A 57,671-nucleotide genomic window follows, 5' to 3' on the forward strand; every position below is an offset into this window, starting at 1 on the left:
GGGGGGGGGGGGGGGGGGCCCCCCCCAGGACGGGGGGTCAGCTGCCGAGGACCTGGAACTCCCAGAGCGAGTAGCCGTACTGGGTGTTCCGGGCGGTGCCGTACATGCGCACGTACCGGGCGGACGCGGAGATCGGCAGGGTCTGGTCGCCGCCGGTGCCGGTGGTGGTGGAGTAGGCGGTGTTCCAGGTGGAGCCGTCGGTGGACGTCTGGATCTGGAACGCGGTGGCGTAGGCGGTCTCCCAGTCGAGCACCACCTGGCTGATGGTGTGGGTCGCCCCCAGGTCCACCTCCAGCCACTGCGGGTCGGTGAACGCGCTGGACCAGCGGGTGCCGTTGTCACCGTCGACCGCGGCCGACGCCGGGAAGCTGGTGTTCTCCTGCGACGAGGCGGTCGCGGTTTTGCCCTGCGACAGCAGGGTGCTGCCGCCGGTGCCGCCGCCGGAGGACGGCGAGCCGTAGAGGGCCAGTTCGTACAGCGAGTCACCCCATTGCGAGGCCCGGGCCGTCGCGTAGATCCGTACGTAGCGGCCGGTGCCGGTCAGCGCGGTGTCCTGGATGTCGGCCGGACTGTTGCTGTTGGTGTACACGGTGGTCCACGTCGTGCCGTCGGTGGACGTCTGTAGCTGGTAGGCCGATGCGGCGGCCGCCTCCCAGGTCAAGGTCGCGTGCGTGAGCTTGTAGGACTGGCCGAGGTCGACCTGGAGCCACTGCGGGTCGGAGAAGCCGCTCGACCAGCGGGTGGTGATGTTGCCGTCGGTGGCGTTGGACGCCGGGAAGTCGGCGCTCTCCACCGAGGAGGCCGTGGTCGGCTTGCCCTGGGCGATGTTCGCGCCCAGGCCGCTGTTGCCGGCCGGCGGCTTGTTGTAGACGGCGACGTAGTCGACGTTCATCTGACCGCCGGAGACCGTCGAGGCGTTGGGGCCGCCGCCGAACGCGGCCGGGAACCCGCCGCCCATGGCGAGGTCGAAGATGATGTAGAAGCTGTGGTCGACGGCGTTGGCCCAGGTGGTGGCGTCCACCTGGTTGGACTTCACGGTGAAGTAGTTGGCGCCGTCGAGGTACCAGCGGATCTGCTCGGGCGAGGTCGACCGGTCGACCTCCACCGCGTAGGTGTGGTAGCCGGTCTGGCAACCGGTGCACGCCTGCTCGCCGCTGCCGATCCCGGTGGACTCGTTGCACGGGCCGCCCGGGCTGACGCCGCAGTGCAGCGTGCCGAAGACCGAACTGCGGCCGTTGATGTCCTCCATCGTGTCGACCTCACCGGACCCCGGCCACGGGACGCCGACGCGCAGCGGCGAACCCAGCATCCAGAACGCCGGCCAGTACCCGGCTCCGTTGGCCGTGGTGACGTTCGGCTGCTGGATGGACGCCTGCATCCGCACCACTCCGCCGGCCGGCGCGCCGAAGCCGTCGGCCTGCGTCTCGACCCGGCCCGACGTCCAGCCGGAGTTGGGGTCGGTGCCCGTGTGCAGCGCCTTGAGCACCAGGTGGCCGCTGCCGTCCTGGTAGACGTTGGAGGTGCTGTCGGTCATCGTCTCGATCTCACCGGTGCCGAAGCCGCTGCCCGCGCCGGTGTCGTAGCGCCAGGTGCCGGTGTCCAGCCCCGAGTTGGCGGCGCCGCTGAAGTCGTCGCTCCAGGTGGTGCTGAATCCCGACGGCGGTGCCGGGACGTCGGACGGCCGCACCGCGGCGGTGTGGGCGGCCGGCCGGACGGCGGCGGTCCTGGCCGGCGACGCGGCCGCCGGCTGGGCCGCGGCGGAGGGCGAGCCGGTCATCGTGACCGCGGTGATGACGCTGAGAACCAACAGGCCGACGGTCAGTCCGCCGTCTCTTCGATGACGCGGTGACCGTACGCGCTTGTCTCTGATCGACATGCGAACTCCTCGTGGGAGGGGGGCAGGACGACAGCGTCGGCCGGTGACCGGCACGACGGGGGGAGCTGTGAGAGCGCTCTCACGCAATATGTTCCTCGCTCAGAGCACTGTCAAGAGAACCGTCCGGCTCCGCCGGCAACGCGTACGCGGCACCGCTGCGGCCTCCGGCAGACCGCGCCGGGAACGGCCGCCGGAGCCCGGTGCCGCCGCACTCCTGACGTCGTACTCCCGCTGCCCGCCCGCCAGTTGAGCGCGACGCCGGCCACCTGAGCCCGCACGTGGGATCGCGTCGCGACGGCGGCTACTCCTCCCCCGCGACCCGAACGCACCGGCCCACCACGACCGCGTTCCCCCTCCGCCCGCACCCGAACGCACCGGTCCACCGCGACCGCGTCCCGGTCGCACGCTCAACCTGGCCGCGTCCTACGGGAGGTAGCGCCCGCGTCCCGCCGCTCCCGTCCTCACCGGTCACGCGCTCCTGGCGTCCGCGGCGGCTATCAGGGTCCGTTCGCGCTCGGGGGTGAGGGTCTCGATGTCGCCGACGGCGCGGTACGCGGCGAACGCCTCGTCGAGACCGCCGGGGCCGAGGAGCCAGGCGGCGGTGTCGTGGACGGACTCCTCGACCGGGCGGCACCGCAAACCCGCCGCGCGGGCCTTGGCCGTGTCGACCTCACAGGCCGCGGCGCTATCGCGGCGAGCCGGTGCCCACAGCGGGAGTTCGGTCCAGATCCCGACCTCGTGCTCGATGAGGATGTCGTCGCCCACCCACACCAGTTCCGCGCGGCCGCCGGTCTCGGCGACGCAGGCGGCCAGGAAGTCGCCCCACGTGGTGTTCGCCTGCGGCCCGGTGACCAGGTACGTACCGCTGTCCTGCGCCTCGATCCGGTCCAGGCCGAAGGCGGCGATGTCGCGGGCGTCGATCAGCTGCATCCCGCGGTCGGGCGTGCCGGGCGCGATCATCCGGCCGCCCTCGGCGGCGCGGCGCAGCCACCAGGTGGTGCGGCGCACCCGGTCGTGCGGTCCGACGACCAGACCGGGTTCGAAAATCAGGGCGCGGCCGGGGAAGCCCTGCTCGACGGCCATCGAGCAGCCGACCTTCAGTATGCCGTAGTCGCCGTCGTCGGGACCGGCGAGCGGACTGCCCTCGTGCCGGGGCGAGTTCTCGTTCACCGGCTCGGCGGGCCAGCCGGGACGGGCGTTGACCGAGGAGATGAACAGGTAGGCCGACGCGGACCCGGCCAGCGCGGCGACCGAGGCCCCGACCACCCGCGGCACGTACCCGCAGACGTCCACGACCGCGTCCCACGGACCGGACCCGGCGAGCCGCGCGAGGTCCGCCGCGTCCTCGCGGTCGCCGCGCACGACCTGGACGCCGTCCGGGTCGGCCTGCGTCCTGCCGCGGTTGAAGGTGGTCACCTCCCAGCCGCGCCGCAGCGCCTCCTGGACGAACGCCCTGCCGAGAAAGACCGATCCGCCGATCACCAGAAGCCTCATACGGCTCATTCTGACCGCCCCGGCGCCGGCGCGGAGCGGAGTACGCCGAGGGCGGAGCCGTTGCGCCGTCCGCGAACGCCCCCGGCCGCGACACGCCGTCGCCGCCCCCGGAGGAACGGTGATCCCCGGCCGCGCCGGCCCCGAACCACGGCTCGCCCCGGCGTCACCCGGCCCCGGCCCCGGACCGCCCCGGACCGCCCGGCCTGCCCGGACCGGGCAGGCGGAGCCGGACCGAACCGGTGGGAACCGAGGCCGCCGCGCCCTCAGTCGTCCTTGACGGCGGGGGTGCGGTGGTGCGGCGCGCGGCCCGGGGGCTGTTGGGGCGCGGGACGCAGGGGGAGGTCCGGGAGGGTGCGGACGGCCGGGCGGCCGGGGGCCACCGTCAGGCGCCGGCCGAAGTGCCGCACCGTGAGGGAGTCGTCGCCGTCGTCCAGGCTGTAGCGCGCCTCGTTCCGGGTGACCTCGACGTGCAGGCGTGAGCCGAGCACCGTGACGCGGAAGGCCAGCCGGGTGATCTCCGGGGGCAGCCGGGGGGCGAAGCGCAGTTCCCCGCCGTCGCTGCGCATGCCGCCGAAGCCGGAGACCAGCGCGATCCAGGTTCCGGCGAGCGAGGCGATGTGCAGGCCGTCGCGGGTGTTGTGCTCCAGGTCGAGCAGGTCCATCGTGGCGGCCTCGCCCAGGTAGTCGTAGGCCAGGCCGAGGTGGCCGGTCTCGGCGGCCAGTACGGCCTGGCAGCAGGCCGACAGGGAGGAGTCGCGTACGGTGATCCGCTCGTAGTACTCGAAGTTGCGCGCCTTCTGCTCGGCGGTGAAGGCCTCGCCGCGCACGAACATCGCCAGGACCAGGTCCGCCTGCTTGATCACCTGCTTGCGGTACAGGTCGAAGTACGGGTAGTGCAGCATCAGCGGGTAGTCGTCCGGGCCGGTGTTGTCGAAGTCCCACTCGGCGTGGCCGGTGTAGCCGACGGCCTGTTCGTGGACCTCGAGCCGTTTGTCGTACGGCACCGCCATGCCGTCGGCGGCCGCCCGCCACTGTTCGGTCTCGTCGTGGTCGACGCCGAGGCCGCGGGCGATCTCCTGGTGGTGTTCGGCGCAGTCGGCGGCGGCCCGCAGGTTCGCCTGGGCCATCAGGTTGGTGTACGTGTTGTCGTCGCACACGGCGCTGTACTCGTCGGGGCCGGTGACGCCGTCGATGTGGAAGACGCCGTCGTGGTCGTGGTGGCCCAGCGAGGCCCACATCCGGGCGGTCTCCACCAGGAGTTCGAGCCCGATGTCGCGTTCGAAGGCGGTGTCGCCGGTGGCGTGGGTGTAGCGGATCACGGCGTCGGCGACGGCGGCGTTGATGTGGAACGCGGCGGTGCCGGCCGGCCAGTAGGCCGAGCACTCCTCCCCCGCGATGGTCCGCCAGGGGAACGTGGCACCGCGCAGGCCGAGTTGGCGGGCCCGGTCCCGGGCGGCCGGCAGGGTGCTGTGCCGCCAGCGCAGGGCGTGGGCCACGGTGAGCGGGGCGGTGTAGGTCAGCATCGGCAGGACGAAGCCCTCGGTGTCCCAGAAGCTGTGCCCGTCGTAGCCGGAACCGGTCAGGCCCTTGGCGGCGATGGCCCGTTCCTCGGCGCGGGCGCCGGCCTGGAGCACGTGGAAGAGCGCGAAGCGGACCGCCTGCTGCACCTCCGGGTCGCCCTCGACCTCGACGTCGGAACGGTCCCAGAAGTCGTCGAGGTAGGCGCGCTGTTCGTCCACCAGGCCCTGCCAGCCGGTGCGTTCCCCGGCGGCGAGGGCGGCGTCGACCTGGTCGCGCACAGCGGGCCGGGACCGGGCGCCGGACCAGCCGTAGGCGACGGTCTTGTCGACGCACAGCCGCTGGCCGGGTTCGAGCCGACCGACCACGGTGAAGCGGGCCAGGTCGGCGGAGCTGTCGGCGTGGGTCTGCGTGCCGGTCGGTCCCTGGACGCGGTGGCCGGCCGCCGCCGCGACCAGCAGGCCGCTGTGCCGGGTGCGGTGGATCAGCCGCAGGCTGGTGCCGTCCGCGTGGTGCTCCTGGGACTCCAGCGGATCGTCCACGGAGGAGGCCGCGCGGGGGTCGCCCTCCCCGCCGGGCATCTGCTCGTTGGCGATCAGCTCGGACTGCACGACCACCTGCACCGGTTCGTCGACCGGTTCGATCTCCCAGCGCAGCGCGGCGATCGCCCGCTGGGTCAGCGACACCAGGCGGGTGGAGCGCAGCCGGACCCGGCGGCCGGCCGGCGAGGTCCACTCGGCGGTGCGGTGCAGCAGGCCGGTGCGGAAGTCCAGGACGCGTTCGTGGTGGTGCAGTTGGCCGTAGCGCAGGTCGAACGGCTCGTCGTCGACCAGCAGCCGCAGGACCTTGCCGTTGGTCACGTTGATGACGGACTGCCCGGACTCCGGGTAGCCGTACCCGGCCTCGGCGTAGGGCAGCCGGCGCAGTTCGTGCAGGCCGTTGAGGTAGGTGCCGGGCAGGCCGTGCGGTTCGCCCTCGTCGAGGTTGCCGCGCCAGCCGACGTGCCCGTTGGACAGCGCGAAGACCGATTCGCTCTGCGGCAGCACGTCCAGGTTCAGTTCGGTCTCGGTCAGGTTCCAGGGGGCGCAGGAGAACGCCGGATGGGTGATCACGAACGCGGCTCCAGCAGTTCGGCGAGGTCGTCCACCACGACGTCGGCGCCGTGCTCGCGCAGCGCGTCGGCCTGTCCGGTGCGGTTGACGCCGACGACGTGGCCGAAGTGTCCGGCCCGGCCGGCCTCCATGCCGGCGAGCGCGTCCTCGAAGACGGCCGCCTGTCCGGGTTCGACGCCCAGGGCGCGGGCGGCGGCCAGGAAGGTGTCGGGGTGCGGTTTGCCGGCCAGGTGGTCCTGGCGGGCGGTGACCCCGTCGACCCGTTCCTCGAACAGGTCCTCGATGCCGGCGGCCTGGAGCGCGGCCTGGCAGTTGGCGCTGGAGGAGACCACCGCGCGGCGCAGCCCGGCCGCCTTGACCGCCTTGACGAAGCGCACGGAGCCCGGGTAGGCGTCGATGCCCTTGTCCTTGAACAGCTTCAGCACGATCTCGTTCTTGCGGTTGCCGATGCCGTTGACGGTCTCGGCGTCCGGCGGGTCGTCCTCGTCGCCGTCCGGCAGGTGGATGCCGCGCGACTCCAGGAAGGAGCGCACCCCCTCCGCCCGGGGCAGGCCGTCCACGTAGGCGTCGTAGTCGGCCACCTTGTCGAACGGCTTCTGGCCCTCGCGGCCGGCCAGGACCTTGTCGAAGACCTCCTTCCACGCGGCGGCGTGGACGACGGCGGTGCTGGTCAGCACTCCGTCCAGGTCGAACAGGCAGGCGCGGATCCCGGGCGGCAGCGACGGGTGGTCGGTCATGCGGTTCTCCTCCGGGTCGGCGCGGGTCGGCGCGGTACTCCACCCCCGGGTACCCCGGCGCCGCCCGGTACACCCGCCGGTACACCCGAACGGGCCCGTGCGGCGCCGGACGGCCACCCGTGAGGCGCGTCACGGCCCGTGAGGTCCATGGGGCGCGTGCGGCGGCGGACCGGCTGCCGGGGCGGGCGGAAGCTGACGGCGCGTCGGCCGTGGCTCGCCGGTTCCAGCAGGTCGGAACGGTACTGAACGCGAATACTCCGTCAAAAAGGTGACTTTTGATTAAAATCATTGCCAATATGCCAGATGCATGGGCTACTTGAGTCATCTGAACCGGTGGGCCGCCCATCCCTCTCCGGGGGAGCGCGGCACCGGCCTGCTCGTTGACAGTCCTCGTTCACGGGGCCTGGCGGCGTCCACCGCCCCTGTCGCGATGGGCGCCCCCGTGGAGGGCTTCGGATCCACTGGCCGGTGCCGCGTTACGCGGCGCCGGCCGGTGCGGCGGCCTCCGCCGTCCCCCGAGGGACGGTGTGCGCGGCGCCCGCGCAGTTCGGTCCCTCCGTGGCCAGGGCTGTGACCACACCGAATCCATCACCCACCGCACGGTCTTCGCGCCGTGCCCCCGATCCCGGCCGTCCCGCCGCCGTGTCCTCACCGGTGAGCGGCGGCGGCGCCCGGGACGGGACCGAACCACCAGCGGTTTCCCGCCCCTCAGGGGGCGCCAGGAGGACGACCATGCCCATCAGCCCGAACCAGGGATCAACCGGGGGCGGCACCACCGTCACCATCACCGGCACCAACCTCACCGGGACCAGCGCGGTGCACTTCGGCACCAAGTCGGCCACCGCCGTCACCAACGTCTCGCCCACCCAGGTCACCGCGGTCTCCCCGTCCGGCTCCGGCTCGGTCGGGGTCACCGTGACCACCCCGGGCGGCACCAGCAACCCGCTGTCGTTCTTCTACGTCGGGGCGCCGTTCAAGTCCAGCCTGAGCCCGGTCTCCGGGTCCAGCGCGGGCGGTGACACCGTCACCGTCAACGGCACCGGGCTGTCGACCGCCACCTCGGTGGCCTTCGGCCCCAACTCGGCCACGCCGACCGTGGTGTCGGACAGTCAGATCACCGCCGTCGTGCCCGCGGGCTCGGGCGGAACGGTGGGGGTCACCGTGACCACCGCCGGCGGCAGCAACAACGGCCTGTCGTTCACCTACATCGACGCGCCGACCATCGCCACGGTCGCCCCGACCGCGGGAGCGGCGTCGGGCGGCACGGCGGTGACCATCACCGGCACCAACCTCGACAGCACCGAGGAGGTGGGCTTCGCCGGCATACCGGCCCCGTTCACCGTCATCAACGCCACGACGGTCTCCGCGGTCACGCCGCCCGGAACCGCCGGTGCCGTCGACGTCACCGTGACCAACGCGGGAGGAACGGCCACGGCGGGCGACAGCTACACCTACGTGGCGGGCCCCGGCATCTGATCCGCGCCGGTGCGGTCCCGGCGGTCGCGGTCGCCGGGACCGTCCGCCCGGCCGCGGGCGGTACATCGCCCGCGGCCGGGCGGCCGCGGTGTCCCGCGCCGCGTGCGGTGCCCGGACGCGGCCTTCGTCCCCTGGAGGAGAACGGCAGTGCAGAACCACCCCAGTTCACCGGCCGCCGGCGCGGGCCCGCTCGCTCCGCTGGTCGCACCCACCATCACCGTGTGCAGCCCGCCGTCGGGGCCGGCCGGTGTCACCGTGACCCTCACCGGTACGGGGTTCACCGGCGTGACGTCCATCGCCTTCGGCGCCGTGCTCTCGACGTCGTTCACCGTCTCGTCCGCGACCCGGATCACCGCGGTCGCCCCCGCCGGGACCGGGACCGTGCAGATCACGGTGACCGGCCCCAGCGGCACGAGCAACGGCATCGACTTCACGTACACGACGACGGCCCCGGTCATCACCACGCCGGCGCCCGCCCAGGGACCGGTCGCCGGCGGCAACACCGTCACGCTGACCGGCACCGCCCTGACCGGTGCCACCGCGGTCCGGTTCGGCGCGACCGCCGCGTCGTTCACCGCGGTCTCGGCGACCCAGGTCACCGCGATCGCCCCGCCCGGTGCCGCCGGCGCCGTCAGCGTCACGATCACCACGCCCGGCGGTACCAGCGCCGGCGTGACGTACACCTACCTGGCCGCTGCGACGCTGACCGGTCTGACGCCCGCCCAGGGCACCGCCGCGGGCGGCAACACCGTCACGCTGACCGGCACCGCCCTGACCGGGGCCACCGCGGTCCGGTTCGGCTCCGCCGCGGCGACGTCGTTCACGGTGGTGTCCGGTACGCAGATCAGCGCCGTGCCGCCGTCGGGGGCCGCGGGCGCCGTGCCGGTCGTCGTCACCACCCCGGCCGGGGCCACGGCTGGCGACGTCTTCTACTACTACCTGCCCGCCCCGGCCCTGACGTCGGCCGTCCCGGGCTCCGGGCCGGTGGCCGGCTCCACCGCCGTCGTCCTGTCCGGCTCCGGCCTGGTCACCGCCACCGCGGTCCGCTTCGGCGCCGCACCGGCCGCCTCGTTCACCGTGGTGTCCGACGTCCGGGTCGACGCCACCGCACCGGCCGGCGCCGCCGGCACCGTCGCGGTCACCGTCGTCACCCCGGCCGGGACCAGCAACGGCCTGGGCTACACCTACGTGACGGTGCCGGTCCTCACCTCGCTGGCCCCGAACGCGGGCCCGCCGGCCGGCGGCAACACCGTCACCCTGGCCGGGTCGGGGCTGACCACCACCACGTCGGTGCTCTTCGGGGGCGTGCCCGCGGCGTTCGCCGTGCTGTCCGACTCCGTGATCACCGCGACGGCCCCGGCCGGCGCCGCAGGACCGGTCGGCGTCACCGCGGTCACGCCGGGCGGTACCACCGCGGGCCTGCCCTACACCCGCGTCGCGGCGCCCGGCATCTGACCGCCGGTCACCACGCGGGCGGCCGGCCCGCGTACCGGCCTGTCCGGTGACCGCGCTCCGGCCCCTTCGATCCGCCTTCGACTCTCCGGCATGGCACAGGAGACACTCATACCCATCTCGCCCAGTCGCGGTTCCACCGGCGGCGGCACCGTGATCACCCTCACCGGTACCGCGGCGACCGTCACCGCGGGCACCACGCCCTACGGTGTGGCGGTCTCGCCGGACGGCACCAAGGCGTACGTCACCCTGTCCGGTTCGAACGCCATGGTGGTGGTCGGCACCGCGACCAACACCGTGGTCGGCAGCCCCGTCACCATCGGCATCAGCCCCCGCACGGTGGCCTTCACCCCGGACCGCACCCGCGCCTACGTCGCCAACAACGGCTCGGGGACCGTGTCGGTGATCAGCACCACCACCGACACCGTGCTCGGCGGCCCCATCGGCGTCGGCCTCGGCCCGTTCGGCGTGGCCGTCACCCCGGACGGCGCGCACGCGCACGTCGCCGACCAGGGCGTGAACAACCTCTCGGTCATCGACACCGCCACCAACGCCGCCAGCGTCGTCACCGCCGGGTCCGCGCCGTACGGGGTGGCGATCGCCTGACCCGGCCCGGCCGGTCCCCCGGCCCCGGCCCACGGCCCGCGAGGCGCCGGGCGGGGCCCTTCGCGGAGTACGCTGGGGACATCGAGGGCATTTCGCATTCCGGCCTTCATGCCGGCGTCGTCCTCGGGAACGAAATCCGCCGGGCCCCACGGGGTCCGGATGAGGGGTCTCCACCATGACCGCGACGACACTCCGCACCACCCCTCCCACCGAAGACCCGCACTCCGCGCCGGCGCCGGCCGCCCGGGTGGCGTTCGTGCCCGCCGGTCCGCGACGGCGCCGGCTGGACGGGGCCTGGTGGCCGCGATCGCGTGACCTGCGGGCCGAACTGCCGTCCCTGGTCGCCGCGTTGGACGAGCGTTTCGGGCGGATCGGCCACCTCACGGTGAACAACTCGCTGTGGCCCGAGGTCCCCCGCCGGGTCGCGGTGAACGGGCGCACGATGCACCTGGGCTGGTTCGGCGCCGAGCAGGACCCCAACGAGATCTGCGTGCTGTCCACCCGGGCCGGCCGCTGGGACCTGCTGGTGGTGCCGCCGGAGACCGGTGCGCGGGAGGCCGAACGGCTGATGGCCTCGGCCAGCGCACCGGACAACGCGCTCACCGCCCGCGCGCTGCTGGCCACCGTCCGCGGCGGCGGCGCGGCGGACGACCGGCGCCCCGGTGAGGTCGTCTGGGAGACCGAGGGCGGCGCCACCGCGGTCCCGGCCTGACCGCGCGCGGGCCGACCGGGCGGGCCCCGGGCCGGGGGTCACCGGTCCGGCAGCGCGGCCGCCGCGGCGGCGGCGCGGCGGACGACCGGCGCCCCGGTGAGGTCGTCTGGGGACCGAGGGCGGCGCCACCGCGGTCCCGGCCTGACCGCGCGCGGGCCGACCGGGCGGGCCCCGGGCCGGGGGTCACCGGTCCGGCAGCGCGGCCCGTACCTGGGTGACCATGGGCGTCAGGACGCGCCGGCCACCGATCTCGTGGAACCGCGGATCGTGGTCGGCGATGGCGCGTTCCAGCGAGCGGGCCCACCGCACCGGGTGGTCGATCTGCGCGACGAGTTCGTCCGGCAACGCCTCCACGGTGTGCGGGCGGGCCGTGGTGTTGGCGATGACCGGGGCGGCCGGCGCGGACCAGCGCGGCGCCAGGTCCTCGACGCAGGAGCGGAACCGGGCCGCCGCCGGGGCCATCAGGCGGGAGTGGAACGGGCCGCTGACGTTGAGCCGGCGCACCGAGCGGGCGCCGCGTTCCAGCAGGACCGGCGTGAGCGCCTCCAGGTCCTCCTCCGGGCCGGACAGGCTGTGGTTGCGCGGTGCGTTGACCGCGGCGAGGTCCACCGGGCCGTGGTCGCCGACGACGGCGAGGATCTCCGGACAGGACAGGCCGGTGACGGCGATCATGCCGCCGGCGATCCGGGACATGGCGGCGGCGCGCGCGGCCACCAGGCGCAGGCCCTCGGCGAAGGTGAACACCCCGGCGGCCTCAAGGGCGTTGTACTCCCCCACGCTGTGGCCCAGCAGCACCGCCGGGTGCTCGCCGTACTCGCGCAGGTGGTCGCGGGCGGCCAGCGCGCCGACGACGTAGATGGCGGGCTGGCCGTAGGCGGTGTCCTTCAGCGGCCGTCGGGGGTCGCCGGCGCACACCGCGGCGATGGAGTACCCGAGCACCTGGTCGGCCTCAGCGACCAGGTCCGGGTAGCGGGCCAGGAGTTCGCGTCCCATGCCGGTGTGCTGGCTGCCCTGGCCCGGGAAGAGCAGGGCGACCGGGCGGGCACCGGGGTCGGGAGCGGGCGGCGGCGGGGGGCGGTCTGCGGCGGGCGGCGCGGTGCGCAGGGCGCGGTCGTAGGCGGCGGCCAGCGCCGGCAGCCACTGCGGGTCGAACATGCTGAAGTGGTGGCCGGGCACGACCGTCACCCGCAGGTCACCGGTGAGGTACGGCCGCCACTCCTCGGCGGTGCAGGGCGCGCCGCCGGCGAAGACGCCCGGTGCGCCCTGCGGGAGCGGTTCGCGGGCCGCGAACAGGTGGACGGCACCGCTGTAGGGCGGCGGGCGGTGGCCGGCGGCGGCCCGGTCGCAGACGCGCCAGACGTCGTAGAGGGTGCGCAGCTCGCGGACGGTGGCCGGGGTCCAGTCCGGCCGGCGGACCGATTCGATGGCCTCCTCGGCCGTGCGGTACGACGCGGGTGCCGCGGGGTCGGATGGCCCGGGCAGGGCGAACATCAGGCGCAGCAGGCCGGGGAACAGGTCGCGGAAGTCCTGCTCCGGCAGGGCCGCCGGCTGCGCGCCGGGCGGCCGGGTGTCCCACAGCAGTACCTGTTCGACGTATTCGCCGCTGTCGGTGAGCAGCCGGGCGGCCTCCAGGGCGATGCTGCCGCCCAGGGAGTAGCCGCCGATCCGGTAGGGGCCGTGCGGCTGGGCGCGGCGGATGAGCCGGACGTAGTGGCGGGCCATCCTCGCGACGGTGGTGAGGGTCTCGCGCAGTGCGGCCGGGTAGCGGATGGCGTGGACCGGGCTGGTGTCGGTGGTGTGCCGGGCCAGGGCCTGGGCGAAGGCGATGGTGCCGCCCGAGGGGTGGATGAGGAAGACCGGTCCGCGCTCGTGGCCCGGGGCGCCCTCCTTGACCACCACCATCGTGTCCTGGTCGTCGTGGGGCTCGTCGCACCAGCGGGCCACCTGCCGGGGGGTGCGCAGGCTGGTGAAGCGCTCCAGGCTCAGGTGGGTGCCCAGGTGCCGGTTGAGGGCGTCGACGGCCTCGATGGCGTGCAGGGAGTCCCCGCCGAGGGCGAAGAAGTCGTCGTCCGGGCCGACGGCCGCGACGCCGAGGCGGGTGCGGAAGACCTCGGCGGCGGCCTCGACCGGGTCGGCCGGCGCCCCGGGGTCCTGCGGGTTCGCGGCGCGGGCCGGCGGTGCGGGGCTGCCGGCTTCGATCCAGTGGCGTTCGCGGCGCAGCCGGATGCCGGGCAGCCGGACCGTCCTGGCGTGGCTCGTGTCGCCGACCCGGCCGGGGTCCGGGGTGCCGGGGCCGGCCGGTGTGCCGTCGCGCAGGTCCCGCAGGCGGGCGACGGCCTCGCGCACGGTGGAGGCGGTCACCGCGGTGCGGTGGTCCAGCGGGAGGCGGCCGTGCGCCAGGGTGTGGGCGAGGTCGTCCAGCCGGGTGCCGGGGTGGCGTTCGAGGTGGGCGAGCAGGTCGCCGGCGGCGTCGCGGACCCGGTCCTCGTCCGGTGCCGACAGGCGCAGGGTGTACGCGCCGGCGGGGGCGGGCGGCCGGCCGGGGGGCGCGGGGGCCGGGGTCAGGACGCAGTGCGCGTTGGTGCCGCCGATGCCCAGTGAGGTGACGGCGGCGGCCAGCAGCGGGCGGGCGGGCCGCACCAGGTGCGTGGTGACGGTGAACGGCGTTTCGTGCAGGCGCAGTTCGGGGTTGGGTTCGGTGAAGTTGATCTGCGGCGGGATGGCCTGGTGGCGCAGGACGAGCACGGTCTTGATGAGTCCGGTGACGCCGGCGGCGGCGTCGAGGTGGCCGATGTTGGCCTTGACGCTGCCGAGGGCGCACGCGTGCGGCGGGTCGCCGCCGTCGCGGTAGGCGCGGTGCAGGGCGGCGACCTCGATGGGGTCGCCGAGGTAGGTGCCGGTCCCGTGCGCCTCGACGTAGCCGATCCGGGAGGCGGGCACCGCGCAGGCGTCGAGGCAGGCGCGGATGACCTCGTGCTGCCCTTCGGCGCTGGGGGCGGTGTAGGCCGCCTTGGTGCGGCCGTCGTTGTTGACGGCCGTGCCGGCGACGACCGCGTGGATGTGGTCGCGGTCGGCGAGGGCGTCGTCGAGGCGTTTGAGCACCACGACGCCGCAGCCGCTGCCGCGCACCATGCCGGAGGCCGCCGCGTCGAACGGCCGGCAGTGCCCGTCACGGCTGTACGTGCCGCCCGAAAGGTGGCGGTGCCCGACGGTCTGCGGGGTGAACACGCTGACCCCGCCGGCCACCGCGACGTCGCACCGCCCGGCCCGCAGCGCGGCGCACGCCTGGTCGACGGCGACCAGTGAGCTGGAGCAGGCCGACTGCACGCTGACGCTGGGGCCGTGCAGGTCCAGCGCGTAGGAGATGCGGGTGGCGAGGAAGTCCTTGTCGTTGCCGAGCAGCACCGGGTAGCTGAAGGCCTGGTCGCGGTGGTCGGGGTGACGCAGCACGTGGTGCAGCAGGTAGGAGCTGAGGCTGGTGCTGGCGAACACGCCGATCCGGCCGCCGTGGGCGGTGGGCGGGGTGCCGGCGTCCTCCAGGGCGGCCCAGACGCATTCCAGCAGGACGCGGTGCTGCGGGTCGGTGAGCCGCGCGTCGGCGGGCGTGATGCCGAAGAAGGCGGCGTCGAAGTCCTCGATGCCCGACAGGTCGGCGCCGAACGGGACGTAGCCGGGGTCGGCGAGGGTCTCCCCTGCCACCCCGGCGGCGCGCAGTTCGGCGGGCGTGAAGCGGCGGACCGCCTCGTTGCCGGCCGCCAGCATCGACCACAGCGCGTCGGGGTCGGCGGCGCCGGGGAAGCGCCCGGCCATGCCGATGACGGCGGCCGCCGGGCCCGCGGCGCTCACCGGGGCGCCGGCCCGGGCCGCTCGCTCAGCCGGTGCACGTGGGCGGCGTAGGCGCGCAGGGTGGGGTGGCTGAACAGGTCGATCATCCGCAGCTCCGGCAGCCCGAAGTCCCGGGTGACGCGCTGGTGGATGAGGGTGACGTGCAAGGACGCGCCGCCGATGTCGAACAGGCGCTCGTCGGGGCCGACGGTGTCCAGCACCAGGATCTCGCGCCAGATGGCGGCGATCCGCTCCTGCACGGCGGCCGGGCCGTCGGCCGGCGGGTCCTGCCCGGCGCCGGTGCCCGGTGCGCCGCCCTGCGGCGGGTTCACGGCGGCGTGCGCGGCGGCCGGGGGCGGCAGCGCGGCGCGGTCGGTCTTGCCGCTCGCGGTGACCGGCACGCGGTCCAGCACGGTGAAGACCCTGGGCACCATGTACGCCGGCAGCCGGGCGGCGGCCAGGTCGGTCAACTCCCGCGCGGGCAACGGGTTCCCGTCGGCGGTGGTGTAGTAGGCGGCGAGGTAGGGGGTGCCGGGCCGGTCCTCGCGCCGGGTGACGACGGCGTGCGTGACGTCCGGGTGGGCGCGCAGCACCGCCTCGACCTCGCCGGGCTCGACGCGGTGGCCGTAGAGCTTGACCTGGCCGTCGATCCGGCCGGTGTGCTCGATCGTGCCGCCGGGCCGCCAGCGGGCGAGGTCGCCGGTGGCGTAGAGCGTCTCACCGGGCGCGCCGTACGGGTCCTGGCCGAAGCGTTCGGCGGTCAGGTCCGGGCGGTTGAGGTAGCCCAGGGCCAACCCGGGCCCGCCGAGGTGGAGTTCGCCGGGTACGCCGACCGGGGCCGGCTGCCGGTGCAGGTCGAGGATGCGCACCCGGGTGCCCGGCGTCGGACGGCCCAGCGGTACGGGACCGGTGCCGTCGCCACCGTCGCCGCCGCGCAGGACGTGGTAGGTGGCGTAGGTGGTGGCCTCGGTCGGGCCGTACCCGTTGATCAGCCGCAGGTCCGGAGCGGCGGCCAGGACCCGGGCGGCGAGTCCGGGGTCGAGCACCTCGCCGCCGGCGATGAGCGTGTCGAGGCCTGCGAAGGCGTACGGGTCCTCCTCGGCCTGGCGGTGGAAGACGGCGGTCGGCAGGTCGGCGTGGGTGACGGCGTGGCGGGTGAACGCCTCGGCGACGCCGCCGGGGCCGAGCGGGCCGGGCGGGGCCAGGACGAGCCGGGCGCCGTTGGCCAGGGCCGCCCAGATGTCGAAGGTGACCATGTCGAAGGAGAGCGAGGCGACGAGCAGCAGCCGGGAGCGCTCGTCGATCCGCGCCCAGCCGGCGGCGCCCAGGGCGAGGTCGGCGACCGCGCGGTGCGGTGTCTCCACGCCCTTGGGCCGCCCGGTGGACCCGGAGGTGTAGATGACGTACGCCGCGTCCTGACCGGTCACGGCGACCGCGGGCGGGCGTTGCGGGCCGTCGGCGATCTCCTCGCGGTCCGCGTCGAGCAGGTGGGGGGTCAGTTCGAGGACGAGTCCGGCGTCGTCGGCCATGAAGGCGAGCCGCCGCTCGGGGTAGGCCGGGTCGAGCGGGACGTAGGCGGCGCCGGTCTTGAGCACGGCGAGGAACGCCACGACCGCGCTGGCGCAGCGGGGCAGCCGGACCCCGACACGGGTGCCGGGTTCGGCGCCCCGTTCGGCCAGGTAGTACGCCAATTGGTCTGCACGGTCAATGAGTTGACGGTACGTCAGCTGTTCGGCGCCGGCCACGACGGCGATCGCCTCGGGGGTGCTCTGCGCCCGCCGGTCCACCAACTGGTGCACTGCCGAAGCCGGTTGGGGTGCGGGGGCCGCCTCGCCCGCGAAGTCCCGCAGGATACGGGCGCGTTCGGCGTCGGGCAGCATGCCGAGGCGGTCGACGGGGTCGTCGGGCCGCGCGGTCGCCGACTCCAGCAGGGTGCGCAGGTGACCGAGCAGCCGCTCGACGGCCGGCCCGCCGAACAGGTCCGTGCGGTACTCGGCGGTGAGCCGCAGCCCGCCGCCGGGGTCGGGGATGAGGTTGACGGTCAGGTCGAACTTGGCGACGCCGGTGTCGTAGTACTCGAAGGTCGCGCCGACGCCCGCGAAGGTCATCTCGTGCCGGTAGACGTCCTCCGGCACCAGGCACACCTGGAGGTAGGGGTTCTCGGCCGGCGCGGCGGCGCCCAGCCGCTCCAGCAGGTAGCCGTAGGGGACGCGCTGGTGGGTGTAGGCGTCCGTGACGGTGCGCCGGGTGCGGGCGAGCAGCTGCCGGAAGGTGGGGGCGCCGCGCAGGTCGGCGCGCAGCGGCAGCGTGTTGAGGTAGTAGCCGACGGACCGCTCGGTGCCGGGCAGGTCGCGGCCGGAGAAGGGCGCACCGACGGCCACGTCCTCGGTGCCGCAGTACCGGGCGAGCAGGATGTGCAGGGCCGACAGCAGCACGGTGTAGCGGGTCACCGCGGCGTCGCGGGCCAGCGCGTCGACGCGTTCGGTCAGCGCGCGCGGCAGGCGGTCGCGGACCAGGGCGCCCTCGCCGGCCGGGGTGCGCGGCCGCGGGACGTCGCCGGGCAGGTCCAGGGTCTGCGGCAGGCCGGCCAGCTGGTCGCGCCAGTAGGCGAGGTCCGGTGCCAGGTGGCCGCCGGTGATCAGCGCGTGCTGCCGCAGCGCGTGGTCGGCGTACCGGCCCGGCTCCGGTGCCAGGGTCGCGTCCTCGCCCCGGACATCGGCGCTGTAGAACGCGGCGAGTTCCTCGAACAGCACGTCGGCGGACCCGCCGTCGAACGCGCTGTGGTGCAGGGCCAGCACCAGCAGGTGGTCCTGCTCGCCGCAGGTCACCAGGTGGCAGCGCAGATGCGGTCCGGCGGCCAGGTCGAACGGCTGCCGGACGGTCTCGCGGACCGCCTGGGCCACGGCGTCGGCGCGCCGGGCCGCCGGAACGTCGCGCAGGTCCCGGGTGGTCAGCTCCTGGGCGCCCGGCGGGCGGACCACAAGCCCCAGCGTGCCGCCGCTCATCACCAGACCGGTCCGCAGCGCCTCGTGCCGTTCGACGACGGCGCCGATGGCCCGCGACAGCGCGCCGGTGTCCAGCGGGCCGCGCAGGCGCAGCGCGAGCGGTTCGTTGTAGACGGCGCTGCCGGGATGCAGGGCGTCGTGGAACCACAGCCCGCGCTGCCCGTACGTCGCCGGGACCGGGGAGCCGGCCTGCCGTGCCGGTGGGACGCCCTGCGGCAGGTCGTCGCCGGGGACGGCGTCCGGGGCGTCGCCGACCGTCGCGCGCAGTCCTTCCAGGTCCTGGGCCAGCAGGACGTCGAGCACCCGGACGCGCTTGCCGAGGCGGGCGAGCAGCAGGGCGGTGGTCCGGCCGGCGGCGAGCGAGTCGCCGCCGTTCGCGAGGAAGGACACCCGCGGGTCGCCGTCCGCGCCCAGCGCGTCGCGCCACACGCGCAGCAGGGCGTCGCCGTCCGGCGGGGCGGGGGCTTCGCCGGACGGCTGCTGAGGTGCGGGGGCGAGCGGGACCGGGGTGTCACCGGAGAGCGGGGGCGGGGCCAGGGTCTCACCGGGCGGCGGGGGCGGGGCCGGGGTGAGCGGGGCGGCGGCGAGGGCCTTGCGGTCGATCTTCCCGTGCGGGGTCAGCGGGAAGGCGTCGAGCGGCTCGATCCGGTGCGGCACGGCGTACCAGGGCAGGGTCGCGCGCAGCCGCCGGTAGATCCCGGGCAGGTCGGGGCTGGTGCCGGGGGCCGGGACGACGTAGGCGACCAGCTGCTCGGCGCGGCCGGCCGGGGCGCCGGGATCGGGCGAACGTTTGAGCACCACGGCCTGGGTGAGGCCGGGCTGGTCGAGCAGGGCGTGTTCGACGTCGCCGGGCTCGACGCGGTAGCCGCGGATCTTGACCATGTCGTCGACCCGGCCGAGGAAGGTGTAGCAGCCGTCGGGGTCGCGCCGTACCAGGTCGCCGGTGCGGTAGTACGGCACGGGCGTGCCGTCTTCGGCCGGGCGGGTGTAGAAGGCGGACCGGCCGGACGGGTCGGGGCGCAGGTGGCGGCCGACGCCCACGCCGCCGATGTGCAGTTCCCCCCGGACCCCGCCGCCGGGTCCGTCCGCCACCTCGTCCGCGGCCTCGTCCTGCGCCGCCGCGGTGGTGGCCGGCGGTTCCACCAGCAGCCGGATACCGGGGACAGCGGTGCCGATGGGGGTGCGTTCGGGGCCGTCGTCCGCCTCGGTGACCTCGTACATCGTGACGCACACCGACGCCTCGGTGGGTCCGTAGCCGTTGATCAGGGTGAGGTCGGGCAGGGCGCGTCCTATCGCGCCGAGCAGGCCGCGCGGGATGGGTTCGACGGCGACGACGACCCGGCGCAGGGCCCCCAGGTCGAGGCCGTGGCGCAGGCCGTCGGCCAGGGCGGGCAGGAACGCCGCGGGGATGTAGGCGTGCGCGACCCGTTCGCGGGCCAGCCAGTCGGCGAACCCCTCGGGGTTCCAGCGCCGGCTGTCGGGCGCGACGAGGAGTTCGCCGCCGGTGCTCAGCGCGGTCCAGGTCTCCAGCACCGCCGCGTCGAAACCGGGGCTGGCGCAGGTGCTGTGCCGGCTGCGGGGCGGCAGGGCGCGGCGGGCCTGGAACGCGTCGAGCAGGTTGAGGATGCCGCGGTGCCCGATGACGACGCCCTTGGGGGTGCCGGTCGACCCGGAGGTGTAGATGACGTAGGCGTCGTCGCCGGTCACCCGGGTGGCGTCGCCCCACACGCCGGCGGTGACGCGGAGCGGTTCAGCGGCGCCGGGCGCTCCCGCGGTCGCACCGGGGGCGGTCGCACCGGGCGCGGGGTCTGCGGCGGTCCCACCGGAGGCGGGGTCTGCGGCGGTCGCACGGGAGGCGGTCCCACCGGAGGCGGTCCCACCGGGCGCGGCGGGGGCGGGCGCGGCGGCGGACGGTGCGGTGGTGGACGGCGGTGCGGTGGTGCGCGGGGGCGCGGTGGTGGACGGCGGGGTGCTGGCGGACGGTGCGGTGGTCGGCGGCGGTGCTGTGGCGGAGGGTGCGACGGCGGACGGCGACGCGGCGGACGGCGACGCGGCGGCCTGGTCGGGGGTGCGGCCCTCCGCGGCGGCGAGGGCGCGGCGCAGGTCGGCCATGACCTCGGGTGCGCCGGGGTCACCGGTGGCGAGGGCGCGGGCGGCGGCCAGCGCGAGCAGGGCGCGGGCGTACCGGCCGGGGAAGGCGGTGAACGGTGACGCGGCGGCCGCGGCGAGGTCGGCCACGGCGGCGCGGGCCGGTTCGCGGGCGCGGTCCGGCGCGTTGCGGCGCAGCGCGTCCTCCGCGAGGGCGGCGAGCAGCGCGCCGCGGGCGGCCAGCACGGCGGGCGGCACGGGCGCGCCGGCCGGGCGGGCGGCGAGGGCGGCGTCGAGGCGTTCGCGGGCGTCGCGCAGGGCGGCCCGGTCACCGGTGCGGTCGTACCGGGCGCGGGCCAGGTCGACCAGGGCCATCCGCGCGGCCAGCGCCTGTTCGGGGTCGGCGCGTGACAGGCGGGCAGCGCGGTTGAGGTGGGCGGCGGCGCCGGCCAGGGCGCGGTCGGGGGTGATGGGGTGGTCCTGGGCCCGGGCGATGGCGAAGAGCACCTGGCCGCGCACCAGATGGGCCCGCCCGGCGACTTCCGGCGGCAGGGCCCGTTGCCCGGCGGTGGAGGGCCGGTCGGCCACCGCGGTGGCGGCGCGGGCGGTGGTGTGCGCCTCGGCGAGCAGGTCGTCGCCGCGCCGGACCTCCCACAGGGCGAGCAGGCATTCGGCGAGCAGGGTGCGGGCGGGCACCGACTGCGCGGGACGGCCGGGGTCGGCGGGTGCGGTGCGCAGCAGGCGGATGGCCTCCCACAGGTCGCTGATGGTGCCGTGTTCGCGGAACCGGGCCAGCCGGTGCCGGGCGCCCTCGGTGACCCGGCCGCGGTGCGCGATGACCACGCCGGGGGCGGCCCGGCCGGATTCGGCGGTGACGCCGCCGGGCTGGAAGCGGCGCAGTACCCCGTGGGCGGCCTCGGCGAACGCGGACGGCACCCCGGATGACGCCGGCGGCCCGTCGAACGGCGGCAGGACCGTGCCGGGTTCGGTGCCGGAGAGGTAACCCAGCACCAGGGCGGGCACGTTGCGGACCCGGGGGCCGTAGACGCGGTCGACGTACAGCGCACAGTGCTTGAGCACCAGGGACGCCTCCCCGAGGCCGAGCCGGCGCAGCAGCACGTCGCGGACGCCGGGGGCGAAGGTGTACCACGGCCCGCTGCGGCCGGCCGGCGGGTGGGCGGGCCCGCCGGGCAGCCGCTGCGCGGGAACGGTCGGCGGCCGGTCGTCGGCGCGGGCCAGCAGTTCGCCGAGCAGGATCTCCGCCATCTCGGCGGGCCCGGTCTGCGGCATCATCGCCTCCTGGACCGCGCGCATCACCGGGTACGCCAGCGGCGCGGCCGACAGGTACACCGCCAGGTGGTGGGCGGCCGGCGAGGACAGTGCCTGGAAGTCCGCCACCAGCCGTTCGGGGTCGGCCGGTGCCGGGTCGGCGGGCGGGGGCGGGCCACCGGGGTGGTCCTCGCGGACCCGGACGGCGGCGGCGTCCAGGCCGGCGCGGTGGCTGCCGGAGACCGCGCGGGCCCAGGCGCCCAGGGCGGCCCGGGTCGGGGCGAGCACCGGGACCGCGACGCTGTCCTCCGCGACGGGCCCGTGCCGGCGGCGGCGGGGTACGAACTCCAGCCTGCCGCCGTGGCCCGCGGTGGAGCACAGCATGCCGGGTTCGGCGGGCAGCAGCGTGCGCTGCCACATGCGCTGCGGCAGTGGCTGGAGGACGGCGACCGGTCCGGTGCGGGAGAAGCGGTGCAGCAGCCGCTGGGCGGCGCCGTGCCGCCACAGGGCGCCGCAGCAGTCGCTGAGCAGCAGCAGGACGGTCCGCCCGGTGGGGTCGAGCAGCCGGTCCGCGGAGGCGGCCGGCGCGAGGCCGGAGGGGGCCGCGGCGACCCCGGCCTCGCCGTCGGAACGCGGGCGCAGGTAGTGCACGGCGACGTCGCGGAAGGCGCCGACCTGTTCGCAGACCAGGCGCAGTTCGTTCAGCATGCCGTCCCAGACCACCATGGACGGCGAGTCGTCCATCAGCAGCAGCAGCTGGGCCTCACGGCGGCTTACCTGCTGGAAGACCGGGGTGATCTGGCCGCTGCGGGCGCTGGTCTCGGCGGTGGCCGCCTCGTCGAGGTCGCCCGGCCGGGACGGCACCCGGGGCCGGTAGTGCCGCAGCGGGCGCAACGCCTGTTCCAGCGGCAGGGGTTCGAGCCGGCCGCCGCCTGCCTGGTTGACGTACGGCAGCCGGCGCCGGGGCGGTTCCGGCGGTGTGGCGGCCGGCGCGGAGAGCCGGGCGGCGGACCGCGGGTACGGCCGGTGCGCCGCCGCGGGCGGGACGGGCGCCGGCGGGGTCATGCGTTCGGACAGCCAGAGGGCGTCGGCCAGCGATTCGGCGTCGGTGGCGATGCCGGCGTCGCGCAGGCGGGCGACGAGCTGTTCGAACAGGTCCGCGCCGGTACTCACGACGGTCACCGCCCCCGGTTCAGCGGCCGCATGAGCTGGTCGGCGAGGCGTTCGCGGGTGCCGGCGTCCTCGTCGTGGGCGCGCTGGGTGAGGTAGATGGCGTTCAGCAACTGGTCGGCGCAGCGCTGTTCACCGGGGGCGCGGTCCAGGAAGCGCTGGATGATGACGCGGTTGTGCTCGGCGGCGCCGGGGCCGAAGTGGGCGCGGACCATGGCGGCGAGGCGTTCCTCGTCGGGCGTGTCGAGCCGCAGGTGGATGCAGCGGCGCAACAGCGGTGCGGGGAAGTCGCGTTCGCCGTTGCTGGTGAGCACGACGAACGGGAAGGCGCGGCAGCGGATGCGGCCGCCCTGCACCGGGACCCGGCCGCCGTCGTCGTCCTGGACCTCGACCACCGGGTGGCGGTCGGCGATGCGTTCCAGTTCGGGGATGGCGAACTCGCCCTCCTCCAGGGCGTTGAGCAGGTCGTTCGGCAGGTCGATGTCGCTCTTGTCCAGCTCGTCGACGAGCAGTACCCGGGGTTTGGCGGCGGCGAGCAGGGCGGTGCCGAGCGGTCCGAGGCGGACGTAGCGGCCGATGCCGTCACCGGGCGGTGGCACGTCCTCGGTCTCAGGACCGGGCGGTACGCGCTGCACCGGGTGCGCGGTGCGGGCGAGTTGGAGGTCCTGGAGGCGGGCGAGGGCGTCGTACTGGTAGAGGCCGTCGCGCAGCACCGTGCGGCTGACGATGGGCCAGCGCAGGACGCGGCCGAGTTTGAGTTCGTGCGCGACGGCGTGCGCGAGGGTGGACTTGCCGCTGCCGGGTTCGCCGGTGACCAGCAGCGGGCGGCGCAGGTAGAGGGCGGCGTTGATGAGTTCGAGTTCGGTGTGGCCGGGGCGGAACTGCTCGGCGAGGTCCTGCTGGAGGCCGAGCCGGCGGGTGCTGGCGGTGTCGATGGCGGCCGGGGAGGCCACCACCGGCTGGCCGTCGAAGTTGCGCCACGGCGGCGGTCCGGGCAGCCGGTCGATGCCGTCGTGCGGCTGTCCGGTGCCGCGGTAGATCAGCCAGTCGTTCATCTCGCGCTCCTCGTCACGGTCCGGGCCCGGTGGCCCGGGTTCCAAGGGCGCTGCCGCCGATCCCTCCACTCCGGAGAGTGATCAACCGGCGACCCCCCGTCATGACATTACCCACCGGGGGGCTCTCCAACAGTCCCGATACCTACCCGTCCCGGCGAATTTCCCAGCCCCGAACTTGACGTAGCGTCAACATGGCTGCCACGGGCCACCGCTCGTGTCGCCACGGGCCCGGCCTCCGGCCCCGGCGCGGGGCCTCCGTCCCGTGCGGGCCTTCGTCCCCCGAGCGAGTCCCGTCGGCGGGGCCCGTCCTCCCCGAGCGGTCCCCGCCAGCGGGCAAGGCCCTCCGCCCTCGGCTCGGCACCGGTCGGCGGGCCGCTCCGTCAGCGGGCCGGCTCCGGTCGGCAAGCGGGCCCTCCGCCCCACCGCGCACCCCGCCGGCAACCCGCTCCATCAGCAACCTGGCCCGTCAGCAGCACGCTCCGTCAGCGAGCCGGCCCCGTCACCGAGCGGGACCCCGTCGGCGAGCCGCACCCCGACCTCAGCGCGGGGCCGGGAGGTCGCCGGCCCAGGAGCCCGGCAGGGGCAGGTCGGCGTCGTCGTAGAGCAGCATGAGGCGCGCGGCGTCCATCGCGCCCGGGCGGTGGTCGTGGGCCTCGGCGCGCGACGCCCGGACGGCCTCGGGCAGTCCGGCCGGGCCGCCGGCGCGCTCCAGCAGCGCCGCGGCCGCGCGGCGGAAGGTGTCGCAGTCCGTGCCGCAGCCGTCCGGCGGGTGCGGGGCGCCGAGCCAGAGCGCGACCCCGTGGCCGGCGTCGAGGACGTCCATCATGGTCTCCAGCGCGGCGCCCCCGCCGACCCGGCCGCACAGCACCGGCACCGCGCCGGCCTCCGCGTGGCGCAACTCCTCGTAACCGGGACCGTGTCCGCCGGCCGGGAGCGGCAGTGCGGTGAGCCGGCCCGCGCCGGTGAGCAGCCGCCAGCGTTCACGCCACTCGGGCGGCGGCGGCACCCGTTCGACGTCCCGCAGCACGACAGGGCGCCGGGTACCCATCGGGCGGGCCGGGCGGTGCGGGCGGCCCGGCAGGCCGGTACCCGGCACCCACAGGTGGACGGCGGTGTCGAAATGGTGCACCGGCAGGGCGACTTCGACGGTCGCCGGGCGGCCCGACTCGTCGGCCCGGTCCAGCGCGAGCGCCAGCGGCTCCTGCACCTGTGCGACCGCCTCGTCGAACGCCACGCCGTCCCGCTGGTCGCAGACCGTGGTGATCTGCCGGTCGTGCGCCGAACGGACCAGCTGGATCTCCCAGCGGAAACGCACCGGGCGGTTCTCCTCCCAGACCACCGGCGCCAGCGCCACCAGTACCGACGACCCCTGTTCCGACCGCCGCGCTCCGGGTCCCGGCACGTCCAGCCCGGCCAGCCGCGTACGGTCCGGCGCGGGCAGCGACATGGCACGGCGGGTGGCGAAGTCGCGCAGTTCCCCCGCCGCCAGGGCGTCCTGCCCCTGCACCTCACGCGCGACCAGCAGCAGATACGTCACGAAAGCCAGCAACTGCTTGCCGCTCTCCGGTTCGTACAACAGCCCGTGACCGTCACGCCAGGCGACCGGCAGCGGATCGCGCACTGTGCCGGGCCCCAGGACACGTTCCACCAGCCGCTGCACCACACCGGTACTGCGGGGCGGCGGCAGTTCGGCCAGCAGGCCCAGCGCCTCCGCGCGGTCGTACGGCGTCCACTCGCCGATGACGGTGTCCAGGCGCCCCTGTACGTCGATCCACGTGCTGCGGCCGGCCCGCAGCAGTCGTTGCTGCGCGAAGTGCCAGCGGTCGTGTTCGCGCACCAGCTGCTGGTACGGATCGGGGCCGAGCGACAGCTCCGGCACCAGCGGCCGCGCGCCGGCCAGGCCGCGCAACGCGGTCAGCCGGACCGCCTTGCCGCCGTCGCGGTTGCGGCGGCGCGCCTTGACCACGCCGATGACCCGCCCGTGCGCCAGGTCCACGACCAGCGAGCCGGACACGCCCGCCGGGATCTCGGAGTCCGGGCCGAGCCGGAAGACGTGGACGCCGTCGTTGCCGACGACGTCGCAGGTGCCGTCCCACGTCCACAACTCGTCCCGGGTGCGCCGCCAGCCGAGCGCGGCCACCGTGCGGGTGACCGGCGGTACCGCACGATCGCTCAGCCAGGCACAACCGTGCTCGACGGGCGCGGTGAGCCGGATCAGGGCGAGGTCGGGGAAGATCTCGAACTCCCGGTCGTCGCCCGGGTCCCAACCGTGCGTAATAGCGTCCGGCGACGGCAGCGTGTACACCACGGCGCCGGGCACGACCCGGCCGCCGACCCGCACGCCGACCCCGTCGCCGGCGGCCCAGTGGCGACGGCCCAGACTGTCGCGGCGCACCAGGACGTGCGCGCAGGTCAGCACCCAGCGCGGCGCGACGAGCAGACCACTGCCCCAGAACTCGGCCTCCTCGTGCGGTGCGGCGTGCACGGCGACGGTCACCTCGCGCGCCAGTTCACGCAACCGCCCCTCGGCCTCCGGCACCCCGGTACCGACACGGAGGCGGGGATCCAGGCTCACCGGCCGGGCCCGCTACGCATCGCCGGTTCCGCCGGACGACGGGACGCCGCGCGGGTGAGCGGGCGGCGGTACGGCGGGGGTCGGTACGGCGGGCGGTACACCGGGGGACGGCGGTACACCGGCGGACGGCAGGGCAGGGGGCGGCACGGCAGGCGGTACGCCGGGCGGCGGCACGGCGGAGCCGGGCGCGGCCGGAGCGGGGGCTGACGACGGGGGCGTCGGCGCGGGGACCGGCGGTGCGGGAGCCGACGGCGTAGGCGCGGGAACCGGCGGTGCGGGGAACGTTGGGGTGCGGGGCGGCGGCGTGGGCGTGGCCGGGGAGGGCGGTGCGGCGGACGGGGGCGTGGACGGCATCGGGGGCGGCGCCGGGGCGCGCGGCGGGGGCGTGGCGCGCCCGAGGCGGTCCTTCCAGGTCAGCGTCACCTTCAGGGTCCCGGTGGTCTGCGCGTCGGCCAGCACACTCACGATGACGCCGCCCCGGACGGCGAACTCCACACCGAACTCGACGGCGACCTCGTCCGGCGCGGCCTGCGCGGCGGCGTCGCGGACCGAGGCGGCGACCCCGGTGATCAGGGCCCGCAGCCGCGACACCCGCGCCAGGGCGCCGTCCAGCGCGCCGACGTCCTGATAGTCGTCGTACGCGTCGGTGTCGTAGTCGCCGTATGCGTCAGCGTCGCAGTCGCCGTAGACATCGGTGTCGGAATCCGGCGCATCCGCGTCGCGCGGTGTGCCGTCTGAGGCATGACCTCCGTCGTCCTGGGCGTCGTCCCCGTCGTACGCGCCGTCGTCGGGGGCGTCCCGGGCAGCGGGGGCGCCGCGGCGCGCACCACCGGGCACGCCGGCCCCGCGGTCGTCGTACGCGCTGCCGTCCGGCCCGGTACCGGGGGCGATCCGGGCCCACACCGGCGTGCCGTCCGGCAGCCGGATGAGTCGCGCCTGTCGTGTCATCGGCGGCCTCCCGATCCCCCGACACGGCGCCTGGTTCCGCGTCGTGCGTGACGTGATCCATCGGGCCCGGCGCCCGCGCCATCCGCCACACCGATGACCAGGGGCCGCGCCTATCCTGACTGGTAACGACCGTGAGCCCGAAAACGTATCGATCCGGAGCATCCCTTGTACTTCACCGACCGCGGCATCGAGGAGCTGGAGAACCGACGTGGCGACGACGAGGTGAGCTTCGAGTGGCTCGCCGGCCGACTGCGGGAGTTCGTCGACCTCAACCCGGAGTTCGAGATCCCGGTGGAACGGCTGGCGACCTGGCTGGCCCGGCTCGACGACGAGGACGACGACGACGCGTGAGTACGACGGTGCGATGGACGGCCGATCCGACAGACCGATCGTCGGATCTTCCGACAGGGTGACCGGACGGCCCGGTCGGCGGCCGGTCAACCCGACGGCCGGGTGATCACCCCGCCGCACCGTCCGCACCGTCCGCACCGGAGCCTCCGCGACCGCCCTCCGCCCGTCCCGCGACCGCCCGTCCCGCCTTCCCGCGCCGGAGAATCCGCCGCCGCGAGCCGCCCCGCTCCCGTCACCTCCCGCGCCCCATCACCTCCCGCACCCCGGCCCCGACGCCATCCGCCTCCCGCGGGCCCGGTCCGCGCCGCCCCGATCACCGTTCGGCGCAAGGGTTTTCCCTGACGCGACCCGGAGACGCGGATCAGGGAGGGACCGGGGTCGGGAGTTCCTTGACATTCGACACACGCGATATATCGTGTTCATCAAAGGACGCGATATGTTGCGTTCGTCGTCGGGAGGCCGGGATGTCTGAGCGGAACTGGACCGTGGCGGAGCCACGGAGGATCGTCTTCGAGGAGCCGGTCGGCGAGCTGCATGTCCGGATCGTCGGCGGCACGGTGAACGTGGTGGGGGTCGACGAGGGCCCGGCCCGGCTGGAGGTCGCCGAGTTGGACGGCCCGCCGCTGATTGTCACTCAAAAGGGTGGCAGCGTGACCGTGGCCTACGAGGACCTGCCGTGGAAGGGCCTGCTGAACTGGCTGGACCCCAAGGGCTGGAAGCGACACGTGGTCGTCTCGCTCGCGGTGCCGACTACCACCCGGGTCGAGGTGGGTGTCGTCAGCGCCGAGGCGGTGGTCTCCGGCGTCGGCGGGCGCACCACGGTGCACGGCGTCAGCGGCGACACCGCCCTGGTCGGGCTGTCCGGCGAGGTGGACGCCCACACGGTCTCCGGCAGCGTCGAGGCGCAGGCACTCTCCGGCGACCTGCGGGTCAACACCGTCTCCGGCGACCTCACCGTCATCGAGGGCACCGGCTCGAAGGTCAAGGCCGACTCCGTCAGCGGCAACATGGTGCTCGACCTGGACCCGTCGGCCGGCGCCGACGTCCGGCTCAACACCGTCTCCGGCGAGATCGCCATCCGCATCCCCGAGCCGGGACACGCCTCCGTCGAGGCCAACACGGCCAGTGGCGCGGTCAGTTGCGCGTTCGACGAGCTGCGCGTCACCGGGCAGTGGGGTGCCAAGCGGATCACCGGCCGGATCGGCAGTGGCGACGCGCGGCTGAAAGCCACCACCGTCTCCGGCTCCATCGCGCTGCTGCGCAGGCCACCCATGGAACCGGCCGAGGCCGGCGCCTTCCGGAAGGACAGCTGACATGGCCCCCGTCTTCGCCCACGGCCGGCTGCGGCTCTACCTGCTCAAGCTGCTGGACGAGTCGCCCCGGCACGGCTACGAGGTGATCCGCCTGCTGGAGGAGCGCTTCCAGGGGCTGTACGCGCCGTCGGCCGGCACCGTCTACCCCCGGCTGGCCAAGCTGGAGAAGGAGGGGCTGGTCTCCCACACCACCGAGGGCGGCCGCAAGGTCTACTCCCTCACCGACGCCGGCCGGGAGGAACTCGCCGCACGCCAGGGTGAGTTGGTCGACCTGGAGCAGGAGATCCGCGACTCGGTCTCCGAACTGGCCGCCGAGATCCGCGAGGACGTGCGCGGCGTCGCCGGCAACCTGCGCCGCGAAGTGCGGGAAGCGGCTCAGCAGGCCCGCAGCACACCGAGCGGCGGGGGCCCCGGGGAGCCGGCCCAGTGGGACCAGTGGAAGAAGGAGTGGAAGGAGCAGGCCCGCCGGGCCAAGGAGGAGAGCCGGCACGCCAAGGAGGAGGCCCGCACCGCCCGCCAGCAGGCCAAGGACGCCCAGGCCAACGCGCTCGACGAGGTACAGCGGATCGTCCGCAAGGTGCAGGACGACGTGCAGGACCACGCCCAGCGCGGTGACTGGCAGGGCGCGGTGCGCGAGGGGCTGGCCGGCATAAGCCGGGAGCTGGGTCAGTTCGGCCGCACCAGCGGCTGGTCCGGGGTCGTCAAGCCCGACCCGGAGGAGACCACGGTGCCGGACTGGGCCGCCGACGAGGCCGTCTCCGACGACCCGAGGCGCGACCTGGAACGGCTACTGGACCGGTTCCGCGACGACGTCCGGGACGCCGCCCGCGACCACGGCGTCACCGCCGACCAGGTGCGCGAGACCCGCCGCCATCTGTCCTCCGCAGCAGCCCGCATCGGCGGGGTTCTGCGCGGCGCGGAGCGGGCCGACCCCACGGACTGACCACGCCGCGGCGGACGGAGGCGGCGCTCTTGGACCGGGGTCGCCTCCGTCGGCCACCGCGGGTCGAGGGCCGGCCGCCTCCGTCGGCGACCGCACGCGAAGAGCCGCGCCGCGCCGTCGGCCACCGCGGGTCCAGGTCCGCATCCGCCAACCACCGCGTGCGAAGAGCCGCGCCGCCCTCGTCGGCCACCGCGCGCCGGGGGCCGTCCCCGTCAACCGTTGCCCCGGGACTGCCGCGGGGACGGCGTGCGGTGGGCCACCCGCCGGGCGAAGATCACCGTTGCGATGTGATCCGGCCGCCAGATCGCCGCCCGGCTCAAGGGCGGCCAGGCGGGACAACGGGACCGGGGTCGACGGGGCTTCCATGACCGGCGATCAGGTCGGCCGGTACGTGTTGCGGGCGGCGAAGTCCGTTGACGGACCGCGCGTCGAAGGCACCGGCGCCGTCGCGGGGACCGGCGCGGGGACCGGCGCGGGCGACCCCGGGCGCCGCGGACGGCCCCGGCACCGCAGGCACCGCACCCCCGAACGCCCGGGGCGCCCCAAACACCGCGGACGGCCCGACGCCCCCGGCGCCCCGAACCCGACCACCGCACCGGAGCGCACCGCACCGGAGCGTCGAGAACCCCGCTCCCGCTGCCGGGCGGCGGTGCCCCCGCGCGCCGTTCCCATGCAGCGGCACCGGCCCCGGCGCTGGCCGCAGCGCCGGGGGAGCGATGGACGTCAGCACCGGTTGACGTTCACCACGCCGACCTCGGCCTCCGGAGTCGGCAGGCGGCGGCGCCCCCGCGTACCGGCGGAGCCCGTCGCCGGAGCACGTCGCCGGAGCACGCCCCGGTGAGTCCCGCAGGTCAGACCGTGAGGACGATCTTGCCGAACAGGTCGCCGCCCGACATCTTTTCGAAGCCCTCACGGGCGCGGTCCAGCGGGAGTTCGGAGTCGATGACCGGCCGGACGCCGGTGGTGGCGCAGAAGGCCAGCAGGTCCTCCAGTTCGTCCTTGGAGCCCATGGTCGAGCCGACGACCTTGAGTTCCAGGAAGAAGATGCGGGTGAGTTCGGCCGACTTGGGGCTGGGGCCGCTGGTGGCGCCGGAGATGACGATGGTGCCGCCGGGCCGCAGGGACTTGACCGAGTGCGACCAGGTCGCGGCGCCGACCGTCTCGATGACGGCGTCGACGCGGTGCGGGAGCCGGGCGCCGGGTTCGAACGCCTCCAGCGCTCCGAGTTCGACGGCGCGGCGGCGCTTGGCCTCGTCGCGGCTGGTGGCGTAGACGCGCAGGCCGGCCGCCTTGCCGAGCACGATGGCGGCGGTGGCGACGCCGCCGCCGGCCCCCTGGACCAGGACGGAGTCGCCGGGACGGACGGAGGCGTTGGTGAAGAGCATGCGATACGCGGTGAGCCAGGCGGTGGGCAGGCAGGCGGCCTCGGCGAAGGACAGTTCCTTCGGCTTGGGCAGCACGTTCCACGACGGAACGGTGACGCGTTCGGCGAACGTGCCCTGGTACCGCTCGGTGAGGATGGAGCGGGGCTCGTCGGGGCCGACGCCGTAACCGGACTGGCCGATGACGGAGTGGACGACGACCTCGCGGCCGTCCTCGTCGATCCCGGCGGCGTCGCAACCGAGGATCATCGGCAGGTACTTCTCGTGCAGCCCGACCCCCCGCAGCGACCACAGGTCGTGGTGGTTGAGGGAGGCGGCTTTGACGTTGACGGTGGTCCAGCCGGGCCGCGCCTCGGGGGCGGGGCGGTCCCCGAGTTCGAGGCCGTTGAGCGGCTGGTCGGAGTCGATCCGTGCGGCGTATGCGGCGAACATGACGCGACTTTAGGCGAATCCGGGGCGGTTGGAAGCGATGCGAATCACCCGGCGTCGGCCGCGTGGCTGTGGCAAAATCGGATGACGGGTGATCCCCGGGCCCTGACGGGCCGGACCATGCGCCGTGCGCCGATCAGCGCGCGCCGGTGCATCGCTTGTCCCCACGCTCACCGCATGACCGTTCACCGCACGGTCGTTCACCGCATCGTCGTTGCGCGGCGCCGGCACATCCGGTGTCGCGGGACCGGTGGTACCACCCGCGGCGACGTGTTTCCTTTTCACCCCGGCATCGGGCTTTTTCACACGTGTGCGGCGTGTAGGCAGTTATACCCTCAATGAAAATGAGACAAAGGGGTCAAACAAGTGACTGCGGAGATCCTCAATATCCGGAGCGAGGAAGGCATGGACGACGAGGTGAGCGAGCGGCTGCGGATCGACCCGGCGTTCGCGCTGCACCGCGGCGGCAAGATGGAGATCGCCGCGACCGTGCCGGTGCGCGACCGTGACGACCTGTCCCTGGCCTACACCCCCGGCGTCGCCAAGGTCTGCACCGCCATCGCCGAGCAGCCGGAGCTGGCGGACGAGTTCACCTGGACCTCGAACGTGGTCGCGGTGGTCACCGACGGCACCGCCGTGCTGGGCCTGGGCGACATCGGTCCGCGGGCGTCGATGCCGGTGATGGAGGGCAAGGCGATCCTGTTCAAGCAGTTCGGCGGGGTCGACGCGGTGCCGATCACCCTCGACACGACGGACCCGGACGAGATCGTGGACACGGTCGTGCGGATCGCGCCGTCCTTCGGTGGCATCAACCTGGAGGACATCTCGGCGCCCCGGTGCTTCGAGATCGAGAACCGCCTCAAGGACCTGCTCGACATCCCGGTCTTCCATGACGACCAGCACGGCACCGCGGTCGTCACCCTGGCCGCACTGCGCAACGCGGCCCGCCTGACCAACCGTTCGCTGGGCGAGTTGCGGGCGGTGATCTCCGGCGCCGGGGCGGCCGGCGTCGCCATCGCGCGCATCCTGGTCGAGGCGGGCATCGGCGACGTGGCGGTGACCGACCGCAAGGGTGTCGTGCACGACGGCCGCACCGACCTGACCGACGTCAAGCGCGAGCTCGCGTCGTTCACCAACAAGGGTGGTTTGACCGGCACCCTGGACGAGGCGCTGGACGGGGCGGACGTCTTCATCGGGGTCTCCGGCGGCACGGTCGCCGAGGACGCGGTCGCCTCCATGGCGAAGGGCTGCATGATCTTCGCGATGGCCAACCCCGACCCGGAGATCCACCCCGACGTGGCGCACAAGTACGCCGCCGTGGTCGCCACCGGGCGCAGCGACTTCCCGAACCAGATCAACAACGTCCTCGCCTTCCCCGGGATCTTCGCCGGCGCGCTGCACGTTCGGGCCAGCCGCATCACGGAAGGCATGAAGATCGCCGCCGCGGAAGCGCTGGCCGCGGTCGTCGCCGACGAGCTCAGCGCCGACCTCGTCATCCCCTCCCCCTTCGACCCCCGGGTGGCGCCCGCCGTGCGCGAGGCGGTCGCGGCGGCCGCCCGCGCGGAGGGCGTGGCCCGGCGCTAGACGCGTCAACCACGAGCACGAACCGGGCCCGCGTCCCGTCAGCGACCACTGACGGGACGCGGGCCTCGCGCGGTACGGGCCCCATGCGGCACGGGCCGTGAGGTACGCCGCGATCCGCTACGCCGCCAGCCAGTACGCCGGCCCACCGCCCCGCATCACCAGCGCCCGCCCTCCGCCGACGCAGTCCATCCCACCGACGCGGTCCTCCACGCCGACGCAGCCCACTGCCCCGGATGCCTACTTCAGTGCCAGCACCACCGCGTCGGTGACGCTTCTCCAGACGGTGCGGGACTCGGCGAAGCCGGCGGCGCGCAGTGTCTCGGCGTGCCAGTGCGGCGGGCGGGGGTCGCCGTCGGCGTGGGTGCCGTGGATGGCGTCGCGGCGGGCGACGGCGTCGGCGAGGGTGGGGTCGGCGCGGGCGGCGTCCCACCACCGGGTCCAGTCCAGGACGCCTTCGGGGCGGGCGGTGCGGCGGCGGTGCCGCAGGGCGCGTTCGGCCTCGTTCAGCCGGGGGGTGGTCGGGTCGGGCATGTGGTCGGCGTTGAGCAGGACGCCGCCGTCACCGACCAGGCCGGCCAGCTGCCCGTACAGCGCGGCCAGCGGTTCGGGGTTCAGCCAGTGCAGCGAGGTGGCGGTCAGGACGGCGTCGTAGCGGCCGTGCGGGAGCGCCCGGGTCCAGCCGGGGTCGCGCAGGTCGGCGGTGACGAAGGCGGCGCGGTCCTCGCCGGCGAAGTGGCCGTGGGCGATGGCCAGCAGGGCCGGGTCGACGTCGACGCCGACGCAGCGGGCGCCGGGCAGCCGCCGCAGGACCCGGCCGGTGAGGGAACCGGTGCCGCACGCCAGGTCGAGCACGAGGGGTTCGGTGCCCACGCAGGCCTCGACCAGATCGATCATGACCCGGAAGCGTTCCTCCCGGTCAGGCAGGTAGTACTCCTGCTGGCGGTCCCAGCTGTCCTGCCAGGCGCGCCAGTGCCGACCGGCTCCCCCGTGTCGTGATGTGTCAGCCGCTGTCATCATGTCCTCCCGACCCACGTCGTTGCGTAATACCCTCTAAAGGCACACAGGCATTACATCGGCGAGGTGACCGTAGACCCGCGAGCGTAAGGACTGCAAGTGGAATTGGGCTATTACTCGGAATATGCGGTCCGCCTGGTCAACTCCGAGGAACCGGACCGCCGCAAGGACACGCTGACCACCGTGGAGGCGGTACGCGAACTGTTCGGCGCCAACCAGCGCGCCGCCCGGCGGGCCACCGACGCGGACGTCAGCCGGCTCAGAGCGGTCCGCGTGCGGCTGCGCTCGGTCTTCGAGGCCGCCGCCGAGGGCGACGAGGTGCGGGCGGTCGACCTGCTCAACGCGCTCATGCTGGAGTTCCCGGTCAGCCCGCAGATCGACGGCCACGGCGACCCCGGCCCGGACGACCGCCCGCACTGGCACATGCACCTGGCCGACCACGCCTCCAACGCCACCGCGTCCTACACCGCCACCGCCTGCATGGGCCTGGCCGTGCGCCTGACCGAACTCGGCGTCGACCGCCTCGGCATCTGCCACGCGGCCAACTGCCGCAACGTCTACCTCGACACCTCCACCAACCGCTCCCGCCGCTACTGCTCCGACCGCTGCGCCACCCGCGCCAACGTCGCCGCGTACCGGGCCCGCAAGCGCCAGGAGGCCGCACGGTAACGGACGGCGCGGCGGGCTCGGACCGTTACGACGCCTCGCCGCCGGTGCCCGCGCGGAAGTCCGGCGCGAGCGCGCGGCCCCGGGCGCGGACCGAGACCGGGCGCAGCGCGAAGGCCGCCCAGGTCAGCGAGGCCAGCGCCGAACGGGCGCCGGTGCCGCGCGGCCGGAACCGCCACAACACCCGGGCCAGCACGAGGTCGTCGGGCACCACGCCGAACACCCGGCTGTCGGGCTCGGCGAACGGGTTGTCGCTCAGCACCCACCATCCGCCGTCGCGCCGGCCGACCGCGCGCTTGACGATGAGCAGGTCCAGCTGGAGCGGATGGCGCAGCACCACCACGTCCCCGGCCCGCACCCGGGCGGCGTAGCGGACCAGCAACCGGTCCCCGTGACGCAGCGTCGGCACCATCGAGGGCCCGGTGACGTCCGCCAGCCCCAACGGAATCATGCCCTCGCGCCCGCCCATCCCAGCGTCCTCCCGTTCGTTGGCCGTGCCGCGCCCGCCGGCCGTGACGCGTCCAGAGTGACACCGGACTTTTGTCTCCGGCACCAGGGGGCACCCGAGAAAAGCGGTCCCCCAGGGGGTAATGTCCCACCTACCAAGACGATCACCAGGAAGGACAGTCATGTTCTCTCGCCTGTTCGCGCCGAAGGTCCAGGTCAGCGCCCACTGTGACCTCCCCTGCGGTGTCTACGACCCGGCCCAGGCACGCATCGAGGCCGAGTCGGTCAAGGCCGTCCAGGAGAAGTACCAGGCGAACGAAGACGCCGACTTCCGCACGCGCGCCGTCCTGATCAAGGAGCAGCGCGCCGAGCTGGCCAAGCACCACGTGTCGGTTCTGTGGAGCGACTACTTCAAGGCCCCGCACTTCGAGAAGTACCCGCACCTGCACCAGCTGGTCAACGACACCCTCAAGGCGCTTTCCGCGGCCAAGGGCTCGAACGACCCGGCCACCGGCCAGAAGGCGCTCGACCTCATCGCCGAGATCGACACCATCTTCTGGGAGACCAAGAAGGCCTGACGCCCTCTTCGTCCTTTCCGTACCGCGGTGACTATCGATATTCGTTGCCCCGCCCGAGCCCGGCCCTCCGTCAGGGGTGCCGGGCTCGGGCGTTCGCGTTCCCGGCCCACCCCGTCACCGGGAGCGTCACTGGAAGCGTCGCCGGGAACGACACCGGGAGCGGGAGCGGCACCGGGAACAGCACCGGCGCTGGCCCCGCGCTGGCCCCGCGCCGGCCCCGCGGAGCGACGGAAATCACCCTCCTGGGACAGCTGCCGGTTCGGCGGGGCCTGTGTTAGTTTGAGGTCGTTGCAGTTGGTACCCATTGAGTGTGTGCGCGCCTGACGGTCTGTGACCATTGGGGGCGCTTTTTCATTTTCCGGGGGATTCCCGGATGGGATCAGCACGGCGACAGAACCGGGTACGCACAGTGCGTGCCCGGTGGAATGATCCCGAAGGAGATCGGCATGGCCAGCGGCACGGTGAAGTGGTTCAACTCGGAAAAGGGCTACGGCTTCATCGAGCAGGACGGCGGCGGCGCCGACGTCTTCGCTCACTACAGCAACATCGCCTCCTCCGGCTTCCGTGAGCTGCACGAGGGCCAGAAGGTGACCTTCGAGGTCACCCAGGGCCAGAAGGGCCCGCAGGCGGAGAACATCGTTCCCGCCTGACCCGCCCCCGCCTCACGGCACAGCCCGGGGCAAGGCGTCATCCGGTCTTCGGCGTCGCCTGACTCTCGGCACCCCGCCCCGGCTCCGGCCGGGACGGCGACGGGGTCCGCGCTCATCGAGCGCGGGCCCCGTTCCGCGTTCCCGGGGCCGCCGCGCCGCGCTGGCGTTCCGGCGGCGGCGCGGAAACACGGCTGGCGGAAACACGGTTGTGGGGGCGCCGGTCGCGTAGTTGGCTGGCGGGATGCTGGAGCAGGAGAGGCTGATCGCGCGGGTGCGCGCCGCGTGCCGGGACGACGAACGGCTGACGGCGGCGCTGATGTACGGCTCGTTCGCGGCCGGAGAGGGCGACGCGCACAGCGACATCGAGTTCTGGCTGTTCTTCGACCCGGAGCGGCACGGCACGGTCGACCCGGCCGCGTGGTGCGAGCGGATCGCGCCGGTGCGGCTGCTGGTGCTCAACGAGTTCGGCACGCACGTGGCGTTCTTCCCCGGACCGGTGCGCGGCGAGTTCCACTTCACCTCGTTCGCCGATCTCGGGGCGGTCCGCTCGTGGCCGGCCCGGGGCGCGGCGGTGGAGCGCATGGTGGTCAAGGACCGCGGCGGGGCGCTCGCTGCGGCGCTGCGGGCGGTGCCGGAACGGCCGGCGGCGCCGGACAGCGGCGAGGTGGCCGCGTTGTGCGGGCGGTTCGCCAACTGGCTGGTGCTGGCGGAACGGGTGGCGGCCCGCGGCGAGTGGCTGCGGGCGTGGGACGCGCTGGCGCACGCCCAGCGGCATCTGGCGTGGCTGGCCCGGCTGGCGGAGGGACGCACACAGCACTGGCTGACCCCGTCGCGGGCGGCGGAACGCGATCTGTCGGCCCCGGCGGCCGAGGCCCTGCGGTCGGCGACCTGCGCGGCCGGCCCCGGCGAGCTGCCCGGGGCGCTGCGGGCGGCGTGGTGGGCCGGCCGGCGGTACTGGACGCGGCTCGGGACACCGGCCCCCGCGGACTTCCTCGCCGAACTGGACGCGCTGTTCGCCCCGGCACCGGGCCCGGCGCCCACTCCCCCGGCCCGCCCCGCCGCACCCCCCGCCCCGGCGTCCACCCCGAGAATGGACGCGTGAACGAGCACGACGACCACGCCCCCCGCACCGGCCCGCCCGGCACGGCGTTCCCGCCGGGGGCTGTACCGGCCGGCGACGCGCCGGGGGCGTTCCCACTGGGGGTTGGACCGGACGGCGCCGCGCCGGGGGCGTTCCCGCCGGACGGCTCCCCGCTGGACGCGGTCCCGCACCGGCTGCCTTCGCCGCTGGAGGAGCTGGCCGAGCCGGCGCTGGAGCGGGTCGGGGTGCGGCTGGCGCTCAAGCGGGACGACCTGATCCATCCGCGGATACCCGGCAACAAATGGCGCAAGCTGCGGCTGAACGTGGCCGAGGCGGTCGCCGCCGGGCACGACACCCTGCTGACCTTCGGCGGCGCCTACTCCAACCACCTGCGGGCCACCGCCGCGGCGGGCCGGCTGCTGGGGCTGGCGACCGTCGGCGTGGTGCGCGGCGAGGAGTTGGCGGACCGGCCGCTGAACCCGTCGCTGGCCCGCGCGGCGGCCGACGGCATGCGGCTGTGGTTCGTGAGCCGGTCCGCGTACCGGGTCAAGCACGAACCGCGGGCGCTGGAGGAGCTGCGGGAGCGGTTCGGGCGGTTCTTCGTCGTACCGGAGGGCGGCAGCAACGCGGCGGCGGCCCGCGGCTGCGTCGCGCTGGGCCGGGAGTTGCGCGGCCGGGCCGACGTGGTGGCGGTGGCCTGCGGCACCGGCGGCACGCTGGCGGGCCTGGCCGCCGGGCTCGATCCGTCGGCGCAGCGGGCGCTGGGCTTCCCGGTGCTCAAGGGCGGCGGTTTCCTGAACGGCGAGGTGGAACGGCTCCAGCGCGAGGCCTTCGGCGGCCGGCGCGGGCGGTGGGAGCTGGACGGCCGGTTCCACTGCGGGGGTTACGCGCGCTCCGACGAACGGCTGCGGGAGTTCGCCGGTGCCTTCGCCGCACGGCACGGCCTGGCGCCGGAGCCGGTATACGTGGCGAAGATGCTGCTGGGGGTGCACACGCTGGCGGCCGAGGGCGCGTTCGCACCGGGCACCCGGATCGCGGCGGTGGTGACCGGCTGAGGGGGCGGCGGACCGGTCGGCGGGTCCATCGTGACGTATACCGCACGACGGCGCGGGCACGCGGCGACGACGTTCTCAGGAGCTCCAGCGGGTGGTCCATCGTCACGTATACCGCGGTCGACGGCGCCGGGCTCCCGGCGCCAAGCACCAAGCACCAACTGCACCCAGCCCCCCGCACCCGATCCTCCGCATCCCGCACCTCGCACCCGACCCGCCGCACCCCGCGCACCCCGCACTCCGCGTCCCCGCCCCCGCGCCTCGCACCCCGCGCACCCCATCACCGTCAGTCGTCGGCCGCGCTCTCTGCCGTGGCCTCCTCCAGGTCCAGGCGCAGCAGCAGGCTGCGGTACATCTCGTCGTCGATGCGGCGGGCGTCGCGCAGGGTCACGAAGACGTCGCGTTCGGCGGCGATGACGTCGCGGCTCAGGCGGCGGTAGGTGGCGTCGGCGGATTCGCCGGTGGTGTCGTTGACGGCGCCGAGCCGCTCCCAGACCGCGTTGCGGCGCCGGGTCAGCACCGCGCGCAGCCGGTCCTCCAGGGGCGAGGGGAGCGTGTTCTCCGGCCGGCCCAGCAGTTCCTCCAGCCGGGTGAGCGCCGCGGTCGACGCCTCGCTCTGCGCCTGCGCCTCGATGAGGGTGGCCCGCCGCTCGTCGTGCCGCGGCAGCGGGATCGCGCGGACCACCGACGGCAGCGTCAGCCCCTGCACGACAAGGGTGCCGATGACGCAGACGAACGTGATGAACAGCAGCAGGTCGCGGGCCGGGAAGCGGGAGCCGCCGGAGGTGGTCAGCGGGACGGAGAAGGCCACGGCGAGCGAGACCACGCCGCGCATACCGGCCCACGAGATGACGAACGGCACGGCCCAGGTCGGCGAGGGGTCACGGCGTTCCAGCGCCGGCAGTACACGTCGCGGCAGGTAGGTCGCGGGGAAAACCCACGCGTACCGCGTGATGATGAGCGCCACCAGCAGTACGGCCGCGTAGCCCACCGCCTGCCAGGCGCCGTAACCGAGCGATCCGACGACCACGGGCAGTTGCAGGCCGATGAGCGCGAAGACCGACGACTCCAGCAGGAAGGAGACCATCCGCCACACCGCGGCCTCCTGGAGGCGGGTGGCGAAGTCCACCTCGTAGCTGCGGTGGCCCAGGTGCAGCGCGACCACCACGACGGCCAGCACACCGGAGGCGTGGACGCGTTCGGCGGCGGCGTAGGCGACGAAGGGGATGAGCAGCGACAGGGTGTTCTGCAGCAGTGGCTCGGTCATCCGTTTGCGCGTCCAGTGCAGCGGCACCATCAGGAGCAGGCCGACCCCGACGCCGCCGACCGCCGCGACGACGAAGTCGGCGGCGCCGGTGAGCCAGCCGGTGCCCTCGCCGACGGCGGCGGCCAGCGCCACCCGGTACAGGGTGATCGCGGTGGCGTCGTTGAGCAGCGACTCGCCCTGGAGGATGGTGACGACCCGGTCGGGCAAGCCGACGCGGCGGGCGATCGCGGTGGCGGCGACCGCGTCCGGCGGGGCCACCACCGCGCCCAGCACCAGCGCCGCCGACAGCGGCAGCCCCGGCACCAGGGCGTGCGCGACGACGCCGATCACGCCGGTGGCGAACAGCACGTGTCCGACCGACAGCAGCCCGACCGGGCGCAGGTTGGCCCGCAGGCCGAGGTAGGAGCTGCCGAGGGCGGCGGTGTGCAGCAGCGGCGGCAGGACGAAGGGCAGCACCCAGTGCGGGTCGAGGGTGTACCGCGGCACCCCGGGCAGGTAGCCGGCGCCCAGCCCGGCCAGCACCAGCAGGATGGGCGCGGGCGCCCCGGTGCGGCGGGCGACACCCGCCACCAGCGCGCTGCCGGCCACCAGGAGCAGGACCTCGGTGCCGCCGGTCATCCAGGCCATGTCGTCGTTTCCCGGTATCCGCCGCGGTGGCCGCGCGCCGCCCGCCCCGCCGGAACGGGACGAAGGCGCCTAACCTGGACATCATGAAGCCGTGTGCCCACGTTTCCGAGCTGCCGCGCCCCGAACCCGAGCCGAAGGATCCGACCTGCCCGCAGTGCCGGGCGGCCGGGACCGATCCGGTGCAGTTGCGGCTGTGCCTGAGTTGCGGGTACGTGGCGTGCTGCGAGTCCTCCCCCGACCAGCACGCGGTGGAGCACTTCGAGGCCACCGGCCACCCGGTGATGCGGTCGTTCGAGCCGGGCGAGACGTGGCGCTGGTGCTACCTGGACCAGCGGCTGACCTGAACGGCCACCGGGGCGACGGGGGCCGCGCCGCCCGCCTGTCGTAGCCGGCGGTTAGCCTGGGGGCATGATTCGAGTCGCCACCCCGGCCGACGTCCCGGCGATCCACGCGATGGTCCGCGAACTCGCGGAGTACGAGCGGGCGCTGGAGGAGGCACGGGCCACGCCCGAGCAGCTGGGCGAGGCCCTGTTCGGCGCGCACCCGGCCGTCTTCGCGCTGATGGCCGAGGACGCCTCGGACGGCAGACCGGTGGGTTTCGCCCTGTGGTTCCGCAACTACTCGACGTGGACCGGTACGCACGGCGTCTACCTGGAGGACCTGTACGTCCGGCCGGACGAGCGCGGCGCCGGGCACGGCACCGCGCTGCTGGCCGAGCTGGCGCGGATCTGCGTCGCGCGCGGCTACGACCGCTTCGAGTGGTCGGTCCTGGACTGGAACGAACCGTCCCTGGGCTTCTACCGTTCGCTCGGCGCCGAGCCGAAGGACGACTGGACGGTGCACCGGCTGTCCGGCGCACCGCTGCGCGACCTCGCCGCGACGGCCGAACGCGACAACGGCTCCATATCGCTCCCGAATTGACCCGACCCCACCCCCGTCACGTTCCGTACGCGCCGACTTACCATGAGTGATGTCCGCGAGGTCCGGGGGTGCGGAGCCGCGTCGGGCGGGCCGTCGTGTCAGGTCCGCGCGACACCGGGGCACCGATCGCGGTACGGTCCCGGTGGGCGGACGCGCCGGGAGAACGGCTCCGGGCGGGTCCGCGGTCACGGACGCTGATCCCAGCTCAACCACTGTGCGCCACCTTGGAGGTGAGGGTGTCCCAGATCGCAGGCGAATCCGGGTCGAAGGACTTCGTGGAGGTCCGGCTGCCCGCGGCGGGGGCCTATCTGTCGGTGTTGCGAACGGCGACCGCCGGTCTCGCGGCCCGGCTGGACTTCACCCTCGACGAGATCGAGGACCTACGCATCGCCGTGGACGAGGCGTGCGCGATCCTGCTTCAGCAGGCCGTGCCGGGCAGTGTGCTGTCGTGCGTCTTCCGGCTCGTGGGGGACTCGCTGTGGGTGACCGTCTCGGCGCCCACCACCGACGGCCGGGCCCCGGAACGCGACACGTTCGCCTGGACAGTGCTCTCGGCGCTGGCCGGCGAGGTGGAGTCCACCGTCGCCGAGGACCGCACCGTCACCATCAGCCTGCACAAGAAGCGCGGCGCAGGCCCCGGACAGTCGTGAGGTCCTCAGATGTCCCACGTCCTCAAGCGCGGCCGCGGGCTTCCCGCTCCCGGCGCCCGGCGGGCAGCCGCCCGATACCCGGCGCCCGGGGCGCGGGCCGGTAGCCGCGACGAGGGCACAACGATGCGTACGAGGGGGCGGTTGTCGTGAGCACGGAGGCGCCCCGCGGGCTCAGCCAGGATGGGACCCCCGGTTCCCCGGCCACCGCGCCGGGCGGGCGCGGCGGTGCCTCGGCGGCCGTGCCCGCGCAACCCGCCCGTTCCGCCGCGACGGCACGGCGGTATCAGGCGCGTCAACACCCCGTGCCGCGGACCGACGGACCGGCCGTGGCGGAGCAGGCGGATCATCCCATGGACCAGGACCAGCAGTACGACCCGCAGGGCGGGCACGACGTGCGCGACCACACCGCGCGGCCGGACACCCCGCCGCCGGCCGGCACGCCCGGCGGTGACGGCTCCCCGGCCGACGGCTTCGCCGGCCCGGGCGGCCCCACGGCCAACGGCGAGCGTCGCGACGCCCCCGACACGTCCGGCGCCGACTCCGCCACCGGCGGCGGTACGGCGGACGGCGGCGGTACGCCTGACGTCAGTACGACCGGTGCCGGCGCCACCGCCGGCTCGGACGGCACCCCGGACCCCGGTACGGCGTCGGACGGCGCCGCCGGGGAGGCCCATGACCGTGGTGAAGCCGAAAGCGGCGACGCGGCCAAGGACGGCGAGGCCGCGAGCGACGGTGACGCCGAGGCCGACGGTGACGCCGGGGCCGACGAGGAGCCGCCCGAGGTGCCGGACCCGCGTGACCGGGCCGGGACCAAGGCGCTGTTCGTCCGGCTGAGCACGCTGCCGGACGGATCGCCGGAGCGCGCCGAGCTGCGCAACCGGCTGGTGCAGATGCACCTGCCGCTGGTCGAGCACCTCGCGCGCCGGTTCCGCAACCGCGGTGAGCCGCTGGACGACCTCACGCAGGTCGCCACGATCGGTCTGATCAAGTCGGTCAACCGGTTCGACCCGGAGCGCGGGGTGGAGTTCTCCACGTACGCCACGCCCACCGTCGTCGGCGAGATCAAGCGGCACTTCCGCGACAAGGGCTGGGCGGTACGGGTACCGCGCCGCCTCCAGGAGCTGCGGCTGGCGCTGACCACCGCGACCGGTGAGCTGTCGCAGGCGCACGGCCGGGCACCGACGGTGCACGAGCTGGCGGAGCGCCTGAAGATCTCCGAGGAGGAGGTCCTGGAGGGGCTGGAGTCGGCGAACGCGTACAGCACGCTGTCGCTCGACGTGCCGGACACCGACGACGAGTCGCCGGCCGTGGCCGACACCCTGGGCGCCGAGGACGACGCGCTGGAGGGCGTGGAGTACCGCGAGTCGCTCAAGCCGCTGCTGGAGCAACTGCCGCCGCGGGAGAAGAAGATCCTGCTGCTGCGCTTCTTCGGCAACATGACGCAGTCGCAGATCGCCCAGGAGGTCGGCATCTCGCAGATGCACGTCTCCCGGCTGCTGGCCCGCACCCTGGCCCAGTTGCGCGACCGCCTGCTGGTCGAGGAGTAAGTCGCCACGCGGCACCCGCGGAAGCCGCCCGGGTGGCAACGGCACGCCGCGCGGCGCCGCACACGGAAAGGGCCGGCCGGGACGTATCCCGGCCGGCCCCTTCGTCGTGTCCTCACCGCGAGCGTGGTGAGCGCGGTGTCATCGCCCCGGCGGCGGCCCCGATGTCGGCCCCGGCGGTGAAGGCGTCGTCGCCTCGCCCCGGTCGCGTCCCAAGAGCGCGTCAACGCGGCCGGACCGCACGGACACCTTCCGATCCCGTCAGCACGGCCCGACCGCACCAATACCGCCCGATCGCGTCAACACCACGTTCGTGACGTGCACCGCACCAACACCGCCCCACCGCGTCAACACCACGTCCGTGACGTGCACCGCACCAACACCGCCCGACCGCGTCAACGCCACGTTCGTGATGTGCGCCGCGTCACGCGGTCAGTTGACCCGGCGGATGCCCAGCGCGTCGGTGGTGGCCGGGTGGACCAGCAGGAAGGCGGTGAGGACCGCGACCGCCATGACCGCGACGCCGGCCGGGGTCCAGCCGCCGCCAGTCTCGATCATGGTGTAGCCGACCGGCAGGGCGATGAGCTGGGTGGCGACGGCCGGGCCGCGGCTCCAGCGGCGGGCGGTCAGCAGCCCGCGCACGGCGACCAGCGGCAGCGCGGACATCACCAGCACGGTCACACCGCCGAAGAGGGCCTGCTGGGTGCTGGCGGGGTGGCCGAAGGCGCCCAGGCCCACCATGTAGAGGCCCGCGACGGCGATCGCCAGGCCCTCGGCGGCGGTCAGGACGGCGGCGGCGGTCAGCCGGCGGGGCCGGGCGGGGGTGGTGTTCTGCGTCGCGCTCACACCGGCAGGGTAGCCCGGTCCGGTGGCCGGCCGGCCATCGCGGTTCGGGTGGAACGCCGTGGCCTGGGTACCCTTCGTGTCATGCGCGCGCTTCTCGTGGCCAACCCCAAAGCCACCACCACCAGTGCGCGGACCCGTGACGTCCTGATCCACGCGCTGGCGAGCGATCTGAAGCTGGAGGTCGTCGTCACCGAGTTCCGCGGCCATGCCCGGGACGCGGCACGGCGGGCGGCCGACGACGGCGGGATCGACCTGGTGGTGGCGCTCGGCGGCGACGGCACCGTCAACGAGGTCGTCAACGGACTGCTGCACGACGGTCCGGCCGAGGGGCTGCCCGGCATCGCCGTGGTGCCCGGCGGCAGCACCAACGTCTTCGCCCGCGCCCTCGGGCTGCCCAACGACCCCGTGGAGGCCACCGGCGCGCTGCTGGACGCGTTGCGCGACGGCAGTGAACGCACCATCGGTCTGGGATTGGTGAGCGGTACTCCGGGAACCGAGGACGAAGGCGTTCCCTCTCGCTGGTTCACCTTCTGCGCCGGGCTCGGATTCGACGCCGGAGTGGTCGGCCGGGTGGAACAGCAGCGGGTGCGCGGCAAGAGATCGACACACGCTCTCTACGTTCGTCAGGTCATGCGTCAATTCGCTGGTGAACGGAACCGTCGACACGGAACCATCACGCTGAGCGAACCCGGTGCGGAAAGCCTGACGGATCTCGCGCTGGCCATAGTCTGCAACACCTCGCCGTGGACCTTTCTGGGCAACCGGCCGGTCTACGCGTCGCCCCGCGCGTCCTTCGACACCGCCCTTGACGTGCTCGCTCTCGGCCGGCTGTCGCCCTCGGCGGTGGCGATGAGCGCGGCCCAGCTGCTGATGTCGAGCCCCGAACGGGGGCCGCGCGGCAAGCACGTCGCGAGCCTGCACGACCTGACGGACTTCACCTTGCATTCCCAGGCGCCACTGCCCTTTCAGGTAGACGGAGACCACCTGGGACTGCGAACGAGTGCAACCTTCAGAGGTGTTCGGCGAGCACTGCGTGTGATTGTGTGAGTGGGAGAGGCCAAAGTCCTTTCACTCGAACGTTTAGCCTCACCTGCACCCCATGGAAGTACGGCTGTGACTGAGGCGACACCGAGGATTCAAAAAAAACTTCTCGGAAGGGGTTGTATCCGTCGCCGAGGTTTGCGAGGCTCTTCTTGGCGATCGGGACGGCCCTCCATCAGGTGTCCCCCTTGAGAGCCCGAATCTTCCTCTTACCCACGCGGTCCGTGCCAGGAGACTGGTGTGCCGTGCTGTGTTCGTTGGAGGATTCGTGAAAGCGTTCACATTCACAAGCACAAGCACAGTGCCAGCAACAGGAGTTGGAGCAGACATGGACTGGCGTCATCGCGCCATTTGCCGCGAAGAAGACCCCGAGCTCTTCTTCCCGATCGGCAACACCGGTCCTGCGCTGCTGCAGATCGAGGAAGCCAAGGCCGTCTGCCGCCGCTGCCCCGTCATGGAGCAGTGCCTGCAGTGGGCGCTGGAGTCCGGACAGGACGCCGGCGTCTGGGGTGGCCTCAGCGAGGACGAGCGTCGCGCCATGAAGCGCCGCGCCGCCCGCAACCGGGCCCGCAACGTCAGCGCCTGACGTTCACCGCCCCCCAGTGCTGGGCGTAGCGCCGCCGTACACCACACGTACGGAACGCCAGGCCCGTCCCCGAGCCGCAGCGCGCAGCCCTCATTCGCGCAGCAGTCACACACAGGACACACAGCAGTAAGCGACAAGCCCCGGCCGACGATCTCGGCCGGGGCTTCTTGCTGCCCGGAATCCGCGGCGCTGTACGGGAGTCGTACGTCACCGGTACGTCACCGGTACGTCACCGGGAGGAAGTCGTACGTCACCGCACGGGAGCCGGAGTGCTCCCGTACCGGAGTTGGTACCCCGGCCGGGAGCCAGGAGCGGGGCTTCCGGAGGTGTCAAGGGGGCGCGGGTGGCGGTGGGGTGGCGTGCGGGGTGAACCGCGCGCCCCCGCGCGCTACTTGGCGCTCACTTCCAGCGGGAGGTCCAGCAGCACCCGGGTACCGCCGCCCGGCGCCGCGAGCATGTCGAACGTGCCGCCCAGCTCCCCCACCACCAGGGTGCGGACGATCTGCAGGCCGAGGTTGCCGGCCCGTTGCGGGTCGAAGCCCTCCGGCAGGCCGCGGCCGTCGTCGACGACGGTGACCCGCAGCGCGTCGTCGGCGCGGTCCGCGGCCACCTCCACGGTGCCCTGCGCGCTCGGACCGAAGCCGTGCTCCAGGGCGTTCTGCAGCAGTTCGGTCAGCACCATGGACAGCGGCGTGGCGGTCTCGGCGGTGAGGATGCCGAACCGGCCGCTGCGCCGGGCGGTCACCCGGCCCGGTGAGAGTTCGGCGACCATGGAGATGACCCGGTCGGCGATGTCGTCGAACTCGACGCGCTCGTCCAGGTTCTGCGACAGCGTCTCGTGGACGATCGCGATGGAACCGACCCGGCGCACCGCCTCGTCCAGCGCGCCGCGCGCCTTGTCGTCGTCCATCCGCCGGGCCTGGAGGCGCAGCAGGGCGGCCACGGTCTGCAGGTTGTTCTTCACCCGGTGGTGGATCTCCCGGATGGTGGCGTCCTTGGTCATCAACTCCCGCTCGCGGCGGCGCAGTTCGGTGACGTCACGCAGCAGGACCAGCGAGCCGACCCGCACGCCCTTCGGCTTGAGCGGGATGGTGCGCAGCTGGATGACGCCGTCGCCGCCCTCCACCTCGGTCTCGCGCGGCGCCCAGCCGCTGGCCAGGCTCGCCAGCGACTCGTCCACCGGTCCCTTGGCGGGCGCGAGGTCGGCGGTGGTCTGGCCCAGGTGCAGCCCGACCATGTCGGTGGCCAGCCCCAGCCGGTGGTAGGCGGACAGCGCGTTGGGGCTGGCGTACTGCACGAGGCCGTCCGCGTCCAGCCGGATCAGCCCGTCGCCGGCCCGCGGCGAGGCGTCCATGTCGACCTGCTCGGAGGGGAACGGGAAGGAGCCCGCGGCGATCATCTGCGCCAGGTCGGAGGCGCTCTGGAGGTACGTCAGCTCCAGCCGGCTCGGGGTCCGCACGGTCAGCAGGTTGGTGTTGCGCGCGATCACCCCCAGGACCCGGCCCTCGCGCCGCACCGGAATGGACTCCACCCGCACCGGCACCTCCTCGCGCCACTCCGGGTCGCCCTCCCGCACGATCCGCCCCTCGTCCAGCGCGGCGTCCAGCAGCGGACGGCGGCCGCGCGGCACGAGCCGGCCGACCATGTCGTCCTGGTACGAGGTCGGCCCGGTGTTGGGCCGCATCTGCGCGACGGAGACGTAACGGGCCCCGTCCCGGGTCGGCACCCACAGCACGAGGTCGGCGAAGGAGAGGTCGGACAGCAGCTGCCACTCGGACACCAGCAGGTGCAACCACTCCAGGTCGGAGTCGTCGAGGTCGGTGTACTGGCGCACGAGGTCGTTCATGGAGGGCACGGGGGCGAGCGTACCGTCACCACAACCGGCCCCCGCTTCCCGCTGTTCACCGCCGGTTCCCCGGCCGGCCGCCGCACAGGTGTGGACAGCGCGTAATGGTCTAGTCCACAATGGGTGCCAGATGCATCCGTCCTCCCCGCACAGGAGGACGGAGCCTGGCCGGCGGCGCGATCTGCCCTGACTGCGCGGTCGGCCCGGCACCGGTCGGCACCACCGGCCACGGGGCACCGCACACCCCGTGAATACCCGGCGCCGACGGCAGGCGTGGGCTGCGGCGCCGAACGGGCTGAGGGTCCCGTTGGGTGCCGCGGCCCTTGTTTGCTGCCTTTTTTGTGTTCGCTCGCCGCCGGGCGCTTTACCCGCTGTCGACACTCCTCCTCGCACGGTCACTCGTCCCTCGCTCCCTCCTCCTCGTCGCTTTCGACACCGGCGCGCCCTTTGGCTCGCTCACCCCACGCCATCCCGGCTGACGTCTTCGGCCCATCACGGACCCGGCCGACGCCATCGGCACGTCACCGGTCGCGGCTGACGCCTTCCGACCAGCACCGTCCCCGACCAACGCCTTCGGCCGCTCACGCACTCGGCTGAGCGCCTTCAGCTCATCGCACCGGTCTCCCGCACGGCAACCCCCGCACCGCCAACGAACCCTCACGCACGCGGCTGGGCGCCTTCGGCCGCTCACGCACCTGCCATCCCCCGCACCGCCGGCGGCATCCCCCGGCTCCGCCGGAACTACGTCGCCGGCCAGTCCGTTGCGCGCAGTGAAGCGCTCCGCGTGGCGGGGACGAGTGCGGCCGTCAGCAGGGCGGCCAGGACCGCGAACGTGACGGCGGGGGAGGTGTGGTCCACCAGCAGGCCGCTGCCGAGCAGGCCGGCCGGCATGCCGAGCATGAAGAGGTTCATGGTGGCGGAGACCACCCGGCCGCGCAGGGCGTCGTCGACGCGCTGGAAGATCAGGACGTCGATCATGACGCGCAGCGCCGGCAGGGTCAGCATCATCACCGCAAGCGACAGGAAGACGGTGACCGGGCCGCCGGGCAGCAGGGGGGCGAACAGCAGGGGGACGCAGGCCCAGGTGGAGATCAGCAGGAGCTTGCCGGGGCGCATCATGCGGTGCAGGCGGCCGATGAGGAACGCGCCGGCGATGCCGCCGACCGCCTCGCCGGACAGGGCGAGGCCGATGCCGCCGGAGGCGGTGTGGTGCGAGCGCAGCAGGACGACGACGGGCAGGGTGACCGCCATGGCGGTGACGTTGAGCGCGCAGGCGACGGCGAGGGTGGGGCGCAGTTCGCGGCTGCGGGCGAGGTAGCGCAGGCCCTCCAGCGCGCCGCCGCCGGGGCCGCCGCCGCGTCGGCCGCCGGCCCGGCCGTCGAACCTCACCAGGCAGGCGGCGAGGAAGGCGGTGAAGGAGCCGAGGGCGGTGCCGATGAAGGGGGCCATCCGAGCGAGGCCGAACAGCAGGCCGGCGACGGGCGGGCCGATGAGGCCGGCGCCGTTGGAGCGGGCCTCGTCCTGGGCCAGCGCCTGCCGCAGCTGGGCCTGCGGTACGACGGAGCGCACCGCGAGCAGCCGGCTGGGCGCGCCGTAGGCGGTGGCGGCGCCGATGGAGACGGCGACCAGCATGGTCTGGGCGACCGTCAGGCAGTGCAGCCACAGGGCGACCGGGATGCTGGAGGTGATCAGGCAGCGGATACCGTCGGCGATGATCAGGACCTTGCGGCGGTCGCAGCGGTCGGCGATCGAGCCGCCGTGCAGGCCGAAGGCGAGGGTGGCCGCCAGCTGCACCGCGCCGAACGCGCCGGCGACGGACGGCGAGCCGGTCATCGACAGCAGGAGGAGCGGGTAGGCGGTGTCGGCCATCCGGGCGCCGAGCAGGGACGCGGCGGAGCCGGCCCACAGGGTCTGGAAGCGCGCGTTGCGGCGCAGTGAGGGAGGGCTTCGGGTGGTTAACACCGTTCCGCCGACGTCGGTCTGCGTCATCGCCGTGCCCCTCCCCAGGACGCGCCGCCGCCGGCGATCGCACGCGTCATTCACGTTTGCGCCAATGCTCACGCCTGCGTGATCGTTGCGCAAGAGCCGCACGACGAGGAGGGGACGGCCCGATGACATCCCGGGCGGGAGAACGCGAGGTGGGGGACGTGGGGACGCTGAAGGCGCTCGCCGATCCCCTGCGGCTGGCGATGCTGGGCGCGTTGATGCGGCCGGACGCCGGGCCGATGACGGTCAAGGAGATCGCGGCCGAACTGGAGGAGCCGCCGACCAAGCTGTACCGGCACATCAAGCAGCTGGAGCGCTCGGGGCTGGTCGTGGTGGCCGGTACCCGGCTGGTGTCGGGGATCGTGGAGAGCCGTTACGCGGCGGCGCAGGAGGCGCTGCGGCTGTCGCGGCGGATGTTCTCCGGCGGGACGGCCGAGCCGTCGGACGGGCTGGGCGTGCTGCTGGCGGCGGTCGACGTACTGGGGCGCGATCTGCGGCGGCAGTTCGGCGCGGGGCGGCTGGAGCTGGCCGGGCGGCCGGACGGGCCGGGCGGGGCGCCGGCGTTCGCGCACCTGACGATGCGGCTGTCGCCGGAGCGGCTGGGCGTGCTGCGCGAGCGGCTGGTGGCGCTGGCGACGGAGTTGCACGAAGAGGGTGACTCCCCCGGCGCGGACACCGTGGAGGTCACCCTCTTCTCCCTGCTGTACGGGCTGGACCCGGCGCCGGGCGGGGTCAGCGGGTCTCGGTGACCTTGGCCAGCGCGCGGGGGGCGTCCGGGTCCTGGCCGCGGGCGATGGTGATCTCGTGGGCCAGCAGTTGCAGCGGGATGATCTCCAGCACCGGCTGGACCTCCTCCGCGACGCCCTCGGTCGGCAGCACGAAGCCGGCGGAGGCCGCGTCGACCTGGGCCTTGTCGCCGATGACCATCAGGTCGGCGCCGCGGCCGCGCAGCCGTTCCAGCACCGGTTGCAGGGCCTGGCCGCCCTTGCCGTCCGGGACGATGGCGATGACCGGCGAGACGTTGTCGACCATGGCCAGCGGGCCGTGCAGCAGGTCGGCGCCGGAGAAGGACAGCGCGGGGATGTAGCTGGTCTCCATCAGCTTCAGCGCGGCCTCCTTGGCGGTCGGGTAGCCGTAGCCGCGAGAGGTGAGCACCAGGCGTTCGGCGAACCGGTAGCGCGCGGCGAGCGAGCGCACCTCGTCCTGCCGGGCGATGATCCGCGCGGCCAGGTCGGGCAGCACCCGGGCGGCCGCGCCGTCGCCGCCGCGCAGTCCTTCCACGAAGAGGTATAGCGCGAGGAGTTCGGCGGTGTACGTCTTGGTGGCGGGCAGCGCCTTCTCCGGGCCGGCCAGCACGTCGATGTGGAACTCGGAGACCGCGGCCAGCGGCGAGGCGGCGTTGTTGGTGACCGCCAGCGTGATCGCGCCGGCCTCGCGGGCGGCCTGCGTGGAGGCGACCAGGTCGGGCGATCCGCCGGACTGGCTGATGGTGATCACCAGCACGTCGCTCAGGTCGGGCCGGGCGCCGTAGGCGGTGGTGGTCGACATCGAGGTGAGTCCGGCGGGCTTGCCGAGCAGGATCTCGATGAGGTACTTGGCGTACAGCGCCGCGTTGTCGGAGGTGCCGCGCGCGGTGAGCAGCACGAACCGTGGGTTGCGGGCCGCGATCGCGGCGGCGGTCTCGCGGATGCGCGGGCCGCCCTCGTCCAGGACGCGCCGCAGGACGTCCGGCTGCTCGGCGATCTCACCGGCCATGATCCGGCCCGGGATGTCGGGGTGCCCGGTCGGTTGGGTGGCGGTCATGCCTTCGGCCTCCATCGGGTGTGGTGGTGCGTTGTTCCTGGCCGCGGGCTCACGGTGCGGCGGGCCGCCCGGCGATGACCTCGGCCGCCGCCAGGCCGCAGACCCGGGCCGCGCCGTGGGTCGCGATGTGCAGCGCGCCGGTGGGCGGCGCCTGCGGTACGCCCATCTCGACGACGACCGATCCGGGCCGGGCGTCGAGCACGGCGTGCAGCACGTCCGCCATCCAGCGGTACCGGTGGACGTCGCGGACCACGACGACGATCCTACGGTCGCCCGCCTGGTCGAGCACGCGTGCGGTCAGGCCGGCGGTGCCGAGGACGTCGGCGTCGTCGGCGCGGTGGGTCGCGGTGGTCGTGCCCGGCAGCAGCCGGGCCAGTTCGGCGGCGACGCCCCACGGGGTCTGGTCGCCGACCGCGATGTTGGCGACCGGGGTGAGGGCCGCGACGTGCACCGGCCCGTCCGGCGCGCGGTGGCCGGCGGCGCCGGTGACGGTCAGCGCGCGCCGCGCGGCGGTGAGGCCGACGGTGTCGTCCTCACCGGTGGCGGCGGAACCGCCCTCGGCGCGGCGGGCGGCGGCCCAGGTGCCGAGTTCACGGACCCGGCGGGCGGCGTCGGCGAGGCGCTCCTCGGGGAGTTCGCCGCTGCGGACCGCCTCGACGAGGGCGTCGCGCAGCCGCAGTACGGTCTCCTCGTCGCACAGTCCGCCGCCCACGCAGATCGCGTCGGCGCCGGCCGCCAGGGCCAGCACGGTGCCGTGCTCGATGCCGTAGCCGGCGGAGATGGCGCGCATCTCGATGCCGTCGGTGACGATGAGGCCGTCGAAGCCGAGTCCGCCGTCGGCGGGCGCGGCACGCAGCAGCCCGGTGAGCGCGGCCGGGCTCAGCGTGGCGGGCCGGGCGCGGTCGACGGCGGGCAGCAGGATGTGCGCGCTCATCACCGCCTTCGTGCCGGCCGCCAGCGCCGCGCGGAACGGTACGAGTTCCCGTACCCGCAGGGTGTCGAGGTCGGCGTCGACCCGCGGCAGGTCGTGGTGGGAGTCGATGGAGGTGTCGCCGTGCCCGGGGAAGTGCTTGACGCAGGCAGCGACCCCGGCGCGCTGCATGCCGGTGATGTACGCGGCGGTGTGCCGGGCGACCAGCTGCGGGTCGGCGCCGAAGGAGCGCACGCCGATGACCGGGTTGCCGGGGTTGGAGTTGACGTCGGCGGACGGCGCCCAGTTGAGGTTGACCCCGCAGGCGGCGAGCCGGCGGCCCAGGGCGGCGGCGACCCGGTCGGTCAGTGCGGGGTCGTCGACGGCGCCGAGCGCGTGGTTGCCGGGGAAGGAGGAGCCGGTGCGGACCTCCAGGCGGGTGACGTCGCCGCCCTCCTCGTCGGCGGCGACGATGACGTCGGGCACCTCGGCGCGCAGCCGGGCGGTGAGCGCCGCGACCTGCTCGGGGGTATCGATGTTGCGGCCGAACAGCGCGACGGCGCCGAGTCCCTCGCCGAGCCGGCGCAGCACCCAGTCGGGCGCGGTGGTGCCGGTGAAGCCGGGTTGCAGGACGGCGAGGGCGTCCCGGGTGAGGGTCGGGGAGCTCACGATGGTCATCCCTTCACCGCCCCCGCGGTCAGTCCGCCGACAGCCTTGCGCTGAAGGATCAGGAACACGATCACCACAGGGAGGGTGAAAAGGGTGGAGGCGGCCATCGTGGCGCCCCAGTCGTCACCGAAATTGGTCTGGAACTGCGTCAGCCACAGCGGCAGGGTCTGCGCGCTCTCCTTGTTGAGGATCAGCACCAGCGGGAACTCGTTCCACGCGGTGATGAAGCCGAACAGCGAGGTGGCCATCAGGCCGGGCGCCAGCAGCGGGGCCACGATCTTGCGGAACGCCTCACCGCGGGTGCAGCCGTCGACGAGGGCGGCCTCCTCCAGTTCGCGGGGGACGGCGGCGATGAAGCCGCGCAGCGTCCAGATGGTCAGCGGCAGCACCATCATCATGTAGAAGAGGGCCAGCGGCAGCAGGCTGTTGAGCATGTCGCTGTCGCGGACGATGAGGTAGACCGCGATCGTCATGACCTCCCACGGCGCCATCTGGGCGATCATGATGATCAGGATGAACGCCTTGCGGCCGCGGAAGCGCATGCGGGCGGCGGCGAACGCGGCGGGCAGCGCGATGGCCAGCGACAGCAGGACCGCGCCGACGGTGGCGACGAAGCTGTCGCCGACCAGTCCCCAGAACCCGCTGGCGTGCACGGCCTTGACCAGGTGGGCGGCGGTGGCGTGCAGCGGCAGGAAGACCGGGGTGGTGCTGATGATGTCCAGGTCCGGCTTGAAGGCCGTGGTGACCATCCAGTAGACCGGGAAGATGAAGAAGAGGAAGAGCAGGACGGCGGCCGCGTTGGGCCACACCCGCCGGGCGAACGAGAGCCTCACAGTTCGTCCTCCTGCTTCAGGATGATCCGGAAGTAGTACGCCATCAGGACCAGCAGGATGACGATGGTCAAGGTGGAGATGGCCGCGCCGGTGCCGTAGTGCTGGTTGCCGACGCCTTCGATGAACGCGTAGACCGGCAGGGTCTCGGTGCTGCCCTGCGGGCCGCCGCCGTTGAGCGCATAGACCTGGGTGAACGCCTTGAAGACCCAGATGATCTCCAGGAACGTGGTGCTCAGGAAGAACGGCTTGAGGATCGGCAGCGTCACCGAGAAGAAGGCCCGCCAGGGGCCGGCGCCGTCCATCCGGGCGGCCTCGAACAGCTCGGCGGAGACGGTGGTCAGGCCGGCGTAGAGGTTGAGCGCGACGAACGGCACGGACTGCCAGACGATCATCAGCGTGATGACGGTGAACGTCGGCATCTGCTGGGCGAACCAGTCGTAGTGGGCCATGGAGTGCATGCCCAGCTCGGACAGCAGCCAGTCCACGACGCCGTACTGGCTGTCGAACAGCCACTGGTAGACGGTGGTTCCGGCCACCACCGGCATCGCCCAGGCCAGCACCAGGCCGAGCGAGAGCAGCAGCCGCATGCGCTTGCCGAGCCGGTTGAGCAGCAGTCCGACGGCGGTGCCGAGCGCCATGATGAGCGCGACGTTGACCGCGGTGAAGGCCAGCGAGCGGACCGTGGTGTCCCAGAAGACCGAACTGCTCAGCTCGGAGGTGTAGTTGGAGAACCCGGCCCATTGGGTGGTGTGCTGGATCAGCTGGAAGGCGTCAAGGACCTGGAAGGAGATGACCAGGTTGCGCAGCAGCGGATAGGCCAGCAGGGCGGCGGTGGCCACCAGGGCGGGCAGGATCAGCAGGTACGGCACGCCGCGGGCGAGGCTGGAGCCGCCGCGCGGGCGCCTGGTGGCGGACTCCGGCGGCTGTGGTGCCGCGGGCCCGCCCGGCGGACGCGTCCGCGTCCCGGTGAATTGCGCAGCCATGCCTTCCCCTTCTCGGCCGCAGGGCGAACCGGACGGCGGCCCGCGTCGCGGTACCGCCGTCCGGTTGCTGTCTTACTGCTGCTGGTTGAGCCGCGTGCCCATCTCGGTGTCGGCCTTCTTGGCGGCCGAGGCGGGGCTGGTGCCCTGCAGGACCGGCGTCATGAAGAGCGTGGTGATGGGGTTCGGGGCGTTCTCCACGTTGCCCCAGGCGGGGATCAGCGGGGTGGTGCCGCCGTTGAGCGCGGCGGTGGCGGCGACCGTGCCGTAGGCGTTGCCGGCCAGGTTCAGGTCGAGCGAGGCCTTGTTGGGGACGACACCGCCCACCTTCGCCAGTTCGCCCTCGTACTTGTCGGACAGGGCGAGCTTGAGGAACGCCTTGGCCATCGTCGGGTCCTGGCTGTTGTGCGAGATCGCCAGGTTGGAGCCGCCGATGAAGACCTTGGCGGTCTTGGCCGCGGTGGCGCCGGGGATCGGGAAGTAGCCGACCTCGTTCTTCAGCTGGGGGTTCTTGGCGATGGCGCCCGCCGCTTCCCAGCCCAGGCCGATGAAGGAGCCGACGTCGCCCTTGGCGAAGACGTCGGACTGCTGCGGGGTGGCCTCGTCCTTGTCCAGCGGCGCGGTGCCGAAGGAGTTGAGCTTCTTGTACAGGTTGATGGCGGCGGTGGCCTGCGGGGTGTCGAGGTTCCCGGTGTACTTGCCGCCGGACTTGGTCACCAGGTTCGCGCCGGCGTCCAGCAGGAAGCCGTCGAAGGCGTACCAGTCCTGACCGGGCAGGTAGAGCGCGTCCTTGGTGCCGTGCGCCTTGATGACGGTCAGGTCGTGGATGAGGTCGGCCTGGGTCTTCGGGGTGGACGTGATGCCCGCCGCGGACCAGATCTTCTTGTTGTAGACCACGACGCGGCTGGCGAAGTACCAGGGGGCGGCGAACTGCTTGCCCTGGTAGACGGCCGAGGCGTTCATCGACGGCGCCCAGTTGTCGCCGCCCAGCGACGCCTTGTCGGCGGTGAGGTCCATCAGGCCGCCGGTGGCCGCGTAGTACGGCGTCTGGGTGTTGCCGACCTCCAGCACGTCGGGCGGCGAGTCCTCCGACAGCGCGGTGGTGATCTTCTGCTGGATGCCGTCCCAGGTCTGCACCTTGACCGTCAGTTTGACGCCAGGGTGTTCCTTCTTGAAGGCGGCGGTGATGTCCTTGGTCCAGCCGGGCGGATTGGAACCGCTCATGAACCACACCGTCAGCGCCTTGTCGTTCGTCTTGGCGCTGCTGTTCTGCGATCCGCACGCGGCCAGCGACACGGCCATCGCCGCGGCGCCCAGCACGGCGATTGCCGCTCTGCCCTTGACCATCACACGTCACCCCTCCGAAGAGTGCTCGGAAACCCCCCTGGCCTCAATGGTTTAGACCAGTACCCGGAGAATGGCCTAGACCTATGGGGGTGTCAAGGGTGTATAAGACGGGCTGGCGGGTCCGTTACCCGACCGACACCTGATGGGCCGGGGCGGCCAGTATCCGCCCCCGCCGACGGGGCGTGCCACGATGTGAGCCGCGGAATGGACGGAGAAGCCGGTGACGGCAGCGATGAAGGAGTCGGGAGCACAGTCCATGGAGACCCACGCGAGCGCCGGAGCGCCGGTCGCGGAGCCGGAGAACGGGAGCGGGGTACCCGGTACCCGCACCGCCCGCGTGCCGAAGTACTACCGCCTGAAGCGGCATCTGCTGGATATCACCCAGACAATGCCGCCGGGCACGCCGGTCCCGCCGGAACGGACCCTGGCCGCCGAGTTCGACACCTCGCGCACCACCGTCCGCCAGGCGCTCCAGGAGCTGGTGGTCGAGGGCCGGCTGGAGCGGATCCAGGGCAAGGGCACGTTCGTGGCCAAGCCCAAGGTCGCCCAGGCGCTGCAACTGACCTCGTACACCGAGGACATGCGCGCCCAGGGCCTGGAACCGACGTCGCAGTTGCTGGACATCGGCTACGTCACCGCGGACGACCGGCTGGCCGGCCTGCTGGACATCCGCACCGGCGGCCGGGTCCTGCGGATCGAACGGCTGCGGCTGGCCAGCGGTGAGCCGATGGCGATCGAGACCACCCACCTGTCGGCCAAGCGCTTCCCGGCGCTGCGCCGCAACCTGGCCAAGCACACCTCGCTGTACACCGCGCTGGCCGAGGTCTACGACGTGCGGCCGGCCGAGGCGGAGGAGACCATCGAGACCTCGCTGGCCACCCCGCGCGAGGCCGGCCTGCTGGGTACCGACGTGGGCCTGCCGATGCTGCTGCTGTCGCGGCACTCGCTGGACACGGCGGGCGAACCGGTGGAGTGGGTCCGCTCGGTCTACCGCGGCGACCGGTACAAGTTCGTGGCGCGGCTCAAGCGCCCGCACTGACCGGTGCGGTGGGGCCGGACGGCGGGAGCGTGCGGCCGGGCCGCGGGGCGGGGTCCGGACGGCGGGACCGTGTGACGGACTGCGCGGCGGGACCGGACGGCGCGAGCGTGCGGTGGGAAGTCCGCGCGGTGGGGCCGTGCGGCGGGTCCGGCCTGCCCTGACGCGTTCACGCCGATCGCGCGGACCGTGTCCCTTCCGGTATGGGCCGGGGTAGTGACGCGGGCGACACCGGTGATCTACATTACCTGCGCGTTACCCAGCCAGCGCGCGTCGTACCGGGAGCCGCCATGACCGAATCGTCCCGACCACCGGCCCGCGGGCCGGTGGTCACCGTCTCCCGGGTGATCGCCGGGATCTGCCTGATCGCG

At 73.9% G+C, this 57,671-nt stretch carries 43 protein-coding genes (1 of these 43 running past the window's edge); 22 read left to right on the plus strand and 21 right to left on the minus strand.

The genetic code is table 11. The annotated features are described in order from the left end of the window. Positions 1–37: 37 nt before the first annotated feature. The 4 genes from POF43_RS27755 to POF43_RS27770 form a co-directional block, all read right to left on the minus strand. Positions 38–1,876: a discoidin domain-containing protein gene (locus POF43_RS27755; RefSeq protein WP_271318147.1), complete on the minus strand. Its 1,839-nt coding sequence runs from the start codon at positions 1,874–1,876 to the stop codon at positions 38–40. A 468-nt stretch (positions 1,877–2,344) separates the two neighbouring features. Beyond that, on the minus strand, positions 2,345–3,370 hold the full coding sequence (locus POF43_RS27760; protein WP_271324131.1) for an NAD-dependent epimerase/dehydratase family protein: 1,026 nt from the start codon (positions 3,368–3,370) through the stop codon (positions 2,345–2,347). Positions 3,371–3,633: 263 nt separating this feature from the next. Further along, positions 3,634–6,000: a glycoside hydrolase family 65 protein gene (locus POF43_RS27765; protein ID WP_282704817.1), complete on the minus strand. Its 2,367-nt coding sequence runs from the start codon at positions 5,998–6,000 to the stop codon at positions 3,634–3,636. After that, on the minus strand, positions 5,997–6,737 hold the full coding sequence (locus tag POF43_RS27770) for an HAD family hydrolase (RefSeq protein WP_271315585.1): 741 nt from the start codon (positions 6,735–6,737) through the stop codon (positions 5,997–5,999). Before POF43_RS27770 ends, POF43_RS27765 begins: the two co-directional genes overlap by 4 nt. A gap of 732 nt (positions 6,738–7,469) precedes the next feature. Between POF43_RS27770 and POF43_RS27775 the strand changes: the two genes are divergently transcribed. The 4 genes from POF43_RS27775 (at position 7,470) to POF43_RS27790 (ending at position 10,983) form a co-directional block, all read left to right on the plus strand. Further along, entirely contained in the window at positions 7,470–8,213 is a 744-nt protein-coding gene (locus POF43_RS27775; RefSeq protein WP_271324298.1) for an IPT/TIG domain-containing protein, read from the plus strand. Positions 8,214–8,360: 147 nt separating this feature from the next. Continuing rightward, on the plus strand, positions 8,361–9,668 hold the full coding sequence (locus POF43_RS27780) for an IPT/TIG domain-containing protein (RefSeq protein WP_271324297.1): 1,308 nt from the start codon (positions 8,361–8,363) through the stop codon (positions 9,666–9,668). A 90-nt stretch (positions 9,669–9,758) separates the two neighbouring features. Beyond that, positions 9,759–10,271 (plus strand): YncE family protein, encoded by a 513-nt coding sequence (locus tag POF43_RS27785; protein ID WP_271324296.1) that lies wholly within the window; start codon positions 9,759–9,761, stop codon positions 10,269–10,271. Between the two features lie 175 nt (positions 10,272–10,446). After that, positions 10,447–10,983, plus strand: coding sequence for a DUF5994 family protein (locus tag POF43_RS27790; protein WP_271324295.1), 537 nt, complete (start codon positions 10,447–10,449; stop codon positions 10,981–10,983). Between the two features lie 183 nt (positions 10,984–11,166). Here POF43_RS27790 and POF43_RS27795 read toward each other — a convergent pair whose 3' ends face one another. From POF43_RS27795 to POF43_RS27815, 5 genes are all read right to left on the minus strand, one after another. Continuing rightward, complete coding sequence (locus tag POF43_RS27795; protein ID WP_282704818.1) at positions 11,167–14,829, minus strand: beta-ketoacyl synthase N-terminal-like domain-containing protein; 3,663 nt, start codon at positions 14,827–14,829, stop codon at positions 11,167–11,169. After that, the gene (locus POF43_RS27800; protein ID WP_282704819.1) at positions 14,826–22,343 is read right to left on the minus strand and encodes a non-ribosomal peptide synthetase; all 7,518 of its coding nucleotides are present in this window, start codon (positions 22,341–22,343) and stop codon (positions 14,826–14,828) included. Before POF43_RS27800 ends, POF43_RS27795 begins: the two co-directional genes overlap by 4 nt. A gap of 5 nt (positions 22,344–22,348) precedes the next feature. Continuing rightward, positions 22,349–23,395 carry an AAA family ATPase gene (locus tag POF43_RS27805; protein ID WP_271318365.1) on the minus strand — a complete coding sequence of 349 codons (1,047 nt, stop codon included), beginning with the start codon at positions 23,393–23,395 and terminating at the stop codon, positions 22,349–22,351. A 538-nt stretch (positions 23,396–23,933) separates the two neighbouring features. Then, positions 23,934–25,934 (minus strand): VMAP-C domain-containing protein, encoded by a 2,001-nt coding sequence (locus tag POF43_RS27810; RefSeq protein WP_271325109.1) that lies wholly within the window; start codon positions 25,932–25,934, stop codon positions 23,934–23,936. Between the two features lie 48 nt (positions 25,935–25,982). Continuing rightward, positions 25,983–26,918 carry a CU044_2847 family protein gene (locus POF43_RS27815; protein WP_282704820.1) on the minus strand — a complete coding sequence of 312 codons (936 nt, stop codon included), beginning with the start codon at positions 26,916–26,918 and terminating at the stop codon, positions 25,983–25,985. 165 nt (positions 26,919–27,083) lie between these two features. On the opposite strand from POF43_RS27815, the gene POF43_RS27820 reads away from it, so the two are divergent. The 3 genes from POF43_RS27820 to POF43_RS27830 all read left to right on the plus strand — a co-directional run bounded on the left by POF43_RS27820 (position 27,084) and on the right by POF43_RS27830 (position 29,525). Next, on the plus strand, positions 27,084–27,269 hold the full coding sequence (locus tag POF43_RS27820) for a DUF6104 family protein (protein ID WP_271318773.1): 186 nt from the start codon (positions 27,084–27,086) through the stop codon (positions 27,267–27,269). 464 nt (positions 27,270–27,733) lie between these two features. Then, positions 27,734–28,582 (plus strand): DUF4097 family beta strand repeat-containing protein, encoded by an 849-nt coding sequence (locus tag POF43_RS27825; protein WP_271323782.1) that lies wholly within the window; start codon positions 27,734–27,736, stop codon positions 28,580–28,582. A gap of 1 nt (position 28,583) precedes the next feature. Further along, entirely contained in the window at positions 28,584–29,525 is a 942-nt protein-coding gene (locus POF43_RS27830; protein ID WP_271323781.1) for a PadR family transcriptional regulator, read from the plus strand. Positions 29,526–30,376: 851 nt separating this feature from the next. On the opposite strand, the gene POF43_RS27835 is transcribed toward POF43_RS27830, so the two are convergent. Next, complete coding sequence (locus POF43_RS27835) at positions 30,377–31,339, minus strand: zinc-binding dehydrogenase (protein ID WP_271317142.1); 963 nt, start codon at positions 31,337–31,339, stop codon at positions 30,377–30,379. Between the two features lie 363 nt (positions 31,340–31,702). Here POF43_RS27835 and POF43_RS27840 point away from each other — a divergent pair, with 363 nt between their 5' ends. Beyond that, the gene (locus POF43_RS27840) at positions 31,703–32,920 is read left to right on the plus strand and encodes an NAD(P)-dependent malic enzyme (RefSeq protein WP_372516141.1); all 1,218 of its coding nucleotides are present in this window, start codon (positions 31,703–31,705) and stop codon (positions 32,918–32,920) included. A gap of 237 nt (positions 32,921–33,157) precedes the next feature. On the opposite strand, the gene POF43_RS27845 is transcribed toward POF43_RS27840, so the two are convergent. Then, positions 33,158–33,937, minus strand: a complete 780-nt coding sequence (locus POF43_RS27845) for a class I SAM-dependent methyltransferase (protein ID WP_271323780.1) — start codon at positions 33,935–33,937, stop codon at positions 33,158–33,160. A 96-nt stretch (positions 33,938–34,033) separates the two neighbouring features. Here POF43_RS27845 and POF43_RS27850 point away from each other — a divergent pair, with 96 nt between their 5' ends. Next, the gene (locus POF43_RS27850; protein WP_271323779.1) at positions 34,034–34,603 is read left to right on the plus strand and encodes a CGNR zinc finger domain-containing protein; all 570 of its coding nucleotides are present in this window, start codon (positions 34,034–34,036) and stop codon (positions 34,601–34,603) included. Positions 34,604–34,628: 25 nt separating this feature from the next. On the opposite strand, the gene sodX is transcribed toward POF43_RS27850, so the two are convergent. Continuing rightward, the gene (sodX, locus tag POF43_RS27855) at positions 34,629–35,153 is read right to left on the minus strand and encodes a nickel-type superoxide dismutase maturation protease (protein WP_372516142.1); all 525 of its coding nucleotides are present in this window, start codon (positions 35,151–35,153) and stop codon (positions 34,629–34,631) included. A 76-nt stretch (positions 35,154–35,229) separates the two neighbouring features. Here sodX and sodN point away from each other — a divergent pair, with 76 nt between their 5' ends. The 4 genes from sodN to POF43_RS27875 all read left to right on the plus strand — a co-directional run bounded on the left by sodN (position 35,230) and on the right by POF43_RS27875 (position 38,411). Then, a complete protein-coding gene (gene sodN, locus POF43_RS27860) occupies positions 35,230–35,625 on the plus strand; it encodes a superoxide dismutase, Ni (RefSeq protein ID WP_271317679.1) in 396 nt (131 codons plus the stop codon). 446 nt (positions 35,626–36,071) lie between these two features. After that, a complete protein-coding gene (locus POF43_RS27865; protein ID WP_271317678.1) occupies positions 36,072–36,275 on the plus strand; it encodes a cold-shock protein in 204 nt (67 codons plus the stop codon). A gap of 241 nt (positions 36,276–36,516) precedes the next feature. Beyond that, positions 36,517–37,377, plus strand: a complete 861-nt coding sequence (locus tag POF43_RS27870) for a nucleotidyltransferase domain-containing protein (protein WP_282704821.1) — start codon at positions 36,517–36,519, stop codon at positions 37,375–37,377. A gap of 152 nt (positions 37,378–37,529) precedes the next feature. Then, positions 37,530–38,411, plus strand: coding sequence for a 1-aminocyclopropane-1-carboxylate deaminase/D-cysteine desulfhydrase (locus POF43_RS27875; RefSeq protein ID WP_271318730.1), 882 nt, complete (start codon positions 37,530–37,532; stop codon positions 38,409–38,411). A 283-nt stretch (positions 38,412–38,694) separates the two neighbouring features. Here POF43_RS27875 and POF43_RS27880 read toward each other — a convergent pair whose 3' ends face one another. After that, entirely contained in the window at positions 38,695–40,302 is a 1,608-nt protein-coding gene (locus POF43_RS27880) for a Na+/H+ antiporter (RefSeq protein WP_271313349.1), read from the minus strand. An 83-nt stretch (positions 40,303–40,385) separates the two neighbouring features. Here POF43_RS27880 and POF43_RS27885 point away from each other — a divergent pair, with 83 nt between their 5' ends. The 4 genes from POF43_RS27885 to POF43_RS27900 all read left to right on the plus strand — a co-directional run bounded on the left by POF43_RS27885 (position 40,386) and on the right by POF43_RS27900 (position 43,420). Next, complete coding sequence (locus POF43_RS27885; RefSeq protein ID WP_271324450.1) at positions 40,386–40,646, plus strand: UBP-type zinc finger domain-containing protein; 261 nt, start codon at positions 40,386–40,388, stop codon at positions 40,644–40,646. 64 nt (positions 40,647–40,710) lie between these two features. After that, positions 40,711–41,223 (plus strand): GNAT family N-acetyltransferase, encoded by a 513-nt coding sequence (locus tag POF43_RS27890; protein WP_271313347.1) that lies wholly within the window; start codon positions 40,711–40,713, stop codon positions 41,221–41,223. Between the two features lie 236 nt (positions 41,224–41,459). After that, on the plus strand, positions 41,460–41,873 hold the full coding sequence (locus POF43_RS27895; protein WP_271313346.1) for an ATP-binding protein: 414 nt from the start codon (positions 41,460–41,462) through the stop codon (positions 41,871–41,873). A 350-nt stretch (positions 41,874–42,223) separates the two neighbouring features. Then, a complete protein-coding gene (locus tag POF43_RS27900; protein WP_271313345.1) occupies positions 42,224–43,420 on the plus strand; it encodes an RNA polymerase sigma factor SigF in 1,197 nt (398 codons plus the stop codon). A 429-nt stretch (positions 43,421–43,849) separates the two neighbouring features. Here the strand turns inward: POF43_RS27900 and POF43_RS27905 are convergent, their stop codons facing one another. Then, entirely contained in the window at positions 43,850–44,263 is a 414-nt protein-coding gene (locus POF43_RS27905) for a hypothetical protein (protein WP_271324449.1), read from the minus strand. 81 nt (positions 44,264–44,344) lie between these two features. Between POF43_RS27905 and POF43_RS27910 the strand changes: the two genes are divergently transcribed. Beyond that, complete coding sequence (locus POF43_RS27910) at positions 44,345–45,310, plus strand: diacylglycerol/lipid kinase family protein (RefSeq protein WP_271313343.1); 966 nt, start codon at positions 44,345–44,347, stop codon at positions 45,308–45,310. A 322-nt stretch (positions 45,311–45,632) separates the two neighbouring features. Next, positions 45,633–45,890 (plus strand): WhiB family transcriptional regulator, encoded by a 258-nt coding sequence (locus POF43_RS27915; protein WP_109452013.1) that lies wholly within the window; start codon positions 45,633–45,635, stop codon positions 45,888–45,890. Between the two features lie 388 nt (positions 45,891–46,278). On the opposite strand, the gene POF43_RS27920 is transcribed toward POF43_RS27915, so the two are convergent. Next, positions 46,279–47,736, minus strand: a complete 1,458-nt coding sequence (locus POF43_RS27920; RefSeq protein ID WP_271313351.1) for a sensor histidine kinase — start codon at positions 47,734–47,736, stop codon at positions 46,279–46,281. Between the two features lie 741 nt (positions 47,737–48,477). Beyond that, the gene (locus tag POF43_RS27925; RefSeq protein WP_271313342.1) at positions 48,478–49,725 is read right to left on the minus strand and encodes an MFS transporter; all 1,248 of its coding nucleotides are present in this window, start codon (positions 49,723–49,725) and stop codon (positions 48,478–48,480) included. A gap of 122 nt (positions 49,726–49,847) precedes the next feature. On the opposite strand from POF43_RS27925, the gene POF43_RS27930 reads away from it, so the two are divergent. After that, on the plus strand, positions 49,848–50,471 hold the full coding sequence (locus tag POF43_RS27930) for a winged helix-turn-helix domain-containing protein (RefSeq protein ID WP_271323314.1): 624 nt from the start codon (positions 49,848–49,850) through the stop codon (positions 50,469–50,471). Here the strand turns inward: POF43_RS27930 and POF43_RS27935 are convergent. The 5 genes from POF43_RS27935 to POF43_RS27955 all read right to left on the minus strand — a co-directional run bounded on the left by POF43_RS27935 (position 50,455) and on the right by POF43_RS27955 (position 56,264). After that, positions 50,455–51,525, minus strand: a complete 1,071-nt coding sequence (locus POF43_RS27935; protein WP_271313340.1) for an SIS domain-containing protein — start codon at positions 51,523–51,525, stop codon at positions 50,455–50,457. The two genes, POF43_RS27930 and POF43_RS27935, sit on opposite strands and share 17 nt — an antisense overlap. 49 nt (positions 51,526–51,574) lie before the next feature. Continuing rightward, on the minus strand, positions 51,575–53,113 hold the full coding sequence (locus POF43_RS27940) for a glycoside hydrolase family 3 protein (protein WP_271313339.1): 1,539 nt from the start codon (positions 53,111–53,113) through the stop codon (positions 51,575–51,577). Further along, positions 53,110–53,937, minus strand: coding sequence for a carbohydrate ABC transporter permease (locus POF43_RS27945; protein ID WP_271313338.1), 828 nt, complete (start codon positions 53,935–53,937; stop codon positions 53,110–53,112). The genes POF43_RS27940 and POF43_RS27945 overlap by 4 nt, the downstream gene beginning before the upstream one ends. After that, a complete protein-coding gene (locus POF43_RS27950) occupies positions 53,934–54,920 on the minus strand; it encodes a carbohydrate ABC transporter permease (protein ID WP_271313337.1) in 987 nt (328 codons plus the stop codon). Before POF43_RS27950 ends, POF43_RS27945 begins: the two co-directional genes overlap by 4 nt. A gap of 72 nt (positions 54,921–54,992) precedes the next feature. Further along, the gene (locus POF43_RS27955) at positions 54,993–56,264 is read right to left on the minus strand and encodes an extracellular solute-binding protein (protein ID WP_271313336.1); all 1,272 of its coding nucleotides are present in this window, start codon (positions 56,262–56,264) and stop codon (positions 54,993–54,995) included. Positions 56,265–56,520: 256 nt separating this feature from the next. Between POF43_RS27955 and POF43_RS27960 the strand changes: the two genes are divergently transcribed. Further along, the gene (locus tag POF43_RS27960; RefSeq protein ID WP_271313350.1) at positions 56,521–57,303 is read left to right on the plus strand and encodes a GntR family transcriptional regulator; all 783 of its coding nucleotides are present in this window, start codon (positions 56,521–56,523) and stop codon (positions 57,301–57,303) included. A 287-nt stretch (positions 57,304–57,590) separates the two neighbouring features. Next, a protein-coding gene (locus tag POF43_RS27965) for a DUF3311 domain-containing protein (RefSeq protein WP_271313335.1) crosses the window boundary here: on the plus strand, positions 57,591–57,671 show its 5' end (the start). The gene runs 198 nt beyond the window's last position; only the first 81 of its 279 coding nucleotides appear in the window; it begins with the start codon at positions 57,591–57,593; its stop codon lies off the right edge, out of view.

This window comes from Streptantibioticus silvisoli (assembly GCF_027947535.2).
GTDB classification, from domain to species: Bacteria; Actinomycetota; Actinomycetes; order Streptomycetales; family Streptomycetaceae; genus Streptantibioticus_C; species Streptantibioticus_C silvisoli.

Excerpts from the sequence above, each read along its gene's own strand:
- POF43_RS27755 (WP_271318147.1), bottom strand. The coding sequence starts at position 1,876 with ATGTCGATCAGAGACAAGCGCGTACGGTCACCGCGTCATCGAAGAGAC.
- POF43_RS27760 (WP_271324131.1), bottom strand. The coding sequence starts at position 3,370 with ATGAGGCTTCTGGTGATCGGCGGATCGGTCTTTCTCGGCAGGGCGTTC.
- POF43_RS27770 (WP_271315585.1), bottom strand. The coding sequence starts at position 6,737 with ATGACCGACCACCCGTCGCTGCCGCCCGGGATCCGCGCCTGCCTGTTC.
- POF43_RS27775 (WP_271324298.1), top strand. The coding sequence starts at position 7,470 with ATGCCCATCAGCCCGAACCAGGGATCAACCGGGGGCGGCACCACCGTC.
- POF43_RS27785 (WP_271324296.1), top strand. The coding sequence starts at position 9,759 with ATGGCACAGGAGACACTCATACCCATCTCGCCCAGTCGCGGTTCCACC.
- POF43_RS27790 (WP_271324295.1), top strand. The coding sequence starts at position 10,447 with ATGACCGCGACGACACTCCGCACCACCCCTCCCACCGAAGACCCGCAC.
- POF43_RS27805 (WP_271318365.1), bottom strand. The coding sequence starts at position 23,395 with ATGAACGACTGGCTGATCTACCGCGGCACCGGACAGCCGCACGACGGC.
- POF43_RS27815 (WP_282704820.1), bottom strand. The coding sequence starts at position 26,918 with ATGACACGACAGGCGCGACTCATCCGGCTGCCGGACGGCACGCCGGTG.
- POF43_RS27825 (WP_271323782.1), top strand. The coding sequence starts at position 27,734 with ATGTCTGAGCGGAACTGGACCGTGGCGGAGCCACGGAGGATCGTCTTC.
- POF43_RS27830 (WP_271323781.1), top strand. The coding sequence starts at position 28,584 with ATGGCCCCCGTCTTCGCCCACGGCCGGCTGCGGCTCTACCTGCTCAAG.
- POF43_RS27835 (WP_271317142.1), bottom strand. The coding sequence starts at position 31,339 with ATGTTCGCCGCATACGCCGCACGGATCGACTCCGACCAGCCGCTCAAC.
- POF43_RS27845 (WP_271323780.1), bottom strand. The coding sequence starts at position 33,937 with ATGATGACAGCGGCTGACACATCACGACACGGGGGAGCCGGTCGGCAC.
- sodN (WP_271317679.1), top strand. The coding sequence starts at position 35,230 with ATGTTCTCTCGCCTGTTCGCGCCGAAGGTCCAGGTCAGCGCCCACTGT.
- POF43_RS27865 (WP_271317678.1), top strand. The coding sequence starts at position 36,072 with ATGGCCAGCGGCACGGTGAAGTGGTTCAACTCGGAAAAGGGCTACGGC.
- POF43_RS27870 (WP_282704821.1), top strand. The coding sequence starts at position 36,517 with ATGCTGGAGCAGGAGAGGCTGATCGCGCGGGTGCGCGCCGCGTGCCGG.
- POF43_RS27880 (WP_271313349.1), bottom strand. The coding sequence starts at position 40,302 with ATGGCCTGGATGACCGGCGGCACCGAGGTCCTGCTCCTGGTGGCCGGC.
- POF43_RS27885 (WP_271324450.1), top strand. The coding sequence starts at position 40,386 with ATGAAGCCGTGTGCCCACGTTTCCGAGCTGCCGCGCCCCGAACCCGAG.
- POF43_RS27890 (WP_271313347.1), top strand. The coding sequence starts at position 40,711 with ATGATTCGAGTCGCCACCCCGGCCGACGTCCCGGCGATCCACGCGATG.
- POF43_RS27900 (WP_271313345.1), top strand. The coding sequence starts at position 42,224 with ATGGACCAGGACCAGCAGTACGACCCGCAGGGCGGGCACGACGTGCGC.
- POF43_RS27910 (WP_271313343.1), top strand. The coding sequence starts at position 44,345 with ATGCGCGCGCTTCTCGTGGCCAACCCCAAAGCCACCACCACCAGTGCG.
- POF43_RS27915 (WP_109452013.1), top strand. The coding sequence starts at position 45,633 with ATGGACTGGCGTCATCGCGCCATTTGCCGCGAAGAAGACCCCGAGCTC.
- POF43_RS27920 (WP_271313351.1), bottom strand. The coding sequence starts at position 47,736 with ATGAACGACCTCGTGCGCCAGTACACCGACCTCGACGACTCCGACCTG.
- POF43_RS27925 (WP_271313342.1), bottom strand. The coding sequence starts at position 49,725 with ATGACGCAGACCGACGTCGGCGGAACGGTGTTAACCACCCGAAGCCCT.
- POF43_RS27930 (WP_271323314.1), top strand. The coding sequence starts at position 49,848 with ATGACATCCCGGGCGGGAGAACGCGAGGTGGGGGACGTGGGGACGCTG.
- POF43_RS27935 (WP_271313340.1), bottom strand. The coding sequence starts at position 51,525 with ATGACCGCCACCCAACCGACCGGGCACCCCGACATCCCGGGCCGGATC.
- POF43_RS27940 (WP_271313339.1), bottom strand. The coding sequence starts at position 53,113 with ATGACCATCGTGAGCTCCCCGACCCTCACCCGGGACGCCCTCGCCGTC.
- POF43_RS27950 (WP_271313337.1), bottom strand. The coding sequence starts at position 54,920 with ATGGCTGCGCAATTCACCGGGACGCGGACGCGTCCGCCGGGCGGGCCC.
- POF43_RS27955 (WP_271313336.1), bottom strand. The coding sequence starts at position 56,264 with ATGGTCAAGGGCAGAGCGGCAATCGCCGTGCTGGGCGCCGCGGCGATG.
- POF43_RS27960 (WP_271313350.1), top strand. The coding sequence starts at position 56,521 with ATGGAGACCCACGCGAGCGCCGGAGCGCCGGTCGCGGAGCCGGAGAAC.